A 54938-nucleotide genomic window follows, 5' to 3' on the forward strand; every position below is an offset into this window, starting at 1 on the left:
CGCACCAAACCCGGCCCCATCACCATCAGGCATGGCCTCCAATACTTCTTGGGCGTCGCCTCCGCGTGGGAAACCCTCAAAGATGTGTGAATCAGCTAGTGCTTTCGCAGGGACGACGCGCTTGTGAAAGCAGCACCCCAAAAAACAAAAAGCCGGCGTTGCCGCCGGCTTTCGTCAACTGTTACCTCGATGGCGCGATCAGTGCGCGGCTTCGAGCGCTTCGGCTTCCTGCCGGGCAATCGTGCCCTTCACGGCCGACTGCACCTTCTCGAAAGCGCGGACCTCGATCTGCCGCACGCGTTCACGCGACACGCCGAATTCGGCGGCGAGGTCTTCCAGCGTCATCGGCTCTTCCGCCAGGCGCCGCGCCTCGAAGATGCGGCGTTCGCGCGGGTTGAGCACACCGATGGCGCCGTTCAGCGCCTGACGGCGATGATCGAACTCCTCGTGCTCGGCCATCACGGCTTCCTGGTTGGGCGAGTTGTCGACCAACCAGTCCTGCCATTCGCCGGCTTCACCGTCGTCGCGGATCGGCGCGTTGAGCGACGCGTCGCCACCGAGGCGGCGGTTCATGTCGACAACGTCCTGATTCGTCACGCCGAGGCGCTTGGCAATGATCGCTACCTGGTCGGGGCGGAGATCGCCCTCGTCCAGCGCGGAGATCTTGCTCTTCGCCTTGCGCAGGTTGAAGAACAGCTTCTTCTGGTTCGCGGTGGTTCCCATTTTCACGAGCGACCAGGAACGCAGGATGTACTCTTGTATCGACGCCTTGATCCACCACATGGCGTAGGTAGCGAGACGAAAACCCTTCTCGGGCTCGAACCGCTTGACCGCCTGCATCAGGCCGACATTGCCTTCCGAGACGACCTCGGAGATCGGCAAGCCGTAGCCGCGATAGCCCATGGCGATCTTGGCCACGAGCCGGAGATGGCTGGTGACAAGGTGATGTGCCGCGTCGCGATCGTCATGTTCGCGCCAACGCTTGGCGAACATGTATTCCTGCTGGGGCTCCAGCATCGGAAATTTGCGGATCTCGGCGAGGTATCTAGAAAGGCCGGATTCTCCATTGAGAACCGGCAAGGTAGCTGTACGGGCCATTTGAGCGCCCTCCAGTGGTTCAGGCCCCCGATAGCGGCGGGCCCGGCAGGTGATCGCTGTGTTAAAGCCGACCAGGCTGCGATGTTCCGCGCTGGATATTCAGCGCAGGTGCAACATAGCCGAAAACGAACAAATAGGGAAGGAATGCTGACGTCACGTCCCCGTGTGGCAGCCATAACCATTTGGTATGGCTTATCTTTTCTGAAGGGGCTGCGTCATACGGCCGCTTCCAGCGCGATTTGCAGGAGGCGTAAATCCTCCGGCAGAGCCGCCTCCCAATGCAAAAATTCCCCGGTTCGGGGGTGTTCCAGGGCGAGCAGATAGGCGTGCAGGGCCTGCCGGCCGAGGGCGGTGAGTGTATCCTTACCTTGGGCACCGAGCTGGCCGGCCTTGGTCTTGAAGTGCGGGCCATAGACGGCATCGCCCATCAGGGGGTGGCCGATATGGGCGAGGTGCACCCGGATCTGATGGGTTCGCCCGGTCTCGAGCTGGCAGGCGAGAAGCGAGGCGACCGGCTTGCCGTCGCGCCCCTGATACGCCGCCTGTAATTCCCAATGGGTGATCGCCTCGCGTCCGCCCGGGCGCACCGCCATTTTTTCGCGGGCGAAAGGATGCCGGTCGATCGGCGCGTCGACCGTGCCGCGCTGGCGATTGGGCACGCCCCAGATGAAGGCCATGTAGCCCCGCTGCATCGGACCGGTGCGGCCGTGATCGGCGAATTGCGCGGTCAGCGATTGATGCGCCTGGTCGTTCTTGGCGACCACCATCAGCCCGGTCGTATCCTTGTCGAGCCGGTGCACGATGCCCGGCCGGCGGACGCCGCCGATGCCGGAAAGGCTTGCGCCGCAATGGGCAATCAGCGCGTTGACCAGCGTGCCGCTCTCGTGGCCCGCGGCCGGATGCACGACGAGACCGCGCGGCTTGTCGATGACGATAATGTCGTCGTCCTCATAGATAATGTCGAGCGCGATATCTTCGCCCTGCGGCTCCGGCGCGACGGCTTCGGGGACGTCGATTGTGATCGTATCTCCGGCAGCGACATGATAAGCGGGGTCGCGGATGGGGGCGCCTTTGGCGGTGACGGAACCGGCCAGAATCAGCGCTTTCAGCCGCGAGCGCGACAGTTCCGGGCGGAGTACCGCGAGCACGCGGTCGAGGCGGGGCGATCCCTCGTCGCCGCCGACGGTGACCTCCAGCCTTTGACCGTTGTTTGAAGAAGAGCCTTGTTCCAACTATGAGCCTTATCAAGAGCCTTGCATGACCGATACCGTTGCGCCCGAACCGACCCCCGAGCAGGCCGCGCTGTTTGCGCGGGTGCGGCGGATGATGCTGATCGCGGGCCTGACCTCGGCACTTGCGGTGGCCGTGGTCCTGACCGCCGTCGGGTATCGTCTTTACAAGGGCGAGGGAAGCCCCGCGGCAGCCGCGACGGACATTATCGCGACGCTGCCCAAGGGCGCCCGCATCGTCTCGACGGCGGTGGCCGGCGAGCGGCTGGTGCTGACGCTGGATATCGGCGGGGTAACCGAAATCCGCACCTTCGACGCCAAGACGCTGAAACCGGCGGGAAAGCTCAAATTCGTCAGCGAGCCCTGATTCACCCTCACCGTCATGGCCGGGCTTGACCCGGCCATCCACGTCTTTCTTCAGTTGGCAGCCAAAGACGTGGATGCCCAGGACAAGCCCGGGCATGATGAATAGAAGCTTCCGCCTTGCAGCAAGCCGATTTCGCGGCTATTCCCTCTCCCGTACGCTCCCTTCGTCTAGCGGTTAGGACGCGGCCCTCTCAAGGCTGAAACAGGGGTTCGATTCCCCTAGGGAGCGCCACCTCGTCTGCAAGACCTTATTTTCCTTGATATTTTTGCGGCTTTTGTCCCACTGACTTTTCCAGTGGGACAGCGAATGTTCGATCTTTGATCGCACGATCCGTCAAATTCGCATCGGTGCCGCGCCATCAAGTTCGCGGATGTAGGCTTCAAGGCTACGTAACCGTTCAAGATTGAATGAGGTTCGGTAACTCAGAATAACCGCTGTCCGGCCGGTCCCACCGCGCCAACTGCCGCTTTGAAAGATACTTTCCTTATCGCGCCAAAGGCGCCAAACTCGCTGCGTCTGACGAAATTCTCGCAATTCATCGGGATCGCCAGCGATACGTCGCTCAATTGCCTTTGCTATTCTCTCAACCTCAACTTCGCTATTATCGAGCTTGCGCCTTAGATTCCAATTGATGTCGATCGTGGTACGCTCGGCCAATTGAGGAGCAGACCTCCTCAATGCGGCATCCATCTGCTTAATGTACTGAATGGCGCAATGGATGAACGCCAATAACTCGCGTTTACTGAATTGCGTTTCAAGTTCATTTTCGAACGCCAAATGCCTAGGCGATCCATGGATTAATTCGTGCCTTCTCTTGAACATTTCATTGAGTTGTTTTGCGAGCACAGTTTTCGTTCGCTGACCGCGACGGAAGGCGAGAGTTGTCAAGTCATACAGAGGCGTGGCCATTCGAGCGAGTGCACTCGGCTTTCGATTGTTCATTAAATCAGTCAAGGTGACATCAATTTCGTCGAACGAGGAAAAATTGCGACTCATCGCAACGATGGCACCCACTGACAAATAAGTTGAACGCGCCTGTAAAATTAAAGCGTAGTTAATCTTCAAGTCACGAAGTATGCGCGCCTCGGGATTGATCTGTTCCGGCGCAAAATCGATCAATTGTTGAAGTACGCTCCTTGCGAACCATTCCAGGCACGTTGTTGCATTCACAATCGCTAAAGGCCACAAAGCGTGGTCAGTGTTGTCTTGGACAACGAGAAGCAGTTGACGAAGACGCGCGGTGGAATGGCGAGCTCCATCATAAAGATCGGTATAAGAAGATTCAAACATTCCGTCGCTGACGCTCTTCATTCAGATTCTCACTTGAGCTTTGCCATTGCAGCGTCGGCATTCCTCTTACGTCTCGCGGATTTTGTATACCGCTCAACTTCTTCAAGCGTCTGATGCCGGTAACGGCTATCTGATGCGGAGTAGCGCCCGCGTCGGCCAACGCCGTCGAAGTCGCTTTGCACACGCCGTGTGCTGAACAGTGCGGCAGATCAGCCTGTCGGCACCAATCTTTGAACTTGTTTCCAAACCCATTGGCCGTGAACGGCTTGCCATATTCCGTCATTAGGAACGTCATGTTGCCGACTGCCGTTGCATCAATGCTCACCCTCAAGTCGGGATGCAAGGGTATGTCAATGTCGATCGGGTTGCGATGTTCATTCTTCGCTTGCCGAAATTGGACACGTCCACCTCGGATGTGTTGTCGACCGAACCGAGGCGCGTCCTCGCACCGGCCAGTGGTGTAACGCAGAAGATCAAATGCAAGCCGCGCCTGAGTCCCAATCGGGTGGCGCTCGTTGAATTGCTCGATCTCTTCCGCCGTCCAGGTGTGATGACCAGCCGAGACATACTTTAGCTTCTTTACACCGATCGCCCGGTTGACGGTCGTTTCTTCTGCCTCGTTGGCCCAAGAAAACATTGCACGCAACGCCTTCACGCGTTAATTTGCTGCGGCTGGCGTTTCGATTTTAGCATCGCGAATTCGGCGGACGTGCCGAGGCAACATCATAGCGATGCGCTTCGCGCCATGGTCTTGCGCGATTTCATCCAACGCGCGACGTTGCCAATTTCGCGTGCTAGCGTCGAGGGATTTGTAAGTCACGCTTGCATAGTAGCGTATGCAAAGATACCGAAACGAGCCGCGCTTCGCTTCGCTGGCTTGGCGCGCCGGCGAGTCGCCCGCCGAGGCGACCGCGGCCTGATACTCTTCCATGAATTCGCTTGTGCCGGGGAATGCACGGATGCGTATCTTGCGCTTTCCGGGTGCGCGAACGTAGCATCGCACATTACCGTGCCGGTCTACATCCTCAGACAAATATTTGAGACGCACATGCATGTCGTCGGCCGACCTCAATCCCATTCGTTTTCCCCGCTATCGTCGAATGCGTCAAAGGCGCAGTCAAGCTGCTTACGGTCCCAAATCACACGCGCCCTAATCCTTTTGGGCGGGGACATTTCGCCGGCAAACCCGCCGGTGAGGGGCGGGTCGATTGGAAGGGCAGTTAGTTGCATGACGCGCTTAAGCTAGCGCGCCGGTTGATTTACCGCGCGAATCCGAGGAGGTTCGGTCGGGCGACAGAGGGGGCCGCGCGATGTTGGAATCAAGCGACATTCAATTTGCCTGTAATGATGCGCGTGTGCGCAACGCTGCGATCGTCGATCTCATTCATCAGGGCGACCGGCACGCCTTGGCGTTACTTCAATTCTACATCGCGGTTGCCAGTGCCGCCATTTCAGCGGCGGCCGCTATATTTCTTACAGCTGCGCCGATCCCAAAAGTTTTTGCATGGGTGCCTGTAGGCATCGCCGTTCCGCTCATAGGAGGTGCCTATTGCTGCTTTGCCAGTATGTGGACCGCAGACATCCACCTACCGGGCCGGTCGGCCGACTTTTGGCAATGGGCGATGAGGCCCGATATCGACACCAAGAAAGTCTACGAGGCCTATCTTGACCGTCTCCTCGAAGGCCAAGCTACCAACACCGCTCTCAACAAGCGGATGGCAAAATGGCTGGACTATGCCAAGCGGTGCGGCGTCCTCGCACTGTTCTGCGGATTGCTCTCGCTACTTGTCGCGGTAGTCGCTCGCCTCTAGCCCGTCGGCAGTCGCGGTGTTTCGTTCTTTCGGTGATCTTGATCAGTGGGCGGCGGCGGGGGCGGCGGTGTAGGCTCGCGCTTGTCGTCGCCCGATATGGTCCCGTCAGTGATCATGACTGTCATCCCGTCCACGATTCGGCGGGTAATCTATCACAAGTTAGTGCCGAGCCCCACTTTTGGGGGGCGGTGCGGTGAGACATTCGTGTTGGAAAAGCTAATGATCACGTGGAACGATATTCAGTCCCACCATAGGCTAACCCTTTGATTTTCAACGCTCCGTAAAGTCCCCTAGGGAGCGCCAATTCGAATTACGGTTCAGTGCACGAAACTCTCACTGGAGTTGAGTGTCACCGTAATCCGGCATTCGCGCCAAACTGCTCAGCGACGGCGGCACGACCATGTGGGCCGAGCTGATGGGCGAGCTGCGCGAGATCCATCTCGGCTTGAAACCGAAGCGTCGAACCGGCCCAAGCGTAGGCGAACGGCCGCAGGCGGCCTATGAGAAGGTGGTGGCGAAGAGCGCCAAGGCTGACGTCAGCGAGGCGCAGCCCGCGATTGCCTGACGAACGTTGCGGGACAAGCAGCCTCACGCATACGCAAAAACGGCAACTGTCCTCTTCATAGGAAAGCTATTGAGCCGCCGTCACTCGCAACGATTTCCTCAGAGCCCGTTGGGGGCTCGATTCCGGATCCGCGATCGGGCGGCGGTAGGTCGCGACGCGGCGCAGCCAGCCGACCTCGAAGACACGGTTGGATGGAAGGTTGCGAACCCTCTGCTGCAGGACGAACTGCGCCGCATCGGCGAATTCGGCGCGCACGGCCTTCGGATCGCTGGTATCGCCGTTCATCTTGAGCAGCACCTGCTTGAGACCCCAACCCTGCCGCCGCCCGGTCTCCCTGTTCATGGCGGCTTCGTTCGGGTTGGTGCCTTCGCCCTTGAAGTTGATGTAGTCGATCAGCGGATAAAAATTCTCGGAGGCGCGAATGACGCGCGTGAACTGGATGACGATATGTTCGCGCTCCGTGCCGTCGGGCGTCGTCTTGAGGATCTTCTCCATCGCACCTTGCGCCCGCGCCACCATGAATTGCGTCTGCTCCGGCACGGTGTCGAGCAGAAACTGCCTCAACTCTTTCATCTGCGGTGAGTTGGAGTTCCTCCTGAACTCGGCCCGGCTTGTCCACGGGTTGGCCGGAATTTGCGTCTGGTCCAGCCAGGCGGGCAAATGCACATTCTTCCTGCGCATGAATTCGAGCAGGGCCGGAAAGCTCTCTTCGTATGGCAGCCATTTGCCGACAGGAAACCAGATGAAATGACCAATCCCTAAGGAAGCGAATTCCTCGTTCGCACTCCATGCCGTGATCGCATCAGGTTTTCCGCCTGTTTCATTCAGCCAGATCTTCTGGCCGATCTTCTTCGCCAGATCGCCCGGCAAGACGAGCTGTGGTACAGGTAAATCCTTGGCCTCGTGGCTCGATTTCCGTGCTTCCGGCATTTGAACGGCAGCTTCCGGCGCTGGCTTCTGCACCTCAGGCTGTCGCAGCACTGTTTCGGGTTCTGGCTTCTGCGTGCGGGATGCTTGCGCGACGCCGGGCCCATCCTGCTCTTTCTCGTTGTCAGTGACGCCTATCGCGGCCGGCGCGGCTGTTTCCGCCAATGCCGTTTGCGTCGCCATGCCAGCGACGATGACAGACGAGAGCAGCAATGAGCCGCAAGCAAGCACCTTCGCGCTGTACTGTCCGGGTTTCGCTTGCCGTGCCGTTCTCCTGCCGCTGCCCGCACGCCAGCGGCCAATGAAATCACCGCCCATGTCCATGTTTCCGAAGGCTAGCCTGACGGGAAGGGTCGTGCGAGCGAACAACACGATGCGTATGGCGAAATCGTGGGGTCATAGTGGCGGCCCGGTGCCGGCGCCACATGGGCGACAATCCTGCGCTCAAGGCGATTGATGACGTGGCCAAGGCGCGCGGCATGGCAGAGGTCGCGAAGGCGTCCGGTCTCGGCCGGAGCGCTCCTGCTTAGCGACGCCGAGCTACAGCCACACCCAGCAAGAACGCGACCAGCAGCGAGCCGAGCGGCGCTTCCCGCGCGATGTTGCTCAGGATGCTGAGCGGCATGCCGGGTTTCTTCCCTTTCTCGATCGCGTCGCCGACGCGACTGGCGGCGCCCCGGACCGCATCGGAAACCTCTTCAATCGTGGACTTGGATTCCGGACTGGGATCCAGGCCTTCATACACAAGCGGCGGGGAGGGCATGTCGTCGGCCATGGGCAAGCTTCCTGATCAATCAGTGATAATCGAGTAGGTCGCACTTCGTTCCGGTTTGCGAAGGCAATCGCGGCGCTATCTCGGGGTACGCGAAACCGAAATGGGCTTGTCGGGAGGGCGGGTTTTCGGGTGCACGCGCGCAACGGCGGGCGTACGAGGCAAATCTGCGAACTCGGAAGAGTGGTAGTCCCGCCCTTCGGGCGTCGTGATGTAAATGTCGTAGCAGCCGGCGCGCGACATCTCCCGGGCCTTCTTCAGGGCGCCTTCGGCCGTCTTCCTGCGGTGGACCAGATCGCCGTGTTGGCACATCGCTTTGATCGAGAAGCTCATTTTTTCTTCTTCTTGTTCTTCTTGATGATCTCGGCCTGGATTTTGAAAGCCTGCGCCAGTGTTCTCATCTGGCCGGCAACGTATGTGTCAGCCGTATTCACCGCCACCCGCTCTGCGGTGGCTGCCTGCTGCCGGATTGCCTTGGCCATCTTCATGACGGTCAACTTCCCTGCCTTTCCGTAGTTCCCGGTGCAGCCCGATCACTTCATCTCCTCCAGCAACTTCCGCGATTCCCGCAACAACGCCTGTACCCCCCTTCGCTCCGCAATCGCATCCCTGGTGAACAGGCCGTGCGTGCGCGCGTTCTGGTTTGCCCTTGGCGCGCCAGATCCCTGTGCGCCGCCATGCATGCGGCAGCGCTTCCTGCCGTGCACCGCCGGCGAGCGGCACGAACCGCCGGAACGGGTTTTGGCGCCACAACGTGGGCTCGCCAGCATCGGGCCGGTATTTCTGACGTGATCGCTCATGCCTGTGCTTCCCGCTTGGCATCAGCGGGAGCGCGCCGTCGCCTGGAGCCCGCGGCCTTCGGCGCCTTCCGCGCCGCGGATGCCGGGTTCTTGTCCGAAACGATCACGCGCGCATGCTGCGTGACGTTGCCGACAATGGCCTTGCCGCCATCCCCGACCGACACGTTCTGCACGGTGATGGCGGGCTCGCCATGGCTGCGGTAGCGGTTGAGCGCCTCGATCTGGGCCGGAAACGTGCGGGCGAGCCGGCCCAATGCGCGCGCGGCACTGTCGTGCTGGGCGAGGTCGTCCGCATTCGCGAGGTGATGGGCACATCGCATCGCCATCACATGAACCGAAACCATCTGCGCCACCAGCATGGCTTCGATTGAATCCCGGGGCTTGATGCTCTTCACCATCGAGATCATGAAGGAGAGGTTGACCTCGTCGGGACTCTCGCCGCTCACGCTGGCCTTTACCAATTGCCTGAGAATGCCATGCATCGCTTCGCGGTCGGCGACCCCCAGTGTATCAGCCATGAGCTGTTCGCCGATTTCAGGGTCGGGATGGTCGATGGAGAATCCGTGCGACAGCAGCTTGATCCGCGGGGCTGCGGCAGCGTTGGTCTGGCCGGTTGCGGCGATCGCCGTTGGCATCGTGAGGTCCGGAGCGGTGTTCATGTCGAGATTCCCTGGTGCGCGCGGCACGCGCGCGGTTCGGCCACGCGCAGGCGATCGCTCGCCGCCGCGGTCCGGTGCAATTTCAATTGTGAGCGAGGATTTTGAGCCGCAATCGTATGGACGCGCCCGCTATTGCGGGGCGACGGGCGTTCACGAGATTACGGGATGATGAAGGAATGCCGCTGATTTGCCCGACGTGTCAAACTGTTTTTCGAAGCATTCATGCGACAGCCGCCTGCTACTTTGCATGGGGTTGTTTTGATGAATCAGCATCGGCGGAGGTGGTCGTCGGTCCAAAAATCTGTCTCTATTGGAGCCGAGACCGCCCGTGCGTGGGCGCTCCAGGTGCCTGCGGCGCTGCTGCCGGCCTTGCCTAAAGTTTTTGCGTGTGGGGAATGACGGTATGAGTGGCTTGATAATCACTGGCGGCCGGGTGGTGGATCCGGCAAGCGGGATGGACGCCATTGGCGATGTGGCTGTTGTGGATGGTCAGATCTCCGCGGTCGGCACCGGGCTCGGCAGCGCCGAGCGGGTGATCGACGCGACCGGGCTGGTGGTGGCTCCCGGCTTCATTGATCTGCACGCGCACGGCCAGTCGATCCCGGCTGACCGCATGCAGGCGTTCGACGGGGTGACGACGACGCTCGACCTCGAGGCGGGCGTATTGCCCGTCGCATCCTGGTATCGGCGCCAGGCCGCCAAGGGACGCGTGCTGAACTACGGCGCCGCCGCCAACTGGGCCTTCGCGCGCATCGGCGCGATGACCGGCTCAAACGCCGAAAGCTCGCTGGAGGCGTTCGGCAATGCCATGCGCGATCGCCGCTGGATCGACAACGTGGCCAGCGACACGGAGGTGGCCGGCATCCTCGACCGCCTCGCAATCGGACTGAACGAGGGCGGCATTGGCATCGGCATCCTCAATGCCTATGCCCCGGGCGCCGGCGTCCAGGAGCTGACCGCGGTGTGCCAACTGGCGGCGGCGCATGATGTGGCGACCTTCACCCACGTCGCCTACATGTCCCGTATCGATCCGGAAAGCGCCGCCGAGGCCTATATCCGCCTGATCGGCTATGCCGGCGCCACCGGCGCGCACATGCACATCTGCCACTTCAACTCTTCCAGCAAGACCGACGTCGAGCGCTGCGCCGTGCTGATAGCCAAGGCGCAGGCGCAGGGCCTGCCGATCACGGTGGAGGCCTATCCGTACGGCACCGGTTCGACGGTGCTGGCGGCAGCCTTCTTCAGCGATCCGGAGTTCGAGGCGCGCAATGGACTCGGCTACGATTCGGTGCAGCGGGTGACCGACGGGCGGCGCTTCCGCGACCGCGGGGAATTGCTGGCGGCGCAGGCGGAGGAGCCCTCCACGCTGGTGCTGTGGCATATCCTGGATACGGAGAACAATCCGCACCATCGTGACCTCCTGGACATCTCGGTGCTGTATCCCGGTGGCGCGATCGCGTCCGACGCGATGCCCTGGACCCTGTCGGACGGCAGCGCTTACACCGGCGACGCCTGGCCGCTGCCGGATGACGCCACCTCGCATCCGCGTTCGGCGGGTTGCTTCACCCGCTTCATCCGCGAGTGGGTGCGTGAGCGCAAGAAGCTGTCGCTCCTGGAAGGCATCCGCAAATGCGCCCTGATCCCGGCGGAGATCCTTTCCCACAGCACGCCCGCCATGCGCGCCAAGGGAAGGCTGCAGGTGGCTGCGGATGCCGATATTGTCGTGTTCGATTTCGACGCGCTGACCGACCGGGCGACTTTCTCGGCGATGAACCATCCGTCAGAGGGCGTGCGGCATCTGGTGGTCAGCGGCGAGCCGTTGATATCAGATGGCGTGCTGGATGTGGCGGCGAGGCCCGGCCGGCCGGTGCGCCGGCCCGTTACCGAGAGCTGATCTTGCCAGTCCCGATCCTCCTGGTGACCGGCTTCCTCGGGGCGGGCAAGACCACGGTCGTGAACCACCTGCTGGCGCATGCGGAGGGGCGGCGGATCGCCGCCGTGGTCAACGATTTCGGCGCTGTTAACATCGACGCGGAGCTGATCGCGGGCGCCAGCGATGGGGTGGTCAGCCTGAGCAACGGCTGCATCTGCTGCTCGCTGGAAGGCGATCTCTTGCGCACGCTCGCCGCCCTGCTGCGGCGTGATCCGCGGCCGGAGTTCATCGTGATCGAAACCAGCGGGGTCGCCGATCCCTCGGATATCGTGCGCAACCTGATGGATCCCCTGATCTGGCGGGAGGCGCCGCTGGAAACGGTGCTGTGCGTCGTGGACGCGACGACACCGGCGGAGACATTGAACGACGCGTTGCTGCGGTCTCAGCTGCGGGCGGCCGACGTGGTGGCGCTGAGCAAGGTGGATCTGGTGGATGCGGCGGGTCGCGCAAAGCTGCGCGATGTCGTCCGGGCGCAGCGTCCGGCGGCGGTGGTTGTCGATGCGCTGCATGGCGAAGTCCCCGCAGCGCTGCTGTTCCCCGCGGACGTGGACCGCGTGCCCGCGCCGCGCGAGCCGGGGCCGCGACGGCCGTCGGCCGACCGGTTCGAGACGCTGAGCTGGACATCGGAACGGCCGGTGTCGCTCCCCCGGTTGCAGCAGGCGATCGGTCGGCTGGCGCCGAAGCTCGCTCGGGCGAAGGGGTTGTTCGAGACTGTGGAGCAGCCGGGGCGGTTGACGGTGTTTCAGCTTGCCGGCGGGCGCGCGACGTTGGCGCCGGGCGGGGCGCTGCCTGCCGGGGTGCTGCGGACACGGATCGTATTCATTGCCGAGATCGGCGTTCTCTCGGCCGCCGAGATCGATGGGATCATGGAAGAGTGCATCGAAGCTGGGTGAGGTGAGGGGGGCCGATTGCCCTTCTCAAACTGTCGCGTCCGGCAATCGAATGCCGGACGCTACTGAGCGCGATGACGATCGTCCTACTTCTTATAGGTGGCGATCACGGCTTCACCATCGGGGCCGGCCTTCTTAAGCCAATCGGCCGTCAACTGCTCCCCGATCTTCTCAAGACCCGTCTTCAGCGCCGCAGGCGGCGGCAGCACCTTCATTTTGTTGGCCTGAAGTTGTTCGAGGTACCACTTCGCCTTTTCTTCCGCGAGCTTCCAGCCGCGTTCTTCGGCGACCGCCGCCGCCTTGAGGATCGCTTCCTGGGTCGGCTTGTCGAGCGCGTCGAAAGCCGCCTTGTTGACGAAGGTGACGTTCTTCGGAATCCAGGCTTGGGTATCATAGAAATGCGTCATGGTTTCCCACGACTTGCTATCGTAGCCGGTCGAGCCCGAGGTCATGAACGCGTTCACGACGCCGGTGGCCAGGGCCTGCGGCAGTTCCGCCGCCTGAATGGTGACGGGCTGCGCGCCGACAAGTTCGGCGATGCGGGAGGTGCCGACATTATAGGCGCGCCACTTCAGGCCTTTCATGTCCTCGACGGTGTTGAGATCCTTCTTGGCATAAATGCCCTGCGGACCCCACGGGACCGCAAAGAGAAGCATAAGGCCTTGGGAGGCGAGCTTCTTTTCGATGGCGGGTTTCGACGCCAGCCACAGTTTCTTGGCTGCCGGGTAACTCGTCGACAGGAACGGGACGACGTCGATGCCGAACATCGGATCCTCGTTCTCATGCAGCGAGATCAGAACCTCACCCGCCTGCGCTTGTCCGGTTGCGACCGCGCGCTTGATTTCCGGCGCCTTGAACAGGGACGCCGCGGGGTGAACGGTGATCTGCAGCTTGCCGCCGGTGGCGTCGCCGACATCCTTGGCAAACGCGATCAAATTCACCGAATGCGGATTGTCCGCCGGATAGGCCGCCGGAAGATTCCATTTTGTCTGCGCCATTGCAGGGCCGGCAAGCGCTGCGACACAGGCGACCATCGCGCACGTTTTGATAAGCTTCAACATGACAACACCTCTTTCTAGCCGGGAAACGCGATCCGCGGCAGCAACATCACGATATCAGGAAATACCGTGATGATGGCAACCGCGAGAACTAACAAAAAGAAGAACGGCAGGGCCGCCTTGGCGACCGTGTTGGAGTCCTTGCCGCTCATGGTCTGCAGGACGAACAGATTGAAGCCGACGGGCGGAGAGACTTCCGCCATTTCCACCACCAGCACCAGGAATATGCCGAACCAGATCAGATCGAACCCGGCCTGCTTTACCATCGGAATGACGATGGCGGTGGTCAGCACGATCATGGAAATTCCGTCGAGCGCCGCGCCGAGCACGATGTACATGACGGTCAGCGCCGCGATCAGCGCATAAGGACTGAGCTGGAGGCCGTTCACCCAGCTCGCGAGCGCCAGCGGGATGCCGGTATAGGCCATCGACGTGCCCATGTAGGAAGCGCCCGCCAGGATCAAGAGGATCATGCAATTGACCCGCGTCGCGCCCATGACGCTCGCCCAGAAGGACTGCCAGGTCAGCGCCCCCTGCCACCACGCGATCGCGAGCGATCCCAACACGCCCCAGGCTGCGCATTCCGTCGCCGTCGCCCAGCCCATCAGCAACGACAGAAAGACGAAAACGATCAGCAGCAGGCAAGGAATGAGATTGAGCGACTCTGCAATGCGCCTACGAAAGCTCATCGGCGGCTCGGCCGGTGGCGTGCGATTTGGATTGGCGAGCGACCAGATCGCGATGTAGCCGGAATAGAGCGTCATTACCATCAGGCCCGGCAAAAATCCGGCGAGGAAAACCTGAATGATGGAGACATTCGCCTGCACGGCGTAGACCACCATGGTGATCGACGGCGGGATGAGAATGCCGAGCGTGCCCGCACCGGCCAGAGAGCCGAGGCTCAAGTTTTCGTCGTAGCCGCGCTTCTTCAGTTCCGGCAGGGCGATCTTGGCAACCGTGGCGCAGGTCGCGGCTGACGATCCCGACACCGAACCGAACACACCGCAGGCGAGCACGTTGACGTGCATGAGCCGGCCCGGCAGCCAGTTCAGCCAGGGCGCAAACCCACGGAACATTTCCTCCGATAACCGCGTGCGGAAGAGAATTTCGCCCATCCAGATGAAGAGCGGCAATGCCGCGAGCGACCACGACGCACTGTTGCCCCACACCGTTGTCGCAAGAACGCTGCCCGCCGGTATGGCGCCGCCGGCGAATTGCATGCCGGCCCATCCCGTCGCCATCAAGGCGACGCCGATCCAGACGCCGGCACCGAGCAGCAGCGCAAGAAATCCGAGCAGGATAGCGGCGATGGAGAGAAGCTCCATGTCAGACCCCGCTCTGCATGGCGCGTTCAATGATCTCCTCGGCGCTCTGCGGCTTGGGCAATTCGTAGCGCGGCGTGAAGCCGCGCAGGACATGGACCAGTTCATCCACGAAAGCGATGAAGAGTATCACGAGGCCGCCACTGTAGCCGAGTTGCGGAATCCACAGCGGCACCGCAATCACCCCTTGCGAAATGTCGGAAAACTTCCACGACTGCCAGGTCATGATCACGGCATGCCACGCGAAAAAGCCGATGAAGCCAACGCCGACGAGGAGGGCTGCGATCTCGACATAGTGGCGGACGTTGTCGTTGAGGCGATCGATCAGAAGCCCGACGCGGATCATCTCGCCATGCTTGAACGTATGCGCGAGCCCGAGGAAGGCTGTCGCCGCCATGCACCAGGAGATGAAATCATCGCCCGCCGGAATATTGATGCCGAGCGGCCGGCCGCCCGACAGCAGCAGCATCAGCACAAAAATCGCAATGAGGAAAAGTCCGGCGAGATAGCCGGAGAATAGGTAGAGCCGATCAAGAAACATGCGGATCATACTGTGTCCTTCCCCCTCGCACGCCTATTGCCCGCAAGCAATAGAGGTGCCACTTCCGCTCGTCGTCTTCAGGAAAGAGTCTGTCGATCCTGGCCGCGGGCGAGAGCGGACCACCGAAATCAGTCCCCAGAAGAAAGAGCAGGGTTTCGGAATTGCTCCGGACCGTCAAGAGGCCGTTCACAGCCTGTCGCTATACCAAAGACGGGGCCAAACGATGCCGGGCTGTAGCCTCTATTGCTGCAGCGACGAAACACTTGCGGCGATGTTGTCGGCCAGGGCCTTTACAAGAGGCACATAGCGCTGGACGACGTCCGCGCGGTCGAGCGCCGACGTGAAGTAGGTCATGCCGACGGTGGCCAGCACGCGCCGGTTGACGAGGATGGGGACCGCTATCGTGCCGGACGAGCGCGGCTCGACCATCGGGTCGCGTTCGGCGAAGCCTTGCTTGCGGATCGTCGCCAGCAAAGCCAACGCTCGTTTACGCTCGGTGGCGAGTTTGTCTTCCGCTTCCTGCGACCGTGTCAGCATGTCGAGCAGCATCGAGCGTTCGCTCGTGGGACAGAAGGCCAGATAGGCACGCCCCAGCGCCCGCCCGAGCAGGCTGAGGTGCGTGTTGAGGGTGCCGTGAAATGGCGAGACCGGGCTGTCGGGAATGGTGCTGAAGCGGACCACGACAGAACTCCTGTCGAGGATGGCGATGGCGATTGGCCAGTGATATTGCCGCGTGAAGGCGAGCGCCCACGGGCGCGCGGCCTCCACCACCAGCGGATCGCCGTGAAAGCCGTTGCTCAGCGATTTGACCCGCGAGGCGACCGCGTAGCCGCCCTGCCGCCGGTCGTTCGCCGCATAACCCATTGCGCATAGCGACTTCATCAACCGCACCACCGTCGATTTCGGCAGTCCAGTTGCCCTGTGCAGGCGATCGATCGAGGTGACACGGTGGCGATTGAGTTCCTCCAGCAGCAGGAGGGTGCGGGAGGCGGCTTCGACGGTGTTGGTTTTGAGCGGCATACAATTCCACCTGGTGGAACGCGGCGGAATAGCTATGGCCCACCGGCGTCCGCCCTGCAATGGTTTTCGCCAAGCCACGTCGGTGCCCCCTTCTGAGGGCGGTCCCGAGCAGATGGCGGGGAGGAACAGCCGTGTCTGTAGAAATCGTCAGGCCGCATTTTTCGTCATTCCGCCGCCGCTTTTCCGCGCGGCAGACTGTCGTTGGCTCGTTCATCAAAACGCCGACCACGCACGCGATCGAGATATTCGGTGCGCTCGGCTATGATTTCGTCGTGATCGACGAGGAGCACGCGCCGATCGATCGCGCGATGACCGACGTCATGCTGCTGGCCGCGCGCGCCAGCAACCTCGCCGGCATCGTGCGGGTGTCGTCGGACGATCCGGCCAAGATTCTGTCCTGCCTGGACTGCGGCGCAGCCGGTGTGCTGGTGCCCCACGTCGCAACCGTCGAGAAGGCGCGCGCGATTGCCGCCGCCGCGCGATACCGCGGCGGACGGCGCGGCTATTCCGGTTCGGCCCGCGCCGGCGCCTATGGCGGCACGCCGATGTGGACCCTTGTCGATGAACAGGATGCATCGGTCTGCGCGATCGCGATGATCGAGGATCCCGAAGCGCTGGATCAAATCGACGGTATCGCCGCCGTCGACGGAATCCACGGGCTCTTCATCGGTCGTGGCGATCTCACCGTCGCCCTTGGCGCCAAATCGTCGGCCGATGCGTCCGTGAAGGACGCGGTTATCAGGATCATTGCGGCGGCGAAGAAAGCCGCCAAGCCGGTCTGCGTGATGGTCGCGAGCGCGGCGGAAGCCAAGGATTTCGCGGGCCTCGGCGCCAGCGCCTTCATCATCTCGTCGGATCAGGGCCAGATGCGCCGTGCGGCGGCGCAAACCCTCACCGATTTCAAAACCCTCGTGCAAACCACGGATGGCTCACATGTATCACAGCTCTGATCCTCGCGCAGCGCTCGCGGCCGCTTCAGTTGGCGCAAAACCCGCCGCCACCCATTTCGCGGGCGCCGAGTATGCGAAGTTCTACGAAACACCGCCGGCCGAAAACCAGAACGGGGCGCGCACCTGGTACGCCCGCGGCCAGAACTTCATCATCGCCTACAGCGACGCCGACAAGGGCGCGGTGCTGAGCCGCGCCGACCAGCCCGACGAATATGTCGTGCTGCTTCCCGATCCAGGCGCCGGCGCCGAGATCGTGTGGGGCAACGAGCGCAAGGTCGTTGGCGGTCACTCCATCACTTTCGTGCCGGCGGGCGCAAGCTCTGTCACGCTGCTCGGCGCCGCCAAGGTGGTGCGGATGGTGACGACGCGATCGGAAGATCTCGCAGTTCTGTGCTCCAACGCCGCGTCCTACGCGTCGCCGCATCCCAATTTGCCGCCGTTCGAGCCGTGGCCGGAGGCAAGCGGCGGCGCGAAGATCCGGACCTACAGTCTCGACGTCGCGGCAACGCCGGGCCGGTTCGGGCGCATATTCCGCTGCTCGACCTTCATGGTGAATTTCCTCGAGCCGAAAAATGGCCCGCGCGATCCGAGCAAGATGTCGCCGCATCACCATGACGATTTCGAGCAGTGCTCGCTGGCGCTGGCCGGCACCTTCATTCATCATCTGCGCTGGCCATGGACGACTGACATGGCCCAGTGGCGCAATGACGATCACGAGAGCTGCGGATCGCCTTCCATAGCCGTGATTCCGCCGTCCTCCATTCACACTTCGCAGGCCGTCGATCCCAAGCTCAATGTTCTCGTCGACATCTTCTGCCCGCCGCGCATGGATTTTTCGGCCAAGCCGGGCTGGGTGCTGAACGAAGACGATTATCCGATGCCCGCGCAAAGCCCCGCCGGCAAATCCGCTGCCTGATACGTGTTCAACTGAAAGGGCCCCCGACCATGGCCGACAAGCAAGTGTCCTACCCGACAACCGTGCCGCTGCCGCCTCTGTCGCGCGCGGCTGATGTCGCCGAGCTTCTGGTCGGCGCGATTGATCTGCACTGCCATAGCGGTCCGGCTGCCATGCCGCGTATCCTCGATCATCACGAGGAACTGCTCGATGCGGCGGCCGCGAAATTCCGCGCCGTGCTCTACAAGGATCACTTCTATGCCGGCATGGCGCATGCGATCCTGCTGGAGAAGCTGTTCCCCGAAACCAATGTGAAGCTGTTCTCCGGCATTGTGCTGAACAATGCGTCGGGTGGCATCAACCCCCACGCGGTCGATCATGCCGTCAAGCTTGGCGCCAAGATCGTCTGGATGCCGACGCTGTCAGCGGCGAACCATATCGAAGCGATGGCGAAGGGAAACTCGACCTTTCCAAAGACCTCGCAGAAAATGCTCGATCCGATTCCGCTTTCGGCGCTCGACGCCAACGGCAAACTCACGGACGATACAAAGAAGGTCATCGACCTCATCGCCGAGGCGGACATCATCCTGGCCGGTGGCCACCTGCCTGCCAGCGAACTGCACATCCTGTTCGACGAGGCGGCGCGGCGCGGCGTCAAGAAGATGATGGTCAATCATCCGACCTACATTGTCGGTTGCAACGACACCGATATCCGCCAGCTCGTCGCGGTCGGCGTCAAGATGGAACATTCGATCTGCATGTTCATCGAAGGCAAATCCTTGAAGTACAGCCCGGATGATCTCGCGCACCTGATCGAGGTGGCCGGCGTCGACAACACGATCCTGTCGTCCGACCTCGGGCTGCAGGGGTCGCAGCGTCCGGTCGATGGTTTCCGCAGCATCACCCAGATACTGCTCGACCTGCAGATGCCGCGCGCCGCCATCAGGAAGCTCATCAGCGACAACGCCGCACGGTTTCTGAATCTTCCGGTGAGCCAGTCGGCTGCACAGGACGCCGCATAGGAAACGCGCGCAGAGACCGCGAAAAGCGGCGCGCGCCATTTGGGGAGGAGGCAGATGATGAATCGCGGTAGCAGCCCTTTGAAAGGCTGGAAACAGTTGCAGCCGTTTGCCGCGGCATTGTTGTTTGCCGGACTAAGCAACACGACGTTCGCGGAAGAGGGCCGCAAACCACCGAAGCCTCCGATCGTCCTGGAATCGACGGGCGCATATGAAGTTGGCGGCAAAATCGTCGCCAAGCCAGGTGATCCCAGCCAGACGCTGTCCTGCGACCATGGTTACGTCGAATACTTCATCCCCGCGAAAAGGCGCAGCGTCGGCCTGATCATGTGGCACAGCTCGAGCACGAAGGTGTGGGAAAGCCGCTGGGACGGCGGCGAAGGCTACAAGAGCATTTTCCTGCGCCAGGGATATCCCGTTTACCTGTGGGACGGTCCGCGCGTCGGTCGCGCGAACTGGAGCTGCGAGCCGATCGCCTACACGCCGGATTATTTCGATCAACGCAACTTTGCCGCCTGGCGTTTCGGCCTGACCTATCTCAACTGGCATGCGGGACTGCAGTTTCCGACCGCCGACAAGGAAGCCTGGAACCAGGCGACGCGCGCCCGTTACGACGAGTTCGATACGCTCGAGAATGCATTGCTGCAGGCGGAGGCCGGCGGCCAGGCGATCGACAAGATCGGCCCCGTCATTGCCGTCACCAATTCCGCGGGCGGCTGGCGTGCGTTGTTGTCGGCACTGAAGGCAAAGACCGACAACATGAAAGGCATCGTTGCCTACGAAACCCCGGGCTTCGTTTTCCCGGAGGGCGAGGGGCCCGAGCCCAAGCCGGATGCGCCGTACGGTCCGAACTCCGTGCCGCTGGCCGAGTTCAAGAAGCTGACGAAGTTTCCGATACAGATGGTGTTCGGCGACTACACCGACACGCGTCCGATCTGGGCCGCCTCCGTCAAGGTGGCGCGGATCTTCTGCGATATCGTCAATCGTCACGGCGGAGATTGCGAAGTCCTGCTGCTGTCAGATGCGGGTCTGCGTGGCAACACGCATATCCCCTTTGCCGATCTCAACAACGAAGCCGTTGCTGACGAATTATCCAAATGGCTGGGCCGCAAAGGCCTGGACAAGTTTGCTGCAGAATAAGCGCTGTTGCCAACGCGAGTCTCGCACACAATTCGGAGGAAACATGCGCCTGCTCTCTTTCGGCCTCCTGGGCGTCGCACTTGCCATTGCGTCGTGTCACCATGCTGTCGCGCAGGATTGGCCGAACCGTCCGGTCACCATGGTCGTGCCGTTCCCGGCCGGCGCCGCCGTTGATACCCTTGCGCGCGCCGTCGCGCACGCGCTGAGCGAAGATTTCGGCAAGCAGTTCATCGTCGAAAACCGTGCGGGAGCGGGCGGCAATCTCGGTGGCACGGCGGTCGCCAAGGCGGCTGCCGACGGCCATACGTGGCTGTTCGGGACGCCGGCGCCGATCGCGCTCAACAAGTTCATGTACAAGGGCCTGGCTTACGATTCCGAGCGGGACTTCACGCCGGTCGTGCTCGTCGCCAAGTCTCCAATGATCATCACGGCGACACCAGACTTTCCGGCGAAGACGCTTCCCGAACTGATCGCCTATGCCAAACAGAACCCGGGCAAGGTCAATGTCGGCCATCCCGGCAATGGAACGCTCGGGCACATTACCTCGGCGCTGATCCAGCAGTTTGCCGGCGTGGATATGACGCATGTGCCTTATCGCGGCTCAGCGCCGCTGATCACGGACCTGCTGGGCGGACAAGTCAACGTCGCCATGGATTTCATGCCGACCTATCTGCCGCTGGTGGCCGACCGCAAGATCCGCGCGCTGGCGGTGACGACGAGCCAGCGCGTCGCGCAACTGCCCGATGTGCCGACGGTGCAGGAAGCGGGATTCAAAGGTTTCGAGGCGACCGCGTGGTACGCGATCGTAGCACCTACCGGTACGCCGCAGGACATCGTGAGCAAGGTGAATAATGCGGTGAACGCTTTCCTCAGGAGCGACAAGGGCAAGACCATTCTCGAGCAAAACTCGCTGCAAGGCGTTGGGGGCCCTCCTGATGACCTCAAGGCGTTCATCGACGGCGAACGCGCCAAATGGCGTCCCGTGATCGAGGCTGCAAAGATCACGATGTGAGGCCGCCATAGATGACTGCTATTGAAATTCCTGCGCTGTCGATCCCGAAGGTTGCGCTCGTCACGGGTGGCAGCAGCGGAATCGGCAAGGCAACCGCGGCGCGGCTTGCCGCCATGGGTTCTGCTGTCGTGGTTGGCTACAACAGTCGCCGCGCGCAGGCCGAAGAGGTGGTCGGGGCCTTGCAAGGCCGCGGGCATCTCGCGATGCGCATCGCGATCGACGATCCGTCTTCCATCTCCGAGGCCGCGACGGCCGTGGACGCGCAGTACGGACGGCTCGATGTGCTGGTCAATTGCGGAGGCGCCACGACGCCTGTGCTGGCCAATGATCTCGAGGGACTGACGGACGACATCTTCGACCGGACCGTTTCGCTCAATCTGCGCGGGCCATTCGCGATGGTGCGCGCCTTCCGACCCTTGCTGGAGCGCGGCAGTGGCGCTGCCATCGTGAACATTTCGTCGATCGCGGCGCGCACGGGCTTGGGCAGCAGCCTGGCCTATCTGGCTGCAAAGGCGGGCGTCGACGCGCTCACGATCGCGCTCGCGAAAGTACTCGCGCCGAAGATCCGCGTGTTCTCGGTCTCGCCAGCCGGCGTGGATACGGATTTTGTCGCCGGCCGGACCCGCGAGCAGCTTCAGAAAACCGCCGAAAGACTCCCGCTCGCCCACGTCACCACGCCCGACGATGTCGCGAGGGCGGCCGTGGCCTGCATCGTCAACTTGACCAGTTCGACGGGAATTGTGGTGCCGGTGGATGAGGGCAGGCACCTCTAGAAGCACACCGCAAACAATGCGCGGCGTAACGTCGTGGACGGGAAACAATGGAAAAATTAAAATTCTACATCGATGGCGCCTGGGTGGATCCAGCCGCGCCGTCAACCCTCGGAATAGTCAACCCGGCGACGGAGGAGACATTCGCGCAGATCAGCCTGGGCTCAAGGCTAGACGTGGATCGAGCCACCAAGGCAGCGCGCCGCGCTTTCGCGACATATTCCGTAACGAGCGTCGAAGCGCGTCTGTCCTGGCTTCAGAAGATCATCGAGGGCTTTAGAGTGCGCCTGCCGGAACTGGCGCGGATGATGACCTTAGAGATGGGCGCGCCGATCACGTTTGCGACCGAGCGTCAGGCGACCGTCGCGCTGTTTCATTTCGAGGAAGCCGCGCGCGTGCTGGCGAACTACAAGTTCGAGGAGCGGATGGGGAGCGGGACCGTGCGCCGCGAGCCGATCGGTGTCTGCGGACTGATCACGCCGTGGAACTGGCCGCTGAACCAGGTTGCCTCCAAAGTCGCGCCGGCGCTCGCCACCGGCTGCACCGTCGTCCTGAAACCCAGCGAAATCGCGCCGCTCAGCGCGATGCTGTTTGCGGAGATCGTCGATGACGCTGGCGTCCCGCCGGGTGTCTTCAACCTCGTCAACGGTGACGGACCAACGGTCGGCGAGGCGATCGCCGCCCACCCCGAGATCGACATGGTGTCGTTCACGGGATCGACGACGGCCGGCGTAAGGGTGGCCAAGCTTGCGGCGGATACGGTCAAGCGCGTCGCGCAGGAGCTGGGCGGCAAATCCGCCAACATCATCCTTGCCGATGCCGACCTGAAAGCTGCCGTGATCCAGGGCGTTCACGCCTGTTACACAAACGCCGGCCAAAACTGCCAATCTCCGACGCGCATGCTTATCCCTCGCGCGCAACGGGACGCGGCGTTCGCAGCTGCGCGCGAGGCTGTCGGCACCATCCGACTGGGAGACCCGTTCGACTCGGCGTCCACCATGGGGCCGTTGGTGAGCCAGGCGCAGTTTGAGAAAGTGCAAGATCTCATCCAGTCCGGTGTCGATGAAGGCGCGACGCTGGTGGCTGGCGGAAGGGGCCGGCCGGCCGATATCAACCGCGGATATTATGTTCGTCCGACCGTGTTCGGTGACGTGACGCCGCAAATGACGATTGCACGTGAAGAGATCTTCGGCCCCGTGCTGTCGATCATGAGCTACGATACTGAGGATGAGGCGATCGAAATCGCCAACGATACGCCGTTCGGGCTGGCGGGCTTCGTGCAGTCCAGGCATATTGACCGCGCTCGTGCTGTCGCCAACCGCATCCGCGCGGGGCGCGTCTATCTCAACGGTGCGCCTTTCGACCGCAGCCTGCCCTTCGGCGGTTACAAGCAGTCCGGCAATGGGCGTGAGTTCGGGGTGTTCGGATTTGAGGAATATCTCGAGGTGAAGGCCATACTCGGCTACTGAGGCTGGCGCATCGTGGGCAAGGGAGACGCTCAGGCGGCGGGACGGAAATGTCCGGGCGGATGTTTCGTATCGCGCCGGATCAGCCGGCGAAGCGTGGAAGGCTCCGCATATCCGACCCTCCGCGCGATCTCGTCGACCGACAGCCGTGTGGTCTCAAGCAGCAATCGCGCGGTCTCCAGCCTGATCCGCTGCACGAACTGAATCGGTGAAACGCCGCAGGTCGCCGAGACGCGCCGGGCAAATGTCCGTGGTGCCAGCGCAACGGCTTCGGCGAGCTCCTCTATCGCAAAGTCGCGCGCGATGTTGTCGCGCACCCATTTCTCGGCCTTGGCAATCCTGGGGTCCTGGCTCGCCAGATAGTTGATCGCCATGAACGGCGCCTGGGAGCGCCGCTCATCCAGCAGAAGATAGTTGGCGCAGGCTCTCGCCAGGCTTGGTCCAGCGAACCGGCCGACGACCGCAAGCATCAGGTCCATCTGCGCCATGGCCGCGCCACCTGTTGCGATCGGCCAATCGGCGACGACGATCTGCTCCGTCAGCAGTTCGATGGTGGGATAGCGCTGCCGGAACAGCGGCGCGAGCCACCATGTCGTGGTTGCCCGCCGGCCGTCGAGCAAGCCTGTCTCCGCCAGCAGGAAGGTACTCGCGCAGGACGCGGCGAGCATGGCACCGGTCGCGTGCGCCCGGGTCAGCATGTCGACCGCCCGCCGGCACATCGGGCTTTTCAACTTCGTGTCCAACTCGTCGGCCGACGCCGTTCCAAGACCGGGGACGATGACGAGTTCGATCCCGCGCAGGTCGACGCTGCTGCGGCGGGATCCGCAACGCACTGTCGTAACCTTGAATGGCAGGACGCGCTTCACCGCGCTGATCCGGTTGGCGGTGGCCATGACGTCGTAGGTGATGGCTGCGCTCGAGGCCATGCATCCGGCGATCTCGAGAACCGCGACTTTGGTCATGTCAAAAAATACCCGATAAGTGTCAATTTTGACACTAGCCCGTTGGCTTCAAAATCGCAATGATATCTGTGAAGACATTGCACCAGGCCTTTGGCCGCAGGCGCCGTCGGTCCTGCGCTGTGGCCCCTGTCCGGGTATCCATCACCCAACAAGGAATTGTGCCGATGCCGAAACGATCCATGAAGCAGGACGATCCGCTCGAGGATTTCACGCGCCGCGACATTACGCTCGACGGCGTCAGCAAGGTTGTCTACGTGGCGGGCGCAGGGCCAGCCGTCATCGTGATGACGGAGATGCCCGGCATCAGCCCGCATGTCGCGCGGTTTGCGCGCTGGGTCCGCGACGCCGGCTTCACCGTCTATATGCCGTCACTGTTCGGCCGCGATGGCGCGGTTCCAGGCGCAGAGGAGGGCGCCGCGATCTTTCAGCGCGCCTGCGTGAGCGCCGAGTTTCGTGCATTGGCCTCGAACGAATCCAGCCCCGTGACGAAGTGGCTGCGATCGCTGGCACGATTTGCGCATGGCGAGTGCGGCGGTCCCGGCGTCGGCGCCATCGGCATGTGTTTTACGGGAAATTTTGCGCTGACCATGATGCTTGAGCCGTCGATGCTCGCGCCGGTGCTCTCGCAGCCGTCGCTGCCGCTGAATAATCCGGCTGGTATCGAAATCGCACCCGACGAAGTCAAAGCCGTCCGCGAACGGCTCGAGCGGGACGATCTGACGGTACTGGCCTATCGCTTCGCAGGCGACAAGTTCTGCATGGTGCAACGCTTCGCGGCCTATAGGGGCGCGCTCGGTGATCGCTTCATCGGGCGGGTGCTCCCGGATAGCGCGGCGAATACCGATCTTGCGCCGTTCTTCGAGCATCACGTGACGACGCCACATAGCGTCGTCACCGCGCACCTGATCGACGAGGCTGGTCAGCCGACGATCGCAGCGCGCGACGAGATCTTGGCGTTCTTCGAGCAAAGACTCAAATGAGTCCGGAACGGACTGCGCGCATTGCTTGTGTTGCGATGGTGCGGCCTAGCGTCCGCGTCAGGAGTGCTTGTCGAGGCGGCGCTTGAGCAGGGTCAGATGCTGCAGCAGGTCCGACTGCGCGACATGTGACAGTTCGCCGATCAGGGCGATCACCCATTCCTCATGCCGGCGCGCCATCCGGCCGAATTCCTTGGCGCCTTCCTGCGACAGGCGAAGGCGGAAGGTGCGGCGGTCGTCGGAATCGACCTCGCGATGGATGAAGCCGTCGGCTTCGAGCTTCTGCACGAGAGCGGTGATGGCGCCGTTTGAGACCATCAGAAGTTGGGAAACTTCAGACATGGTCGCGCCTTCAGGCTTGCGCGTGAGTTGCGCCAGAAGGTCGAAGCGGGCCAGTGTGGTGTTGAACTCCTTGCGCAGCTTTGCGTTCAGCGCCTTCTCGATCCGGGTGGCGCAGGAGAGCAGCCGCAGCCAGATACGCAATTCGAGATGCGCGCCGTCGGATTCGTGCGCCGGCTCGACCGGCCGCAACGCTTGCCCGCGCGAGCCCTTCGGGGATCTGGCCTTTTGTTTGACTGTGGCGTCCATGGCTGGGATCTCACCGGGCTAGATGGAAATTGATCCGATGCTGGCTCCGCCGCAGACATATAGCGTCTGCCCGGTGATGAAGTCGGCATCTGGTGAACTGAAGAAAGTGACCGCGCGGGCGACGTCGGCGGATTTGCCGAGGCGGCCGAGCGGAATCGACTGCGCCAGCTTTTTTGCGCGTTCGGATTCAGGCGACATCACGCTCTCGAACATCTCGGTATCTCCGATCGGGCCGGGTGCGACGACGTTGACGGTGATTCCAAAGGGGGCAAGCTCAAGCGCCCAGGTCCGCGCCATGCCGATGATGCCGGCCTTGGTCGCCGAATAGACCGTGCGCGTGGCGGCTCCCAACGCGGCGCGCGACGACAGCAGCACGATGCGGCCGAAGCGAGCCTGCTTCATGCCCGGCAGCGCCGCCTGCGCCAGCGCAATCGCGGCGCCGAAATGCAGCTGGGCCAATGCGCCGACATCTTCGTCAGCGACCTCTTCCAGCGGCTTGGCGCGGATCGCGCCGGCATTGTGAACGACGTGGGTGATCGCAACTTTCGCGGCGATCTCGTCTGCCGCCTGCCGCGTCGCCGTCGCATCGAGCAGATCGACCTCGCGCGAGGAGAGTTTTGGGTGGCTCCAGTCGGGCTTGCGCCGCGACAGCGAAATCACATCATAGCCCTCGGCCAAGAGGCCGCGGGCGATCGCCGCGCCGATGCCGGTATTGCCGCCGCTCACGATCGCCGTGTGCTGGACCACGCTCATCCTCCGTCACATAAAGAGCTGGATGTTGCCGAAGGCAGCATCGCAATTGATCAGGTCAACGCGCTTGAGCTTGATCTTCAACCTGCCGTCTTCGACGCTCAGATGATGCGTCGCCCAGGCTGCATAGAGCGTCTGCTCTTCCAGGCGGGTCTCCACATAATGCATCGCCGTCCAGGTGACGTAGCTGTTGGCGGCGGCGTCGCGCGAATCCACCTGCGGTGTCTGCAGCACGTGATGACAGCGGCTCTTCGGCTTCTGGCTAAAAGTCCGCGCGCCCTTGAGCCGTTCGACCCGGATCGAGAGCAGCAGCTTGTCCTCGTACATCAGCGAGCAGGTCAGTCGCGGATCGGTTTGATTCCATTCCAGCGGCATCCAGTAGAAGGCATCGTCGGCGTACATGTCGAGCCATTCGTCGAAACGCTGCTGATCGATCAGCCGCGCCTCGCGGACGACGAAGTCGATCAATTCCTGATCGGTGGGGACCGCATTCTTCAGGGGAGCCTCGGCGACCATGCTCATGTCACATCCCCATCGTCATGAACTTGGTCCACGCCCGGAACTGGTGGCGCATCGGCCACTCGCTGGTCCCGTTGACCGCCACGTTGGTCTGTTCGGCCTCGTCGGGGCTATAGAGGCGCTGCAGGTTCACCCACTCGTTGCCGTTCGAGTGCAGGCCTTCCTGCGCCCGCTCATACATTTCGAGGTCGTCATGGCCGACGATCGAGGTCGGGGCATTGATGAGCCGGTTGTACATCAGCGTGCGCTCCAGCAGCATGTCGGGCGCGTCGACGAGCTGGAACGTCCAGGATTCAACCAGCGTCTTGTTGGCCGCGATCGGCTTGAAATGCCGCAACAACTGGATCGGTCCCTTGATCATGATGTTGGGGAAATAGACGGTGTTGTGTCTGTTTTCGTCCAGGATCGCCTTCGCGCGTTCCTCGCCATAGGCCGCTTTCATCTTCTCGAAATAGCCGGGCACCGCCGAATAGTCGGAATGAATCGAGTGGTGCACGCCGGTGTGGCCGTGGCCGTTGTCCCAGATTCGGATACCCATGTTCTCGAAGAACTCGTACGGGCTCATGAAGGGGGCGATGATCTCGACCGCCATCGGCTTTTTGGTGCCGGGCGGCGCCTTCTTCCAGACCTCGACCACGGTTCCGGCGGAGGACTCGTGCGCCACCATCGGATGGCAGGTGTCGGTCTGGTTCTCGACCAGCATCTTCCAATTGCAATTGTGCATGTAGCGCAGCACGCCGCCGGCGACCTTGAGCTGGCCGACCGGCGAACGGTCGACCATGTTGTCGAAGCTCGACAGGCTTTCGCCGAAAAACTCCTCGAAGTCGAGGCCGCCGTCGTTGATCTTGGCGAACACAAAACCGCGGTAGTTGCGGACGTGGCGCACCGGCGCCATTCCGGGCGCGGCATGGCTCTGCTCGAAGCCGGTGTTCTCGTAGCCCTTCTTCAAGGGAATCGCGAGCAGCGAGCCGTCGGTCTTGAAGCTCCAGGCGTGGTAGGGGCAGCGGAAGAACTTTCCGGTGTTGCCGCAGGTCTCGGACGTAATCCGCGTGCCCTTGTGGGGGCAGCGGTTGTGCAACACGTGCACCTTGCCGTCGGTATGGCGCACAAGCAGCACCGGCTGGGTGCCGATCGTGGTGCCGTAATAGTCGCCGGGATTGGGGACCTGGCTGTCGTGGCCGACATAGACCCAGCTGTTCGGGAACATATGCTCCATTTCGAGCTGGAACACCTCTTCGCTGACATAGACGTCGCGGTGAACCTCCTGGTCGCGGACCAGGGCTCGAAGCGCAGCGGCGTTGCCGGCATATCGGGTCATGCGTTCCTCCTTCACAGGTCGAGCACGAGGCGTTTGGTTTTCGCGCGCGAAATACAGATCTGCATCACCTTGTTCGACGCCTTCTCGCTTTCGCTCAAGATGTAGTCGCGATGATCGGGAATGCCGTCGATCACCGTGGTCTGGCAGATCCCGCAATCGCCGCGCTTGCAGTCATGTATCGGGTCTTCGCCGGCCTCGAGCAGCACGTCGAGGATGGTCTTGCCGGCAGGAATTTCGTAGACGCGTCCGCTGTTCTTGAGTTCGACCTCGAACGCGGAGTCCCCGGACTTCTCTTCGGGGGCCGTAAATATCTCGAAATGCAGCCGTCCCTGCGGCCAGTTCATCTGCTTGGCCAGCGCGATGGCGGCTTCGATCATCGGCAGCGGCCCGCAAAGATAGAGCGGCACGTCGAGCGCGAGCCGCGTCATCAGGCCTTCGAGATCGAAGAAGCGGCCGGCCTCGTCGTCGGCGTGGATGGTCGCGCTAGCGCTGGCCAGCCGTTCGATCTCGCTGAGAAAGGCGAGCTCGCTGCGGCTGCGGCCGGCGTAATGGAACGAGAACGGCCGTTTCGCTGCGCTCAATTCGCAGGCCATCGCGAGCAGCGGCGTCACGCCGATGCCGCCCGCGACGAGTGCGACTTCGCCGGCGCCCGCGCCGAGGGGAAAATTGTTCGCCGGCTGTGAGATCGTCAGGCGATCGCCGGTCTTGAGACCGTGCATGAAAGTGGAGCCGCCGCGGCTCTTGCTTTCCTGCAGCACGGCGATGCGATAGGCGGTCGGATGCTCAGCGGCCGCGCGCGGTGACGCCGTCTCAATCAGCGAATAGGAGCGCCGGCCGACATCGGGCAGATGGACGTCGATGTGGGCGCCAGGGGCCCAGCCCGGCATCGGCGCGTCGTGGGCGCGCACAAGCACGAATTCGCGAATGCGCGGCGTGAGCGCCTCGGCCTTCGACACCACGACTTCGAATTGATCCATCCTCAGGCGTCCTCGAACAGGGTCTCGACGGTGCGCAACGCGCCGTCGAGCTCAGTGCCATCGGCGTCCTTCAGCGCGACCTTGGTCAGCCGCTGCACCCATTCGGCAGCATCGGGCCGGCCGGCCAGGCGCTCGGACGCAAGCATGACCTTGTCGAATTTCGATTCGCCGCGCGAATGCGTGTCCGAATAGCCGCCGACGAGACGGCGCGCCTCGCACACGGCGGTCGCGAGCGCGAGGTCGCTTGCGGCGAATTTCCTGATACGTTGCGCCCATTGATCGAGATGGCGCATCTCGCGGACATGCCGCAGCGTGCCACGGCGGAATCGCCGCAAGCCCGCCACGCAGTACAGCATCAGGAATGCCGAGGGAGCGGTCGTGCGCAGTTTTCGTCCGCGATCGATCAGCCGGGCGATCCGAGCGTTACGCTCGATCTTCTCGCCGAGACGCGGCGGCAGCAGTCCTGCCATTTCCTCGATCCTTGGATGGAAGAATTCGGTGATCCCGAGGATCTGGTCATCGCCGGCCCGCGCCTCGCGGCGCACCCTGTCAAACCGTCCTGCACGCGTCTTGAGATCCGCCACGCGGATGACGTCGTCATAGGCCATCGCAATGGCGAGATACTTGGCAAAGGCCTGCATCAGCCCGATCGCGTCGCGCGGCATCGCTTCCAGCCGATCGAGATATTCGCGGCCATAGGCGGCATCCTGATAATCGACGACGCGTTGCAGGCCGGCCGCGACGATGCCGTGCAGCGCTTCTGGCAATTGCCGCGCCCGCGCGACCAGCGCGTCGTAATCGGCGTGGCCAATTGGCTCGAGACGCGGAAAGCGTTTGGCGAGCGGCGGCTTTGCCGTTGGCTTGATCTTGGGATCCTGCGCGAGCGTGGCGAGGGCCCGTTCGCGGCCGGCGGCGAAGGCGCGCAGGCTGGCATCGACGCCGACGCCGGCTGAGCGGATGGTTTCCTCAAAATCCTCGGTCGTGAAGGGCAGAGCGCCGGAGCCCGCGAGCGCACCGAACAATACCGAGGAAACCACGCTGCCGGTGGCATCCGCAATTTCGGCCATGTCGAACGCGATGAAGCGGTTTGCTGCGACATTGGCCGCCTCGTAGACCTGCGATGCGTCGGCGGTGCCGTCGCCGGGCGCGGTCTTCTCGACCACGGCCAGGGAGCGGTGCGAGGAGCCGATCAACAGCGTGCGGTCGGGCGAGACCAGGCCGCGCAGGATGGCGCGACCGGCTTCCATCAATTCGGCGCCGATCACGATGTCGACCTTGCCCGGCGCCGGCATCAGCGACAGCACGGGGTGACGGTCGGGCTTGTTCGCATCGGGCGCGATCATCTCGATGTAATAGATCGTGGCGCCGGTGCGCTGGGCGACGCCGGGCACCGAGGTCGATTGCGCGAACCAGCCGCGCCGCTCGGCCAGCGCCACGATCCAGTCGACCAGCACGCCGCCGCCCTGGCCGCCCATCGCGAGCACCGCGACAGTGATGGGCCGGGCCTGACTGAGCGCGACGGAGGAGGGGGCTACGGAGACGTTCATACCGCCTCCTGTTGGAACATGATCCGCCGTCCCGCCCGCCAGCGCTGCAGCGCGCCGATCAGCCGCCGCCAGATGCGGTCGAGCCGGGCTTCGAACGGGGTGGGATTGGAAACGATGTCGGCGCGGTAGAAGGAGGGACACAGCACGGCTGCGTCCGCGACCTCGCCGCAATGGCCGCAGCCAACGCACGTGTTATCGACGGCGGCGACCGGATTGTCCTTCAGCGGATCGCTGGTCGGCTTCACCGACAGCGACGGACAGCCGGACAGGCGAATACAGGCGTGGTCGCCGGAACAGGTGTCTTCATCGACGCCAAAACGCTCTCGCACGATGCGTTCGCCGCGCTTGGCGGCCGCAGCCACCAGCGGCTTCACGCGGCGCTGCTTGTTCAGCATGCACTCCGACGAGGCGACGATGATCTTCGGGCCCTTTTCCTTGGTCGTCAGCGCCTCGCGCAGCGTGTCGCGCATGTGCGAGACGTCGTAGGTGCGGTCGATCTGACGTACCCATTTGGCGCCGACGCCTTTCACCGCCTCGACGATCGGATGCTTGGTCGAACGAGAGCGGTTGTCGGCGCGAGAGGAGGGGATGTCCTGGCCACCGGTGGCGGCGGAATAATAATTGTCGACCACGACGATCACGCTGTCATGCTGGTTGAAGACGGCGTTGCCGACGCCGCTGGTCAGCCCGTTATGCCAGAAGCCGCCATCGCCCATGATCGAGATCGAGCGCTTGCTCGCCGGAACGTTGAAGGCGGAGGCCGACGCGGGGCCGAGCCCGTAACCCATGGTGGTGGCGCCGATATTGAACGGCGGCAGGATCGAGAACAAATGGCAGCCGATATCGGCGGCGATGTGGTGCGGGCCGAGTTCCTTTTCCACCAGCTTCATCGCGGAAAAGATCGGCCGCTCCGGACAGCCAGTGCAAAAACCCGGCGGCCGCGGCGGCACTACGTCGGCCAGCGCGCGGATCTTGTCGTCGACTTCGACGCGGTCGATGTTCGGCGCGCGCGCGGCATCGGGCAGCGCATCCGCGCGCCAGCGGCGGATGAAGGCGCCGATCGCTGCACCCATGACCTGCGCGGTGTACTCGCCGGCCATCGGGAACAGGTCCTTGCCGTGCAGCTTGGCCGGAATGTCGGCGTTGCGCAGGATCTTGTGCAGCGACTGCTCGATGAATTCGGGCTGGCCCTCTTCGACCATCAGCACGGCTTTCTTGCCCCGGCAGAAGTCGATGACCTCGCGGTCAACGATCGGATAGGTCACGTTCATCACGTAGAGCGGCACGCGCGTCTCGCCCCAGATGTCGGCAAGGCCGGCCTCGCGCAGCGCGGTGATGACGCCGTTATACATGCCGCCCTGCATGATGATGCCGATATCGTCGATATCGCCGTCGAACGTCTCGTTCATGCCGCGGGCGTGGATGAATTCGACCGCTGCCGGCCAGCGGTGCTCGATCTTCTCTTTCTCGTGCAGGAACGAGGCCGGCGGCAGTACGATGCGGTTGGTGTCGCGCGACGGCGCATCAAGCGCGCGGGCAAGCGGAAAGGTGGGGCGCACGTTGTCGCGGGTGGCGAAGCGGCCATGGACATGGCAGGCGCGGATCCGCACTTCCAGCATGACGGGCGTATTCGACGCCTCCGATAGCTCGAAGGAATCGTGCACGGCCTTGACGATGGACGCCACGTTGGGCCGCGGATCGACCAGCCAGAGCTGCGACTTCATCGCAAAGGCGTGCGAACGCTCCTGCATGATGGAGGAGCCTTCGCCGTAATCCTCGCCGATGATGATGAGCGCGCCGCCGGTGACGCCGCCCGAGGACAGGTTGGCGAGCGCGTCGGACGCGACGTTGATGCCGACTGGTGCCTTGAACGTGACCGCGCCGCGGATCGGGTACATCACGGACGCGGCCAGCGTCGCCGCCGCCGTCGCCTCGCTGGCGCTCGATTCAAAATGCACGCCGAGGTCGGAAAGGATATCCTGCGCGTCCGACAGCACGTCCATCAGATGCGAGATCGGCGCGCCCTGGTAGCCGGCGACATAGCTGACGCCGCATTCGAGCAGTGCTTTGGTAATGGCGAGGATACCTTCGCCACGAAATTCCTGGCCGGCGCCCAGCTTCAGGTCTTCCACCTCGCGCGCGAAAGAGCGTTCTGCCATGCTCGCCTCCTGAGGCCTCGCCCGGAACTCCGGATGACCGAATATAATTTTAGACATCAAACAAAAATGATGTCAATCGAACTTGCGAGTTTGCGCATGGTAAAACGCCCTGCGTGCAGTTATGTGCAATTTTGCAGCCTATTTCGTGGGCTTGATGCACAGCCGGCCGGCGTCTGGGCCGGACCGGCTCGCTTGACAGGATATTTTAGCCATGAAACATTATTGGAGCGCGTGGCGCTTGGCGGCGTACGCCGAGGCGGCCTTTGCGGGAGACTGACATGACCCCGGTTTCGCAACTACGCGGGCCGTCTCGCGAACATCTCGCGTGGCCGTTCTTCGATACCAGTCACACCGAATATGCGGCGGCGCTCGATGCATTTGCAGCGGGTCTTGGCGATACGCATAGCAGTGACGTCGACGCGACCTGCCGTTCGCTGGTTCGCCAGCTTGGCGCTGCGGGATTGCTGGAGGCGTCGGTCGCGGGCGATCGGCCCGATGCGGTGATCGATTCCCGGCTGATCTGCATAGCCCGCGAGACGCTGGCCTGGCACAGTGGGCTCGCCGATTTCGCCTTTGCGATGCAGGGACTTGGCACCGGCGCGGTGGCGATTGCCGGTTCGCCTGAATTGCGCGCGCTGGTGCTGCCGAAGGCGCGGCGTGGCGAATGGGTTGCCGCTTTTGCCCTGTCGGAGAAGGAAGCCGGTTCCGATGTTGCCGCCATGGCCTGCAGCGCCCGGCGCGAGGGTGACCACTACATCCTGGATGGCGAGAAAACCTGGATTTCCAATGGCGGCATTGCCGACGTCTACACGCTGTTTGCGCGAACCGGCGAGGCACCGGGGGCGCGGGGAATTTCGGCTTTCGTCGTGCTTCCGGACGATCCCGGCTTTTCGATTGCCGACCGCATCGACGTGATGGCGCCGCACCCGCTGGCGACATTGCGTTTCGAGGGTTGCCGGATTCCGGCGGCGCGGTTGTTGGGTTCGCCGGGCGAAGGTTTCAAGATCGCGATGCGCACCCTCGATATCTTCCGCGCCTCGGTCGCAGCCGCAGCACTTGGTTTTGCCCGCCGTGCGCTCGACGAGGCCGTGGCGCATGCGCGGAGCCGGCGGATGTTCGGCGGCGTGCTGGGCGACCAGCAGTTAACGCAGGCAGCTCTCGGCGACATGGCCGCTGATGTCGATGCCAGTGCGCTCCTCACCTATCGCGCGGCCTGGCGGCGCGACGTGCAGAAAGCTTCCACGACGCGCGAAGCGGCGATGGCCAAGATGGTCGCGACCGAAACCGCGCAGGAGGTGATCGACCGCGCCGTGCAGATGTTCGGCGGCCGCGGCGTGCGCTCCGGCGAGATCGTCGAGCAGCTCTACCGCGAGATACGTGCGTTGCGCATCTATGAAGGCGCGACCGAAGTCCAGAAACTCATTATCGGACGCGACGTCCTGAGAGCCTAGCTGCGGGCGTCCAGTCGCGTCCTGCTACGGGAGTATGAAATGTTCGAAGTCTTGCAGCCGCCCGGTTGGGCCAAGCCGAGCGGTTACGCGAACGGCATCGCCGCCCGCGGCAAGATGATCTTCGTCGCAGGCCAGATCGGCTGGAACGAACAATGCAAGTTCGAGTCCGACGATCTGGTGGATCAGATCGGCCAGACCCTGAAGAACGTCGATGCGGTGGTGCGTGCCGGCGGCGCGGGGCCCGAACACATCGTGTCGATGACGTGGTTCCTGCTCGACCGCAGGGAATATTCGGCGCGCCTGAAGGAAATCGGCGTGGCCTATCGCCGCGTCATGGGCCGGAACTTCCCGGCCATGACGGCGCTGCAGGTATCGGGGCTGATCGAGGATCGCGCCAAGGTCGAAATCCAGGCGATCGCGATGATACCCGACTAAGATGGACTGACAACGCGACGCCGAACACGGCGCCAGTACAGGAGGGCGACATGGCAACGAAAGCTCGTGAAAACCACCGGGAAGACGTGGCCGGGCGGGCCAATGTCGAGGACACGCCGGAACTGCTCGCCTATTACGACGAACTCGAAAGGCTGGAAGCCGGCGCGCTCTGGACGGTCGCGAACAAGATCGAACCCTGGCAGCCCAAATCGTCTTCCGTTCCGGTCTTGTGGCGCTACGAGGACCTCCGCGCGCATGTGTTGCGTTCCGTCGAACTGGTGTCGCCCGAGAAAGCCGGGCGGCGCGTCATCTATCTGAACAATCCCGGCCGGCGCGATCACGCCGCCGCGGTCGGCTGGCTCTATTCCGGCCTGCAGGTCATGCATCCGGGCGAGGTCGCGTCCGCGCACGCCCATTCGGCTTCCGCCCTTCGCTTCATCATGGAAGGCGAGGGCGCCTACACCATCGTCGACGGCCACAAGATGACGCTCGGCGCCAACGACTTCGTGCTGACGCCGAACGGCACGTGGCACGAACACGGCGTCTCCAGCGACGGCACACCCTGCATCTGGCAGGACGGCCTCGACATTCCCCTGGTCAACACGCTCGAAGCCAACTTCTACGTGGTCCATCCGGATCTGCAGCAGAGCGTCGGCTATCCCGTCGACGACATGACGCATACCTGGGGAAGTCCCGGCCTGCGTCCGGCGGGCGCCGAGTGGTCCAAGGGATACTCGCCGCTATTGAAATATGAATGGGGACCGACCTACGAGGCGCTGCAGCGCTACGGCAAGGCCACCGACGGTTCGCTATATGACGGCGTTCTCATGAACTACGTGAATCCGGTGACCGGCGGGCCGGTGATGCAGACCATCGGCGCATCGATGCAGATGCTGCGGCCGGGCGAGAGCACATGCGCGCATCGTCACACCGGCAGTTTCATCTATCAGGTCGCCAAGGGAAGCGGTCACTCGATCATCGACGGCAAGCGCTTCGACTGGAAGGAACGCGACATCTTCTGCGTTCCGTCATGGGCCTGGCATGAGCATGTCAATGCCTCCGCAAGCGAGGACGCCTGCATCTTCACCTTCAACGACCTGCCGGTCATGCACGCGCTCGGGCTCTACCGCGAGGAAGCCTTTGGCGACAATGGCGGCCGCCAGCCCCTCGTAGCCTAATAAGGAGAGAAACCGTGCGTCTCGTTACCTACCGCAGCACCGTTGAGGCTGCTGCCCGTCTTGGTGCGATTGTCGACGACCTCGTCGTGGACGTCGAGGAGGCCGGCCACCATGCTGGAATTTCCCTTCCGTCATCGATGCTTGACTTCATCGATCTCGGGCCGCCCGCGCTGGCGGCGCTCAAGAAGATCTTGAACGAGGGCAGGGACCATTGGCCTGTGGGCGCCGCATTGCCGCTGGCGAATGCCAGGCTGCTGGCGCCGATCCCGCGTCCGCGCAAGAACATTTTTGGCATCGGTCTCAATTATGTCGAGCACGTCGCGGAATCGTCCCGTGCCCTCGACACGGCAAAGGACCTGCCCAAGCAGCCCATCATCTTCTCGAAGCCCCCGACCAGCGTCATCGGGCCGGACGAGGCCATTCATCACAACAAGGCCATCACGCAGCAACTCGACTGGGAAGTCGAGCTTGCGGTCGTGATGGGGCGAACTGCGCGACGGGTGTCGGAGGCGGACGCGCTCGGCTTCGTGTTCGGCTACAGCGTGATGATCGACGTCAGCGCCCGCGACAATCGCCGCGCCGGCCAATGGATCTACTCCAAGGGACAGGACACCTACGCGCCGTTCGGGCCGTGCATCGTCACGGCGGATGAGATCACCGATCCGCACGCGCTCGATCTCTGGCTGACAGTGAACGGCGTCGAGAAGCAGCGCTCCAACACGCGCCATATGCTGTTCAAGGTACCGCTCCTGATCGCTGATATTTCAGCCGCGATGACGCTTGAGCCGGGAGACATCATCGCGACGGGCACGCCCGAAGGCGTCGGCGCCGGGCGCTCTCCGCAGGAATGGCTGTGGCCGGGCGACGTGGTGGAAGCGGAAGTCACGGGCATCGGCCGGCTGCGCCATCCGGTGGTCGCGATCTGAGAGGCCGGCATGATCTTCGACATGGAGACGCTGGAGGCGCAGAACCGCTACAAGATTCTGACGGCCACGGTGACGCCGCGGCCGATCGCCTGGATCACCACGCTCTCTGCGAGCGGCGTGATCAACGCCGCGCCGTTCAGCTTCTTCAACGTGATGGGGCATGAGCCGCCCACCGTCGCGATCGGACTTCTGGCAGGCTCGGAGCGGTTCAAGGACACGGCGGCGAATATTCTCGATACCGGGGAGTTCGTCGTGAACCTGGTCGCCGAGAGCAACGCCGAGGCCATGAACGTCACCTGCATCGACGCGCCGCCCGAGATCGACGAGCTGACGCTGGCCGGACTGACGCCGGCTGCCTCGCAGGCGGTGCGCCCGCCGCGCATTGCGGAATCGCCGGTGTCGTTCGAATGCCGGGTACTCACGTCGCTGGTGACGGGGCCGCGGCAGACCGCCGTCATCGGCCGCGTGGTCCGCGCCCATGTCGATGATGCGGTGATTTTGGACAAGGAGCGCTGTCACATCGACACCCAGGCGCTGCGCCTGATCGCCCGCATGCACGGCAGCGGCTGGTATGCGCGCTCCACCGACCTGTTCCAGATCGATCGACCGACCTGGGCGGGGTGGCAGGAGAACAACGTCAAGGCGAAACCGGCGTAGCGGGATCTGAAGCGGAGGACATCTTGAAGATTGCAGTGTTGGGTGGTGGCAACGGTTCGTTCGCGGCAGCCGGCGACTTCGCCTTGGCCGGTCATGAAGTCCGGCTGTGGCGGCGAAATCCTGGAGATGTCGAGGCGCATCGCGCGCAGGGCGGTACGATAACGGTCATCGATCGATCGGGGCGCCGTGATGCCAGGCTCGCGACAATCACGTCGTCGATCGCGGAAGCCATCGACGCCGCCGATCTCGTGCTGTGTCCGGCGCCGGCTTTCGCGCAGCCCGCGATCGCCGATCTCGCCGCACCGCATCTGCGCGATGGCCAAGTGGTGTTTCTGCCGCCCGGCACGTTCGGCTCCTACATCTTTGCCCGCGCCGCGCGGGATGCTGGCAACAGGGCCGAGATCGCAACTGCAGAGACCGGGACCCTGCCATGGCTGGCGCGCAAGCAAGGTCCTTATGCGGTCCGCATCTCAGGCCGAGGAACGCGATTGCCGACCGGCGTGTTTCCATTGCGCCTCGCACCGTATGCGCTTGATGTGATCGAACGCGCGTTTCCGAATGCTATCGAGCCATGCGGCGATGCGCTCTCGGGCGCGCTGATGAACGCCGGTCCGATCATTCATCCGCCGCTGATCACCATGAACGCCGGTCCGATCGAACATTTCGACAAATGGGACATCCACAAGGAAGGAACCCAGCCGGCGATCCGCCGCGTGACGGACGCGCTCGATGCCGAGCGCATCTCCATCCGCAAGGCGTTCGGCTATGGCGGGCCTCATTTTCCGCTAGCGGACCATTATTCGAAGGACGGCGAACCCTGGATGTATGCGCGCGATGCGCATGACCAGCTCACCGATTCCGGCGATTGGTCCGAACGCCTCATCCTCGTCGAGCACCGCTACATGCTGGAGGATCTGCGTCTTGGCCTGTCGTTCCTCGCATCCGTGGCGGGTCTCGCAGGCGTGCAAACGCCGCTCGTGAAGGCATTCTTGGCGATCGGCTCCGCCATCACGGGGCAGGATTTCGCTGTGACGGGCCGGACGTTGTCGTCGCTCGGCCTCGGCGATTTCGACCGCGCCGCGTTGCAAAATCTTCTCGTCGAGGGTTTCCGATGAGGCCGGTCATCGGATGCCTCGGCGCCGGCCGAATGGGCCGCGGCATTGCGGTCGTATTCGCGTTCGCCGGCCACCGGGTTGTCGTCGTCGACTTCAAGGAACGGGAACCTTCAGCATTTGAGGCGCTTGCAGCCGAAGCCAAGGCGGAAATCCGCTCGACGCTTGAGATCCTCTCGCGCATCGATCTGCTCCCGGCACACCTTGTGCCCACAATCGCCGAACGGATCACGATTGTGCCTCGGCAGGAGGCGGGTGCGGCGTTGCCGAGCTGCGATGTCGTCTTCGAAGGAATGCCGGAGATCCTCAGCTTGAAGCAGGCGGCGCTGGCCGAGGCTTCGCGGCTGGCCGGCGCAAGCCCGATCATCGCTTCGACCACGTCGACGATATTGGTCGACGATCTCGCGGGATCGATCGAAGATCCCGGCCGCTTCCTCAATGCGCACTGGCTCAATCCGGCCTATCTGGTGCCGCTGATCGAATTGTCGCCGGGACGGCTCACCGCGCCGGAGGTCACGGAGCGGATGAAGACGTTGCTCGAAGGTATCGGCAAAGTGCCGGTCGTCTGCGCGGCGCGGCCGGGCTTCATCGTTCCCAGAATCCAGTCGCTGGCGATGAACGAGGCCGCCCGCATGGTGGAGGAAGGCGTCGCCTCGGCGGAGGATATCGACAAGGCCGTGATCTATGGCTTTGGATTTCGCTTCGCGGTGCTCGGCCTGCTCGAGTTCATCGACTGGGGCGGCGGCGATATCCTGCATCATGCCAGCCGCTATCTGGTCGAGGCGTTGGGCGACGGCCGTTACGCCGCACCTGACATCATCGCAACGAATATGCGCGAAGGGCGCATCGGCATGAAGACCGGCCAGGGATTCATGAACTATGAAGGCGTCGATCTGGCCGCCTATCGCGAGAAGCGGCTTGCGGCCTTTGCCTCGGCGCTGCGGGCCATGGGTCTGGCGCGCGAGCCCGTCGCTTGATGCGGTCGCCGTCGCGCGTCAGTGGCCGCCCAGATAGGCTGCGATCAGTTTCGGATCGTGGATCAGGGTGTCCGCCGGACCGGACTGGATGATTTCGCCGGTCTCCAGCACATAGCCGTAATCCGCGGTCTCCAGCGCGGCGCGGGCGTTCTGCTCGACGAGAAGTACCGACACGCCGAGGCTCCGCAGCGAGGCGATGGTGCGGAAGATTTCGCGGACGATGAGCGGCGCCAGGCCGAGACTGGGCTCATCCAGCACGAGGAGTTTCGGCTTCGCCATCAGCGCGCGGCCGAGCGCCAGCATCTGTCGCTCGCCGCCAGATAGCGTGCCGGCGGCCTGCTTGCTGCGCTCCTTCAGCCGCGGGAAGCGGTCGAACACGTCGTCGAGGCTTTTGCGCGTCGTCGAGCGGTCGCGCAGGCTGTAGGTGCCGAGCAGCAGGTTGTCGGCGACCGACATGTCGGCAAAAAGCTCGCGCTTTTCGGGCACGAGGCAGAGGCCGCGTTCGACGCGGCCCTCGACGTCGATCCGCGCGAGGTCGGCGCCTTGAAACACCATCCGCCCCGTGGACTTCAGCAGACCGATGGCGGCCATCAGAAGGGTAGTCTTGCCGGCGCCGTTCGGGCCGATCACGGTCACGATCTGCCCTTCTTCGACCGACAGCGAGACATTGCGTACCGCCTCCACCTTGCCGTAGCCGACCGACACATCCTCGATCGAGAACATCTGTGTCACGCGACACCTCCGAGATAGGCTTCCTGGACGCGGGCGTCGCTGCGGATCGCCGCCGGTTCGCCTTCGCAGAGCTTTGAGCCGAAATCGAGCACGACGATGCGGTCGACGAGCGACATCACGAACTCCATGTCGTGCTCGACGAGCAGGATGGTCAGGTGATCCGCGCGCAGCGACCGCAGCAGTTCGGCGAGCTTGAGCTTCTCCTGACGCCGCAGGCCGGCCGCCGGCTCGTCGAGCACGAGCAGCGTCGGATCGGCGGCGAGCGCGCGGGCGATTTCAAGCACGCGCTGATTGCCGAGCGGCAGGTTGCCGGCGAGCTCGAACGGCTTGTCGCCAAGGCCCACCCGTTCGAGCTGCTGCAGCGCTTCGTAGCGGGCGCTTGCCTCTTCCGCCTGGTTGAGGCGCAGGGCGCCGGCGAGAAGACCGGTTTTGGTGCGCGAATAGGTGCCGAGCAGCACATTGTCGAGCAGCGTCATGCGCGGGCGCAGCTTGACGTGCTGGAAGGTGCGGGAGATTCCGGCGCGGGCGATGTGGAATTGCTGGTCGCGCGTGATCGAGCGGCCCGCGAATGCGATCTCGCCGCTGTTGGCGCGCAGCGCCCCCGTGAGCAGGTTGAACATCGTGGTCTTGCCGGCGCCGTTGGGCCCGATCAGCCCGAGAATTTCGCCAGACTTCACGTCGAAGCTGACATTGTTGACGGCGACGAGGCCGCCAAATCGCCGCTGCGCATCGCTCACTTTAAGAAGGAGCGTGCCGGGCGGCGGCTGCTCGCGGCGCGGCAGCGCCGTCGCCGCCTGCGGACGGGACTGCTTCAGGTCGGGGAGAAAACCTGCGAGGAACGGGACGATGCCCTGCCGGGCGCGCTGCAGGAACAGGATGAACAGCGCCGAGAACGCCACGATCTCGAGCTGACCGGAGGCACCTTTTGCGATCAGCGGGAGGTAGTCCTGCACGCTGTTCTTCAGGAGCGTGACGATTGCCGCACCGACCACGCCGCCTAAAATGCTGCCGGCGCCGCCGACCATCGCCATCATCAGATATTCGATGCCCATGGCCGCTTCGAACGGTCCGGGGCTGACGAAACGGCCGAGATGGGCATAGAGCCATCCGGACAGCGAGCCAAGGAACGCAGCGATGACGAATGTCGCCAGCTTGATCTGGAACGCGCTGATTCCGAGGCTTTCGACCAGCGTATTGCCGCCGCGAAGCGCGCGCATCGCGCGGCCGATGCGGGAGTCGAGCAGGTTGTAGCAGACGAAAAGAACCGCCACGACAATCGCCCAGATCAGGAAATAGATCTGCCGGCTCTCGACCAAGGCGAGCGGACCGATCGAAATCGGCGGAATGCCCGAGATGCCGTTATGTTGACCGAGTCCATCGATGTTGCCGAACAGGAATGCAATCGCCAGTCCCCAGGCGACCGTACTCAATGACAGGAAGTGGCCGCCCAGGCGCAGCGTCACGAAGCCCAGGATCGCGGCGATGCTGCAGGTCAGGACGACGGCCAGCACCAGTCCGAGCCATGGCGAATAGCCGTTCACCGCCGTGACCCAGGCGGTTGAGTAGGCTGCGACGCCGACGAAGGCCGCCTGGCCGAACGAGACAATGCCGCCGACGCCGGTCAGCAGCGCGAGCCCGATTGCCGCAAGCGCGTAGATGCCGATGTAGTTCAGCAAGGTGATGCTGAACGGATTGAGCACGAAGGGCGCGGCCACGAGGCAGGCGATCGCCGCGGCAATGATGAGACGGATCTGCTGCAGTGTCATTCCTCGACTTCCTCTTCGGAATGCTGCGAGGCGAGCGAGCGCCAGAGCAGGACGGGGATCAGCAGCGAGAACACGATGACGTCCTTCAAGGTGCTGCTCTGGAACGAAGCGAAGCTCTCGATGATGCCGACGCCGAATGCGCCGAGCGCCGCGCCTGGATAGCTGGCCATGCCGCCGACGATGGCGCCGACAAAGGCCTTCAGGCCGAGCAGGAATCCGGAGTCGTAGAAGATGGTGTTCACAGGCGCGATCAGGATGCCGGAGACGCCGGCCATCAGCGACCCCAGCAGGTAGGCGATGGTTCCGGCGCGCGCCGGGCGGATTCCCATCAGCCGGGCGCCGGTCCGATTCAGGGCAGTTGCGCGCAGCGCCTTGCCGATCAGCGTGAAGTCGAAAAACAGAAACAGCAGGCCGCTGAACACCAGCGCCGCGGCGAGGATCAGCACCGTCTGTCCGGAGACGTGAACGCCGGCGATCTCTATCGCCATCGACGTCAGCGGCTCGGTCCTGACGCCTTCGGGGCCGAAGAACAGCAGGCCAAGTCCGACCAGCGCGAAGTGAAGCGCGACCGAGACCGTCAGCAGTAACAGAACCGAGGCGTCCGCGATCGGGCGGAACACGATCCTGTCCAAAAGTGGCGAGATCGGCATGATCAAGAGCAGCGCCAGCACGATCCGGACCGGCATCGGCGGGTTGAAGCGCATCGTCAGCCAGACGATCCCGACGACAATCAAGGGCAACACGAGATAGCCGAGGACGGCCTTCGGCACCGCGCGAAACTCGCCGGCGCGCGCCAGCGAGACGACCTCCATAGCGCTGGCCATGCAGGCCAGCACGACGACAAGCCCGACTGTTCCGGGAAGCTGCTTGGCGTCGAGCGCCGCCAGTGTCAGCGCCGTGAAGGCCGCGATGTCGCCGAACGGAATGAAGATCACCCGCGTTACGGTGAAGATCAGCACTGTGCCGATCGCCACCAGGGCGTAGACCGCCCCGGTGGCTATTCCGTCGATTGCAAGGATCGCTGCGATATCTGCCGTCATGCCGTCGGCCGTCCTTCCGTGTTACGCCTCGACTTCGCTCAGGGCTGGTAGGTCCAGGCGCCGTTGTTCAGGCGGACGATCACCAGCGCGCGCTCGTCCACGCCGTGATAGGCGCCGGCCTTGAAGTTGTAGACCGCGTGCACGCCCGAGAGCTCCTTGGTGTTGAGGATCTCATCGCGCAAAGCTTTTCGGAATTCGACGGTGCCGGGTTTCGCGGTCTTCAGCGCACGCTCGGCGGCAGAGGTGAAGATCCTCCAGCCGTCGAAGGAGTAGGCCGAGAAACCGTCTGTGGTCGGGACATTGTTGGCCTTCAGGAAGGCGGCGCGGAACTCGAGCGCGAGCTTCTTGGCGAAATGGTTGTCGGGAAGCTGCTCGGCCACGATGACCGGACCGGCGGAGACCTGAATGCCTTCCGCGGCCTTGCCGCCGACGCGCACGAAATCGGGATTGACCAGCGCGACCGTGCCGTAGGTCTTGCCCTTGAAGCCACGCTCGCCGAGCGCGAGCAGCGGCAGCGCGCCTTGCGTGCCCGATCCGCCGATCAGCACGGCGTCCGGACGCACCGCGAGAACTTTAAGGATCTGGCCCGTGACCGACGTATCGACGCGCGCATAACGCTCGTTGGTCAGCACCTTGATGCCGTCCTCGGTTTCAACCGCCTTGGCGCCGTTGTAGACGAGATCGCCCCAAGCGTCGGAGAAGCCGATATAGCCGATGTTTTTCATGGCATCGCGCTTCATGCGATCGGCGACGACCTTGACCAGCAGCGAGGCGGGCTGTGGAACGGAAATGCCCCATTGATCCGCGGGGTTGGGTTGTCCGATCACCGGGGAGACCGCGATCATCGGCACCTTCAGTTCGGTCGCGACCGCCATCATGGCGATGGTCGACGGGGCGGTCGCGGTGCCGATCAGGAGATCGACCTTCTCTTCTTCAATGAGCTTGCGCGCGTTGCGGGTTGCGGCGGAGGGATCGGAGCCGTCGTCGAGCTGGATCAGCTTGATCTTCTCGCCGTTGACCTCGTTCTTGTATTCCATGGCGGCCTGGATGCCGCGGCCGTACGGGATGCCGATCGAGGAGCCGGGTCCACTGAGCGACGTCACGAATCCGATCGTGATGTCGGCCTGTGCGGTCGAGGCCGCCACGAGGCCGCCGATGAGTGCAGTCAAACTCAACATCTTGCGCATTGCATTCCCCTTGGTTGAAAACAGCCGCGACCTGAGCGAGATGTCAGCATGGATCGAGGTCGGACCAGCACGATCGATGCCGCAGTTGTCGCCGAAACCCGGCGCAGGCATGGTCCCCGCGTCGGCATGGGAGTTATGAAATGAGCGCTACCAGAACCGGTTCCAACGTCGAGCGTCGCTTCGTCACGACGCGTCTCGGCCGCATCCACGTCGCCGTGGCGGGAACCGGTTTTCCCGTCCTGCTGTTGCATCAGACGCCGCGCTCGTGGGACGAGTACCGCGATGTGTTGCCGCTGCTCGGCCGCGATTTCCGCGCCATCGCGATGGACACGCTCGGCTTCGGGGACTCCGATTCCCCTGCCGGCGATCCCTCGATTGAGCTGTGGGCACAAGGTGCGTTCGCGCTGCTCGATGCGCTGGAAGAACCGCGCGCCGCCATCGTGGGCCATCATACCGGTGCGGCGATTGCGGTGGAAATGGCAGCATCGGCGCCTGCGCGCGTGAGCGCGCTGGTTCTGTCGGCCTGTCCTTTCGTCGACGCGGCGCGCCGCGCCAAACACGAGGGCATGCGCGTCATCGACGATGTGGAAGCGCGTACCGACGGCGCCCATCTCACTGAGCTCTGGGCGCGCCGGCAGCCCTTCTATCCTGTTGATGATATCGATCTGCTGCAGCGCTTCATGATCGACGCCTTGCGGGCCGGCGAGATGGCGGCGGAAGGGCATCGGGTGGTGAATCGCTATCGGATGGAGGACCGTTTGGGGCAGATCTACTGTCCCACGCTGGTCGTTGCTCCGACGGGCGATCCGCACGTTCATCCGGTGGCTCCGAAGGTCGCTGGAGCTATCGAGGGCAGCATCTTGCGCGAACTCTCAGGAGGCATGGTGCCGCTTCCCGATCAGATGCCGGAGGCTTTTGCCGGCCTCGTTGGTGATTTCATTGCCATTCAGATGGCCAAGACCTGAAACGGCGGGACCAACCGCGGCGAATGCGAACCCGCCCGTAGCACCCGCTGTCCCGAGGTCGATGATCTCAGCCACGATTGAAGAGCCTTTATCAACGCAACCATCAACGCGACGTGCGTCTGCACGGCGCTCACTCCCTGTCAATTGTTTAAAGCCTAAAGTATTTCTCGACCGCAGGTCAATACGCCAGATTCGCGTCCCGCGGAAAAAGTTTGCGGCGCTGCGAGCGGCCGCGAGAGCTGAATTCGCTTATGCAAAAGGGTGAGGCGCTATCTGCCTGTCCTTTCGGCAAACCGATCCTGTCGTGCGCAGCGTGCGCCGGCGCGCCGTTCAATTGACGTCAAAATTATTTTGTGGTTGAAATATTTCGGTCGATGGGATGGCGTCACTCTACAGCGCGCCTCCGCAACGACAGGCTTGTGCGTGTCGTCACCCTCCATGATCGCGGAGGTTCGAGGCTCGGCACGGTTCGCCGGTGAACAGGATATCCGCTGTGCGCATCTTCTGGCAGAGCTTCGTCGACCAGGCTACGAGCGCGCCCTACATGGCGCGGCTTGCGGCCTATCTGAACGAGATCGCGGCGCCCGGCGCCAGCGTCCATGTCGAGGGCATCACGCCTGCCGATCGCGACTTCGGCCGCCTCAGCGAATTTCGTTGCGCGATCCAGGCGGTCGACAACGGCCTCACGGCGCAGGAGAGCGGCTTCGACGCCTATGTCATGGGCCACTTCCAGGATCCGGGATTATACGAACTGCGCTCGGCGCTCACGATTCCGGTGGTCGGGACAGGCGAGGCGACGCTGCTCGCGGCCTCGCAGCTTGGGCGGCGGCTCGGCCTCGTCACGCTCGATTCAGCCTTCGAGGTCTGGCATTACGAGCAGGCCGATCGTTACGGGCTTTCCGGCCGCGTCGAGCACGTCACCGGTATGGGCTGTCGTCCGGAGGATTTCAGCGCCGCGTTTGCAGGAGATACGGCGGCGAAAGCGCGCATGCTGACCGACTTCGCGGCTTGCGCCCAGCCACTCGTCGATCGGGGCGCTGATGTCATCATTCCGGCCGGCGTGTTGCCCGGTCTCCTCATCGCGAGCGAGCATGGCTTCAAGATCGGGCATGCGCCCGTGGTCAACTGTGCGGCAGTGGCGTTGAAGAGCGCCGAGATGTGGGTGCAGTTGCGGCGCCTCAACGGCACTGAGCCGAGCCGGGGGCCGAGCTTCGCGCTGGCCAACGACCGCGCCCGCCAGGATTTTCGCGCCACCGTGGCGCGTGCGCAAGCCGACAAACCGAAGAGCCCCTGAGGACAAGACATGCTGCAGCCAGACAAGATTCTGTATGAAGCCGAAGTGACCGCGACCGGCGGGCGCGACGGCAAGGCCGCGAGCGAGGACGGTCTTTTGTCGGTGTCATTGTCGCTGCCGAAATCACTGGGCGGTCCGGGCGGACCGGGAACCAATCCGGAGCAGCTTTTTGCCGCCGGTTATGCCGCGTGCTTTCTCGGTGCGGTGAAGCTGGTCGCGCGCACACGGAAGATCACGCCGTCGGCGGAGCCGACCGTCACCGCCAAAGTCGGCATGGGGCCGGTCGCGGTCGGCTACGCGCTCACCGTCGAGCTCAAGGTGCTGCTTCCCGGACTGGAGAAATCTGTCGCCGAGGAAGTCGTTGCCGGCGCCCACGAACGCTGCCCTTATTCCAACGCAACGCGCGGCAATATCGACGTCAAATTGACCGTGCTCTGAACGGCTCACAGGAACTCTGCAGTCCGATGCAAAACTCCATCCGAACACCTTATGATCGGGTCGTGATGGCAGTTCCGGTGACGATTCCCTATGTGCGCTACTCGATCGAGAGCGCGCAGTGGTGGATCGGTCGCGCGCTGAAGGCGCTGGTCGATGGGGCCGGAATCACGCCACGCGACATCGACGGGTTCTGTGTTTCGAGTTTCACGGCGGGGCTCGATAGCGGGATCAGCCTCACCCAGCATTTCGGCCTTTGCGTGCGGTGGATCGACACCATTCCACTCGGGGGCGCGAGCGCGATTGCTGCACTCCGCCGCGCCGCGCGGGCTGTGCAGGCGGGCGACGCCCGCATCGTGGCTTGCGTCGCTGGCGACACCAACCACGTCGATTCCTTCCGTTACACGCTGGAGAATTTCTCGCGCTTCAATCAGGATGCCGTCTATCCCTACGGTGCCGGCGGCGCCAATGCGAGCTTTGCGCTGATCGCGCGTAACTACATGCGCACGTTCGGCGCGCGGCGCGAAGACTTTGGCAAGATCGCAGTCGCCCAACGCAGCAACGCGTTGCGTTATCCTCATGCGCTGATGAAAGCGCCGCTGACCATCGAGCAGTACATGTCGGCGCGGCCGATCGCCGATCCGATCCATTTGTTCGACTGCGTGATGCCGTGCGCCGGCGCGGAGGCGTTCCTGGTGATGAGCGAGGACGTCGCCGCTTCCCTGAAACTGCCTGCCGCCAAAATTCTCTCGACGATCGAGCGCCACAATGCGTTCGGCGACGATCCCGTTCAGGTGCGGGGCGGATGGGCGATGGACGTCGACGAACTCTATGCGATGGCCGGCGTCAAGCCCGATGATCTCGACTTCGTCCAGACCTACGACGATTACCCCGTGATCTCGATGATGCAGTTCGAGGACCTCGGCTTCTGCCGCAAGGGCGAAGGGCCGGACTTCGTGCGGCAGCATGATCTCACGATCGACGGCAGCTTCCCGCACAACACCTCCGGCGGCCAGTTATCGGTCGGGCAGGCGGGGGCGGGCGGCGCCTATCTCGGGGTAGTCGAGGCGATGCGGCAGGTGCTCGGGCAGGCCGGTCCGACGCAGGTTAGGGATGCGCGCATCGGGTTGGCGTCGGGCTTCGGAATGATCAACTATGATCGCGGCCTCGCCTCGGGCGCGGCGATCCTCGCGGGACCAGGCGCATGATCGAACCGATCATAAAACCGCGCCGGAAGAATCCGTTGCAGCGGACGCGGCTGCCGACGTCGCCGCCACGCGCTCGCAGCCGCGCCTCGCACGGTTTTACGCGGGCTGCTTCCGAAGGGCGCTTCATGCTGCAGCGCTGCGGCGCCTGCGGGACGTTCTGCTATCCGGCGCGCGATGCGTGCCCTACGTGCCTTTCCGCCGATCTCGTCTTCGCTGACGCGCCGCGGCGTGGCACGCTGTTGTCCGAAACCACGCTGCACATCCCGGCCGACGTGCATTTTCGCGAGCGTGCGCCATGGCGCGTCGGGTTGGTCGCGATGGAATGCGGACCAAAACTTGTGACGCACCTGCATGCTGATTGCGAAGAGGGGCGGCCGGTCGTGATGTCGTTTCAATTGGACAAGAGCGGGCAGGCGGTAGCCTTCGCGCATCCCGAACGGGAGACCCCCAACATGGCGGACGACAGGCAGTGGCGTGAGATGACAGCCGATCCGAAGTTCCGGCGCGTTCTGGTGACGAACGGGCGGAGCATCGTCGGTCAGGAAGCGGTGGCCGCGCTGAAGGCGGCGGGTGCATCGATCGTGTTCGTCGGTGTCGCCGAACCGTGGAAGCCGTTCCGCGGCGAGGATGCATTGCGCGCGCTGGAGGGTGTTCAGATCGTACCGCTCGATATCGGCGACGAGAAGTCGGTCGCGGACCTTGCGGCCGATATCGGCGGCAAGGTCGATATTCTCGTGAACACCACCGAACATGTCCGCGCCGGCGGGCTGCTCGATCGTCAAGGCACCAGCGTGATGCGCGACGAGATCGACCAGAGCTATCTCGGCTTCGTGCATCTGGCGCAGGCGTTCGGGCCGGCGATGCGGATGCGGGGCTCCGATGGCGTCAACAGTGCGGCGGCCTGGGTCAATATCCTGTCGGTCTATGCGCTCGCAAACTGGCCAATGTTCGGCGCGTATTCTGCATCGCAGGCCGCCTGTCTGTCGCTGTCGCATTCCTTGCGGGCGGAGCTTCGGCCCGGCGGCGTCAAGGTTGTGAACGTGTTTACGGGGCCGCTCGATATCGAATGGTTCCAGACGGTGCCGCCGCCGAAGGTCGCGCCTCGGGCGGTCGCGGCCGCGATCGTGTCGGCGCTCAAGCGCGGACTGGAAGATGTGTTCGTGGGCGATGTTGCCGAAGACATTCGCCAGCGCCTTGCGGCTAATCCCAAGGCGGTCGAACGTGAACTCGGGGCATAGGCGGATTTGCTTAGAAACGGGAGAGGCGCAATGGACAGCAATGGTCTCATGCAATTTGCCGGCGCGGTTGCATCCGGCGCGGTGCGCGTCGTCGATCTGACGTTTACGCTCAGCCCGGACTTCCCGGTCATTGTGCTGCCACCCGAATTCGGCCAGGCCGCGCCGGTGCGCATCCAGCAGATTTCGCGCTACGACGCGAGTGGTCCTGCCTGGTACTGGAACAACCTGACTTTTGGCGAGCACACCGGCACGCATTTCGACGCGCCGATCCACTGGTTCACCGGCAAAGATTTGCCGAACAATTCGGTCGACACGCTGCCGGTGCGCGACATGATCGCGTCGGCCTGCGTGATCGATTGCTCGGCGCAAGCTGCAAAGGATGCGGATTTCCTGCTGACGATTCCGGTCGTCGAGGCCTGGGAAAAAAGCCACGGGCGGATTCCGGAACGGCATTGGGTGCTGCTCCGCACCGACTGGTCGAAGAAAGGCTGGCGCGACTACGCCAACCTGAAGGACGACGGCGCGCATACGCCGGGGCCGGACGCCGCCGTGATGCGCTGGCTGGTCGAGGAGCGCGGTGTCATCGGCTTCGGCACCGAGACCATCGGGACGGATGCCGGCCAGGCCGGTCATCTCGAGCCGCCCTATCCGGCGCACCATTTCCTGCACGGCGGCGGGCGCTACGGCCTGCAATGCTTGTGCAATCTCGATCAGCTGCCGCCAACCGGTGCTGTGATCGTGGCCGCGCCGCTCAAGATCCAGAACGGCTCCGGCAGTCCGCTACGCGTTCTTGCGCTGGTGCCAACGCAGGGTTGAGCCTCCTCTCCACATCAAGTGAAATTATGAAAAACAAAAAGACATTGTTGATCGGCGCAGCCGTTCTGCTCGGTGCGATCGCGCCGGCCCATGCCGAAATCCTAGTCGGTTTCGTCACCGGCCTGAGCGGGCCGGTGTCCTCGATCGGCGTGCCGAACGCCAAGGGATTGGCCGCTGGCCAGGCCTATATCGGTGAGATCGACGGTGAAAAAGTCCGCGTCATCCAGCTCGACGACGGCTCGGACCCGGCTGCGTCGACACGCAACGCCCGCAAGCTGGTCGAGCAGGAAAAGGTCGACTTCCTGATCGGCACCTCAGGCGCGCCGCAGACGCTGGCGATGGCCACCGCGGCCATCGAGATGAAGGTGCCGATGGTGGCGGTCTCGCCGATCGCGCCGGTGCCGGCGGGAGAGGGCGGGCCGTGGGTGGTGCAAACGCCGCAGCCGACGCCGCTTCTCGTTCAGGGCATCGTCGATCACATGAAGAGCCGCAACTTGAAGACGGTGGCGTTCATCGGCTTTTCCGACGCGTTCGGCGACCTGATGTACAACTCGCTGCTGCAAGCCGCCGAGAAGGCTGACATCAAGGTGATTGCCAACGAGCGCTATGCGCGTTCCGACAACTCGGTTACCGCGCAGGTGCTGCGTGCGGTCTCCGCGCGGCCCGATGCGATCATGCTGGGCGGGACTGGAACGCCGGGTGCGCTGCCCGTGATCGCGTTGGCCGAGCGTGGTTACAAGGGGCCGCTCTACGGCAATCACGGCATGATCAGCGCGGACTTCCTGCGGCTTGCCGGCAAGTCCGCCGAGGGCATCATCTGCCCGACCGGGCCGGTGACGGCGGGCGAACAGCTTCTTGAGAGCAATCCGATCCGCAAGGTGGTTCTCGCCTTCCGTGCGGCCTATGAGAAGGCCAATGGCGAGGCGCCGGCCGATGCGTTCTCGCCCTATGCCTTCGATGGCTGGCTGGTATTCATGGATGCCGCCATACGCGCAAAGGCGACGGGTGCGGCGCCCGGAACGCCGGCGTTCCGCAACGCGCTGCGCGAGGCGCTGTTCACGACCAAGGATGTCGTGGGCGCGCACGGCATCTACACCTACACGCCGGCCGACCGCCACGGCGTCGACAGCCGCGCGCGGATCCTGGTCCAGATTGAAAACGGGAAATACAAGCTGCTGCCGTAACGGCAGCCGGCCACCTCGCTCAGGCGTGGCGCAACTTCGCCTTGAGCGCGCGCATGTCGATCGCGCGCTTGTCGCTGACGGACGCAGCAGCGAGCGTCTTGATCTCGCCCCGGGCGAGCTTGCGCGTCGACGACAGCGGCAGTTCGTCGACGATGGCGACGTAGCCGGGCACCTTGTGATAGGCGAGGCGCTCGGCGCAGGTCTTGACGATCGAGGCCGCGAGCGCATCGGCGTCATCGACTTGAGCGTTCGGCACGATGAACGCAAAGACCTCCTCGCCGCGAATGTCGTCGGGTACGGGGGTCACCGCGCAGCCGCCGATGCGCGTATCCATGTACAGCGCGCTTTCGACCTCGAGCACGCCGATGTTCTCGCCGCTGCGTCGCACGATGGTCTTCTTGCGATCGAAGAAATACATCAACCCGTCTTCATCGGCGAAGACGAGGTCTCCTGTGTGGAACCAGCCGTTCTGCCAAGCGGCTTCGGTAGCTTCTTCATCTTTCAGATAGCCGCTGAAGAAGCCGGCTCTAGTATCATCGCCCTTGGCGCGGACCAGCAATTCGCCCGGTTTCCCAGGCGCGACATCGGCGCCCTGATCGTCAACGAGGCGATACTCCATGCCTTCCGATGGCCGCCCGACGCAACGCGCGCCAAACCCCGCCGGTTCGCGCGCGGTGGTGGTAGCCGCCGCACCGCCGGTCTCGGTCATCGCCCAGGCCTCGACGATCGGGATGCGGTAGCGCTCCTCGAAGGTGGCGCGGTGGCGGACATCGACGCCGGGCGCAAAGGCGAAGCGCACGCGGTGCTGCCGTTCGACCTCGGTCACCGGCAGTTGAAGCAGAATGGCCGGGATGACGCCGAGACAATGCACGACGGTCGCGCCGCTGTCGGCCACGCACTGCCACCAGCGGTTGGCATGAAAGCGGTCGAGCGGAACCACGGCGCCGCCGAGCACCATCATGCCGACCGCACTGCAGCCGAGCGCGTTCATGTGAAACATCGGCAGCGGCGTCAGGTTGATCTCGCGGTCCGGCTGCAGTTCGGCCACGCCGCCCTGCGCGAGGTACCAGTCGGCGACCTGCAGGAAATAGCGGTTCGAGAGCATGCAGCCCTTTGGCTTGCCGGTGCTGCCGGAGGTGAACAGCAGCGCGCATTCATCGTTGAAGTCAGGGCTTTGGGCGGCGACGTTCGCCTGACACGGCGGGATGCGGCTGTCGGTATCGATCAGGCGGGCGCGTCCGAGCGCCGCCCCCTTCGTCACCTGCATGCGATCCGGCGTTGCTACCAGCAGGTCGGCTTGTGACAACTCAAGCTGGAAGGACAATTCGTCGGGCCGGACATCGGGATTGATCGGAACGATCGAAACCCCGAGCGCATTGAGCGCGAGCCAGTGCAAAAAGAAGACCGGGCGATTTTCAAGCAACAACGCAACCCGCGCCCCGCGTCCATAGCCGGCGGCTGCGTATTCGGCGCGCAGCCGGTCAACCTCGGTCTTGAACGCGCCGTATTCGATCTTGAATCCTTCCGGCGCGTAGGGCAGTCCCGCGCTTGCGGGCGCCAGCAGGAATGGCGCGTCCGGCCGCCTCGCGGCCGTGGCTGCGAAGGCATCGGATGGCGATCGATACGGAGTGTCGAGGCTCATTGCGGACATAGCTCCTGTTCGTGCCTCCAGCCGCCGCAAGGGATGGCCGCCGGAACCCGCCCGCAGCCCTTGCTGCGGCGGCAGCTTTCGTGAATACTTTAAGCCTAAACTATCTTGCTGGCCAAGTACGATCTATCGCAGATCAGCCCGGCGAAACCCCAGGAGGCGCGTGTGCAGGCAGGTGATAGCAGCGCGGCCAGGCAGCCGATCTGGTCGCAGGCGGCTGAACGCTTCCCGCCGGCCGACCGGGTTCTCTCGACCATTCTGACGCGGCAGGCCGCGCAATATCGCGACCGCACGCTGTTCGTCTTCGGCGAAACACGATGGAGCTATGCCGAGACGGCCGCGATCGCCGCCGCATCGGCCGCCCGACTGATGCGGGCAGGAATTCAGGCCGGCGACCGGGTCGCGCTGATGTGCTCGAACCGGCCGGAATTCCTGGAAGTCTATCTCGGCTGCGCCTGGATGGGCGCCGTGACCGTGCCGATCAACACCGCGCTGCGCGGCATCCAGCTCAGCCACATCCTGCGCAACTCCACGCCGAAACTACTGGTGATCGAATCTGGCTTTATGCCGGCCATCGAAACGCTGGAACGCGATGTCGCGCTGCCGGATCTTATCTGGGCGATCGGCGATAGCGCGGCGTCTTCGGTCGTGCCGGGGTCGATCGCGCCGCTGCCTGCACTCGGCGAGGGGGCTCCGCCCGCGTCTGTGCGGCCGGGCGACACGGTCGCGATCCTCTATACGTCGGGTACCACCGGGCCTTCCAAGGGCGTCTGCTGCCCGCAGGCGCAGATGTTCTGGTGGGGCGTTTATTCGGCGCGTGCGCTTGGCATCCGCGAGGGCGATGTGCTGTTCACGACGCTGCCGCTGTTCCACACCAATGCGCTGAATGCGTTCTATCAGGCCCTCCTGAACGGCTGCACCTACGCGCTCGAGCCGAAATTCTCAGCCTCCGGTTTCTGGGCTGCGGCGCGACGGCATCAGGCGACAGTCGGCTATCTCCTCGGCGCGATGGCCGTGATGCTGCTGACGCAGCCGAAATCCGCCGACGACACCGCGCATTTCCTGCGGGTCGCGCTCGGCGGCGGCGTCTCTGGTCAATTTCACGGTCCGTTTCTCGAACGCTTCGGCGTGCCGCTGCTCGACGGCTACGGTTCGACCGAAACGAATTTCGTGTTCGCGGGCACGATCCCGTCCGACCGCCCCGGCACCATGGGCCATCTGGTCGAGGGCGTGGAGGCCTGCATCGTTGGTCCCGGCGACGCGCCTCTCCCGGACGGTGAGGCCGGCGAGTTGCTACTACGATCGCGCGAGCCGCTCGCATTCGCGACGGGTTATTTCGGAATGCCGGACAAGACGGC

57 protein-coding genes and 1 tRNA gene (1 of these 58 running past the window's edge) are annotated in these 54938 nt (G+C 63.5%); 30 read left to right on the forward strand and 28 right to left on the reverse strand.

From position 1 onward, the window contains the following. Nucleotides 1-198: 198 nt before the first annotated feature. Together rpoH and IVB22_RS34335 are read right to left on the reverse strand one after the other, a co-directional pair. Entirely contained in the window at nt 199-1098 is a 900-nt protein-coding gene (rpoH, locus tag IVB22_RS34330; protein WP_247521594.1) for an RNA polymerase sigma factor RpoH, read from the reverse strand. Nucleotides 1099-1313: 215 nt separating this feature from the next. Beyond that, nucleotides 1314-2330 (reverse strand): RluA family pseudouridine synthase, encoded by a 1017-nt coding sequence (locus IVB22_RS34335; RefSeq protein ID WP_247521595.1) that lies wholly within the window; start codon nt 2328-2330, stop codon nt 1314-1316. Nucleotides 2331-2355: 25 nt separating this feature from the next. Here IVB22_RS34335 and IVB22_RS34340 point away from each other — a divergent pair, with 25 nt between their 5' ends. Then, nucleotides 2356-2694 (forward strand): hypothetical protein, encoded by a 339-nt coding sequence (locus IVB22_RS34340; RefSeq protein WP_247521596.1) that lies wholly within the window; start codon nt 2356-2358, stop codon nt 2692-2694. Between the two features lie 156 nt (nt 2695-2850). Beyond that, nucleotides 2851-2925, forward strand: a tRNA-Glu gene (locus IVB22_RS34345). A gap of 102 nt (nt 2926-3027) precedes the next feature. Here IVB22_RS34345 and IVB22_RS34350 read toward each other — a convergent pair. From IVB22_RS34350 to IVB22_RS34360, 3 genes are read right to left on the reverse strand one after another with little or no spacing between them, the layout of a single operon-like run. After that, nucleotides 3028-4005, reverse strand: coding sequence for a lysozyme inhibitor LprI family protein (locus IVB22_RS34350; RefSeq protein ID WP_247521597.1), 978 nt, complete (start codon nt 4003-4005; stop codon nt 3028-3030). After that, nucleotides 3977-4639 (reverse strand): hypothetical protein, encoded by a 663-nt coding sequence (locus IVB22_RS34355; RefSeq protein WP_247521598.1) that lies wholly within the window; start codon nt 4637-4639, stop codon nt 3977-3979. The genes IVB22_RS34350 and IVB22_RS34355 overlap by 29 nt, the downstream gene beginning before the upstream one ends. Before the next feature lie 3 nt (nt 4640-4642). Further along, entirely contained in the window at nt 4643-5062 is a 420-nt protein-coding gene (locus IVB22_RS34360; protein WP_247521599.1) for a hypothetical protein, read from the reverse strand. Nucleotides 5063-5294: 232 nt separating this feature from the next. Here IVB22_RS34360 and IVB22_RS34365 point away from each other — a divergent pair, with 232 nt between their 5' ends. Both IVB22_RS34365 and IVB22_RS34370 read left to right on the forward strand, forming a co-directional pair. Further along, entirely contained in the window at nt 5295-5795 is a 501-nt protein-coding gene (locus tag IVB22_RS34365; protein ID WP_247521600.1) for a hypothetical protein, read from the forward strand. 400 nt (nt 5796-6195) lie between these two features. After that, a complete protein-coding gene (locus IVB22_RS34370; RefSeq protein WP_247521601.1) occupies nt 6196-6360 on the forward strand; it encodes a hypothetical protein in 165 nt (54 codons plus the stop codon). A gap of 66 nt (nt 6361-6426) precedes the next feature. Here IVB22_RS34370 and IVB22_RS34375 read toward each other — a convergent pair whose 3' ends face one another. Next, complete coding sequence (locus IVB22_RS34375) at nt 6427-7605, reverse strand: hypothetical protein (RefSeq protein ID WP_247521602.1); 1179 nt, start codon at nt 7603-7605, stop codon at nt 6427-6429. A 107-nt stretch (nt 7606-7712) separates the two neighbouring features. Between IVB22_RS34375 and IVB22_RS42160 the strand changes: the two genes are divergently transcribed. After that, on the forward strand, nt 7713-7817 hold the full coding sequence (locus IVB22_RS42160; protein WP_374207787.1) for a hypothetical protein: 105 nt from the start codon (nt 7713-7715) through the stop codon (nt 7815-7817). On the opposite strand, the gene IVB22_RS34380 is transcribed toward IVB22_RS42160, so the two are convergent. From IVB22_RS34380 to IVB22_RS34400, 5 genes are all read right to left on the reverse strand, one after another. Further along, complete coding sequence (locus IVB22_RS34380) at nt 7814-8062, reverse strand: hypothetical protein (protein ID WP_247521603.1); 249 nt, start codon at nt 8060-8062, stop codon at nt 7814-7816. The genes IVB22_RS42160 and IVB22_RS34380 overlap by 4 nt on opposite strands. Nucleotides 8063-8137: 75 nt before the next feature. Continuing rightward, complete coding sequence (locus IVB22_RS34385) at nt 8138-8392, reverse strand: hypothetical protein (RefSeq protein WP_247521604.1); 255 nt, start codon at nt 8390-8392, stop codon at nt 8138-8140. After that, a complete protein-coding gene (locus tag IVB22_RS34390) occupies nt 8389-8547 on the reverse strand; it encodes a hypothetical protein (protein ID WP_247521605.1) in 159 nt (52 codons plus the stop codon). The genes IVB22_RS34385 and IVB22_RS34390 overlap by 4 nt, the downstream gene beginning before the upstream one ends. A gap of 45 nt (nt 8548-8592) precedes the next feature. Next, nucleotides 8593-8859, reverse strand: a complete 267-nt coding sequence (locus IVB22_RS34395; RefSeq protein WP_247521606.1) for an HGGxSTG domain-containing protein — start codon at nt 8857-8859, stop codon at nt 8593-8595. Next, a complete protein-coding gene (locus tag IVB22_RS34400; protein ID WP_247521607.1) occupies nt 8856-9518 on the reverse strand; it encodes a hypothetical protein in 663 nt (220 codons plus the stop codon). The genes IVB22_RS34395 and IVB22_RS34400 overlap by 4 nt, the downstream gene beginning before the upstream one ends. A gap of 403 nt (nt 9519-9921) precedes the next feature. On the opposite strand from IVB22_RS34400, the gene IVB22_RS34405 reads away from it, so the two are divergent. Both IVB22_RS34405 and IVB22_RS34410 read left to right on the forward strand, forming a co-directional pair. Further along, nucleotides 9922-11412, forward strand: coding sequence for an amidohydrolase family protein (locus IVB22_RS34405; RefSeq protein ID WP_247521659.1), 1491 nt, complete (start codon nt 9922-9924; stop codon nt 11410-11412). Nucleotides 11413-11414: 2 nt separating this feature from the next. Continuing rightward, a complete protein-coding gene (locus IVB22_RS34410; protein ID WP_247521608.1) occupies nt 11415-12344 on the forward strand; it encodes a GTP-binding protein in 930 nt (309 codons plus the stop codon). A gap of 83 nt (nt 12345-12427) precedes the next feature. On the opposite strand, the gene IVB22_RS34415 is transcribed toward IVB22_RS34410, so the two are convergent. The 4 genes from IVB22_RS34415 to IVB22_RS34430 form a co-directional block, all read right to left on the reverse strand. Next, nucleotides 12428-13402, reverse strand: coding sequence for a TRAP transporter substrate-binding protein (locus tag IVB22_RS34415; RefSeq protein WP_247521609.1), 975 nt, complete (start codon nt 13400-13402; stop codon nt 12428-12430). A 14-nt stretch (nt 13403-13416) separates the two neighbouring features. Next, a complete protein-coding gene (locus IVB22_RS34420; protein ID WP_247521610.1) occupies nt 13417-14724 on the reverse strand; it encodes a TRAP transporter large permease in 1308 nt (435 codons plus the stop codon). 1 nt (nt 14725) lies between these two features. Then, nucleotides 14726-15271, reverse strand: a complete 546-nt coding sequence (locus tag IVB22_RS34425) for a TRAP transporter small permease (RefSeq protein ID WP_247521611.1) — start codon at nt 15269-15271, stop codon at nt 14726-14728. A gap of 231 nt (nt 15272-15502) precedes the next feature. Next, nucleotides 15503-16282 (reverse strand): DNA-binding transcriptional regulator, encoded by a 780-nt coding sequence (locus tag IVB22_RS34430; protein WP_247521612.1) that lies wholly within the window; start codon nt 16280-16282, stop codon nt 15503-15505. Between the two features lie 131 nt (nt 16283-16413). Between IVB22_RS34430 and IVB22_RS34435 the strand changes: the two genes are divergently transcribed. The 7 genes from IVB22_RS34435 to IVB22_RS34465 are packed head-to-tail and all read left to right on the forward strand — an operon-like array spanning nt 16414 to nt 23537. Next, entirely contained in the window at nt 16414-17232 is an 819-nt protein-coding gene (locus tag IVB22_RS34435) for an HpcH/HpaI aldolase/citrate lyase family protein (protein WP_247521613.1), read from the forward strand. Continuing rightward, nucleotides 17216-18148 carry a hypothetical protein gene (locus IVB22_RS34440; RefSeq protein WP_247521614.1) on the forward strand — a complete coding sequence of 311 codons (933 nt, stop codon included), beginning with the start codon at nt 17216-17218 and terminating at the stop codon, nt 18146-18148. Before IVB22_RS34435 ends, IVB22_RS34440 begins: the two co-directional genes overlap by 17 nt. Nucleotides 18149-18177: 29 nt before the next feature. Next, on the forward strand, nt 18178-19149 hold the full coding sequence (locus IVB22_RS34445; RefSeq protein ID WP_247521615.1) for a DUF6282 family protein: 972 nt from the start codon (nt 18178-18180) through the stop codon (nt 19147-19149). Between the two features lie 57 nt (nt 19150-19206). After that, a complete protein-coding gene (locus tag IVB22_RS34450; RefSeq protein ID WP_247521616.1) occupies nt 19207-20286 on the forward strand; it encodes an alpha/beta fold hydrolase in 1080 nt (359 codons plus the stop codon). 43 nt (nt 20287-20329) lie between these two features. Next, on the forward strand, nt 20330-21298 hold the full coding sequence (locus IVB22_RS34455) for a tripartite tricarboxylate transporter substrate binding protein (RefSeq protein WP_247521617.1): 969 nt from the start codon (nt 20330-20332) through the stop codon (nt 21296-21298). Nucleotides 21299-21309: 11 nt separating this feature from the next. Then, the gene (locus tag IVB22_RS34460; RefSeq protein WP_247521618.1) at nt 21310-22071 is read left to right on the forward strand and encodes an SDR family NAD(P)-dependent oxidoreductase; all 762 of its coding nucleotides are present in this window, start codon (nt 21310-21312) and stop codon (nt 22069-22071) included. 47 nt (nt 22072-22118) lie between these two features. After that, the gene (locus IVB22_RS34465) at nt 22119-23537 is read left to right on the forward strand and encodes an aldehyde dehydrogenase family protein (protein WP_247521619.1); all 1419 of its coding nucleotides are present in this window, start codon (nt 22119-22121) and stop codon (nt 23535-23537) included. Nucleotides 23538-23566: 29 nt separating this feature from the next. Here IVB22_RS34465 and IVB22_RS34470 read toward each other — a convergent pair whose 3' ends face one another. Then, nucleotides 23567-24496 carry a GlxA family transcriptional regulator gene (locus IVB22_RS34470; protein ID WP_247521620.1) on the reverse strand — a complete coding sequence of 310 codons (930 nt, stop codon included), beginning with the start codon at nt 24494-24496 and terminating at the stop codon, nt 23567-23569. A 164-nt stretch (nt 24497-24660) separates the two neighbouring features. On the opposite strand from IVB22_RS34470, the gene IVB22_RS34475 reads away from it, so the two are divergent. Next, the gene (locus IVB22_RS34475; protein WP_247521621.1) at nt 24661-25476 is read left to right on the forward strand and encodes a dienelactone hydrolase family protein; all 816 of its coding nucleotides are present in this window, start codon (nt 24661-24663) and stop codon (nt 25474-25476) included. A gap of 57 nt (nt 25477-25533) precedes the next feature. On the opposite strand, the gene IVB22_RS34480 is transcribed toward IVB22_RS34475, so the two are convergent. Genes IVB22_RS34480 through IVB22_RS34510 form a run of 7 tightly spaced genes read right to left on the reverse strand, consistent with a single transcriptional unit; the run spans nt 25534 to nt 33331 of the window. Beyond that, entirely contained in the window at nt 25534-26061 is a 528-nt protein-coding gene (locus IVB22_RS34480; RefSeq protein ID WP_247521622.1) for a MarR family winged helix-turn-helix transcriptional regulator, read from the reverse strand. An 18-nt stretch (nt 26062-26079) separates the two neighbouring features. Further along, the gene (locus IVB22_RS34485) at nt 26080-26808 is read right to left on the reverse strand and encodes an SDR family NAD(P)-dependent oxidoreductase (RefSeq protein ID WP_374207788.1); all 729 of its coding nucleotides are present in this window, start codon (nt 26806-26808) and stop codon (nt 26080-26082) included. 12 nt (nt 26809-26820) lie between these two features. After that, the gene (locus IVB22_RS34490; protein WP_247521624.1) at nt 26821-27333 is read right to left on the reverse strand and encodes an aromatic-ring-hydroxylating dioxygenase subunit beta; all 513 of its coding nucleotides are present in this window, start codon (nt 27331-27333) and stop codon (nt 26821-26823) included. Between the two features lies 1 nt (nt 27334). Further along, entirely contained in the window at nt 27335-28648 is a 1314-nt protein-coding gene (locus IVB22_RS34495; protein ID WP_247521625.1) for an aromatic ring-hydroxylating dioxygenase subunit alpha, read from the reverse strand. Nucleotides 28649-28659: 11 nt separating this feature from the next. Then, on the reverse strand, nt 28660-29625 hold the full coding sequence (locus tag IVB22_RS34500; RefSeq protein ID WP_247521626.1) for a PDR/VanB family oxidoreductase: 966 nt from the start codon (nt 29623-29625) through the stop codon (nt 28660-28662). Between the two features lie 2 nt (nt 29626-29627). Beyond that, complete coding sequence (locus IVB22_RS34505) at nt 29628-31172, reverse strand: indolepyruvate oxidoreductase subunit beta family protein (RefSeq protein ID WP_247521627.1); 1545 nt, start codon at nt 31170-31172, stop codon at nt 29628-29630. Continuing rightward, a complete protein-coding gene (locus tag IVB22_RS34510) occupies nt 31169-33331 on the reverse strand; it encodes an indolepyruvate ferredoxin oxidoreductase subunit alpha (protein ID WP_247521628.1) in 2163 nt (720 codons plus the stop codon). Before IVB22_RS34510 ends, IVB22_RS34505 begins: the two co-directional genes overlap by 4 nt. A gap of 278 nt (nt 33332-33609) precedes the next feature. Here IVB22_RS34510 and IVB22_RS34515 point away from each other — a divergent pair, with 278 nt between their 5' ends. From IVB22_RS34515 to IVB22_RS34545, 7 genes are read left to right on the forward strand one after another with little or no spacing between them, the layout of a single operon-like run. Further along, nucleotides 33610-34782: an acyl-CoA dehydrogenase family protein gene (locus tag IVB22_RS34515; RefSeq protein ID WP_247521629.1), complete on the forward strand. Its 1173-nt coding sequence runs from the start codon at nt 33610-33612 to the stop codon at nt 34780-34782. A gap of 39 nt (nt 34783-34821) precedes the next feature. Then, nucleotides 34822-35217 carry a RidA family protein gene (locus tag IVB22_RS34520; RefSeq protein ID WP_247521630.1) on the forward strand — a complete coding sequence of 132 codons (396 nt, stop codon included), beginning with the start codon at nt 34822-34824 and terminating at the stop codon, nt 35215-35217. A 50-nt stretch (nt 35218-35267) separates the two neighbouring features. Then, nucleotides 35268-36395, forward strand: a complete 1128-nt coding sequence (locus IVB22_RS34525) for a cupin domain-containing protein (RefSeq protein ID WP_247521631.1) — start codon at nt 35268-35270, stop codon at nt 36393-36395. A gap of 14 nt (nt 36396-36409) precedes the next feature. After that, nucleotides 36410-37321 (forward strand): fumarylacetoacetate hydrolase family protein, encoded by a 912-nt coding sequence (locus IVB22_RS34530; RefSeq protein WP_247521632.1) that lies wholly within the window; start codon nt 36410-36412, stop codon nt 37319-37321. A gap of 9 nt (nt 37322-37330) precedes the next feature. Further along, nucleotides 37331-37978 carry a flavin reductase family protein gene (locus IVB22_RS34535; RefSeq protein ID WP_247521633.1) on the forward strand — a complete coding sequence of 216 codons (648 nt, stop codon included), beginning with the start codon at nt 37331-37333 and terminating at the stop codon, nt 37976-37978. A gap of 23 nt (nt 37979-38001) precedes the next feature. Further along, complete coding sequence (locus tag IVB22_RS34540; protein WP_247521634.1) at nt 38002-39093, forward strand: NAD/NADP-dependent octopine/nopaline dehydrogenase family protein; 1092 nt, start codon at nt 38002-38004, stop codon at nt 39091-39093. Then, entirely contained in the window at nt 39090-40067 is a 978-nt protein-coding gene (locus tag IVB22_RS34545; RefSeq protein ID WP_256467499.1) for a 3-hydroxybutyryl-CoA dehydrogenase, read from the forward strand. The genes IVB22_RS34540 and IVB22_RS34545 overlap by 4 nt, the downstream gene beginning before the upstream one ends. Before the next feature lie 18 nt (nt 40068-40085). Here IVB22_RS34545 and IVB22_RS34550 read toward each other — a convergent pair whose 3' ends face one another. From IVB22_RS34550 to IVB22_RS34565, 4 genes are read right to left on the reverse strand one after another with little or no spacing between them, the layout of a single operon-like run. Beyond that, nucleotides 40086-40799 carry an ABC transporter ATP-binding protein gene (locus IVB22_RS34550; RefSeq protein WP_247521635.1) on the reverse strand — a complete coding sequence of 238 codons (714 nt, stop codon included), beginning with the start codon at nt 40797-40799 and terminating at the stop codon, nt 40086-40088. Further along, nucleotides 40796-42565, reverse strand: coding sequence for an ATP-binding cassette domain-containing protein (locus IVB22_RS34555; RefSeq protein ID WP_247521636.1), 1770 nt, complete (start codon nt 42563-42565; stop codon nt 40796-40798). Before IVB22_RS34555 ends, IVB22_RS34550 begins: the two co-directional genes overlap by 4 nt. Next, nucleotides 42562-43605 (reverse strand): branched-chain amino acid ABC transporter permease, encoded by a 1044-nt coding sequence (locus IVB22_RS34560; protein ID WP_247521637.1) that lies wholly within the window; start codon nt 43603-43605, stop codon nt 42562-42564. Before IVB22_RS34560 ends, IVB22_RS34555 begins: the two co-directional genes overlap by 4 nt. 38 nt (nt 43606-43643) lie before the next feature. Beyond that, nucleotides 43644-44792: an ABC transporter substrate-binding protein gene (locus IVB22_RS34565; protein ID WP_247521661.1), complete on the reverse strand. Its 1149-nt coding sequence runs from the start codon at nt 44790-44792 to the stop codon at nt 43644-43646. A 140-nt stretch (nt 44793-44932) separates the two neighbouring features. Here IVB22_RS34565 and IVB22_RS34570 point away from each other — a divergent pair, with 140 nt between their 5' ends. From IVB22_RS34570 to IVB22_RS34600, 7 genes are all read left to right on the forward strand, one after another. After that, the gene (locus tag IVB22_RS34570; protein ID WP_247521638.1) at nt 44933-45757 is read left to right on the forward strand and encodes an alpha/beta fold hydrolase; all 825 of its coding nucleotides are present in this window, start codon (nt 44933-44935) and stop codon (nt 45755-45757) included. A 493-nt stretch (nt 45758-46250) separates the two neighbouring features. Next, the gene (locus IVB22_RS34575) at nt 46251-47051 is read left to right on the forward strand and encodes an aspartate/glutamate racemase family protein (protein ID WP_247521639.1); all 801 of its coding nucleotides are present in this window, start codon (nt 46251-46253) and stop codon (nt 47049-47051) included. 9 nt (nt 47052-47060) lie between these two features. Further along, complete coding sequence (locus IVB22_RS34580; protein ID WP_108520408.1) at nt 47061-47489, forward strand: organic hydroperoxide resistance protein; 429 nt, start codon at nt 47061-47063, stop codon at nt 47487-47489. A 26-nt stretch (nt 47490-47515) separates the two neighbouring features. Then, nucleotides 47516-48694: a thiolase family protein gene (locus IVB22_RS34585; RefSeq protein ID WP_247521640.1), complete on the forward strand. Its 1179-nt coding sequence runs from the start codon at nt 47516-47518 to the stop codon at nt 48692-48694. Beyond that, nucleotides 48691-49932, forward strand: coding sequence for an SDR family NAD(P)-dependent oxidoreductase (locus tag IVB22_RS34590; protein ID WP_247521641.1), 1242 nt, complete (start codon nt 48691-48693; stop codon nt 49930-49932). The genes IVB22_RS34585 and IVB22_RS34590 overlap by 4 nt, the downstream gene beginning before the upstream one ends. A 30-nt stretch (nt 49933-49962) precedes the next feature. Further along, on the forward strand, nt 49963-50748 hold the full coding sequence (locus tag IVB22_RS34595; protein ID WP_247521642.1) for a cyclase family protein: 786 nt from the start codon (nt 49963-49965) through the stop codon (nt 50746-50748). Between the two features lie 26 nt (nt 50749-50774). Then, nucleotides 50775-51932 carry an ABC transporter substrate-binding protein gene (locus tag IVB22_RS34600; protein ID WP_247521643.1) on the forward strand — a complete coding sequence of 386 codons (1158 nt, stop codon included), beginning with the start codon at nt 50775-50777 and terminating at the stop codon, nt 51930-51932. A 19-nt stretch (nt 51933-51951) separates the two neighbouring features. On the opposite strand, the gene IVB22_RS34605 is transcribed toward IVB22_RS34600, so the two are convergent. Beyond that, nucleotides 51952-53574: an AMP-binding protein gene (locus IVB22_RS34605; protein WP_247521644.1), complete on the reverse strand. Its 1623-nt coding sequence runs from the start codon at nt 53572-53574 to the stop codon at nt 51952-51954. Between the two features lie 171 nt (nt 53575-53745). Here IVB22_RS34605 and IVB22_RS34610 point away from each other — a divergent pair, with 171 nt between their 5' ends. Continuing rightward, nucleotides 53746-54938, forward strand: the 5' portion of a protein-coding gene (locus tag IVB22_RS34610) for an ATP-dependent acyl-CoA ligase (protein WP_247521645.1). 439 nt of this gene lie beyond the right edge of the window; 1193 of the gene's 1632 nt are visible here — the first part of the coding sequence; its start codon is at nt 53746-53748; its stop codon lies beyond the right edge, outside the window.

This window comes from Bradyrhizobium sp. 190 (assembly GCF_023073415.1).
Lineage (GTDB): Bacteria > Pseudomonadota > Alphaproteobacteria > Rhizobiales > Xanthobacteraceae > Bradyrhizobium.

Excerpts from the sequence above, each read along its gene's own strand:
- IVB22_RS34510 (WP_247521628.1), bottom strand. The coding sequence starts at position 33,331 with ATGGCAGAACGCTCTTTCGCGCGCGAGGTGGAAGACCTGAAGCTGGGC.
- IVB22_RS34380 (WP_247521603.1), bottom strand. The coding sequence starts at position 8,062 with ATGGCCGACGACATGCCCTCCCCGCCGCTTGTGTATGAAGGCCTGGAT.
- IVB22_RS34360 (WP_247521599.1), bottom strand. The coding sequence starts at position 5,062 with ATGGGATTGAGGTCGGCCGACGACATGCATGTGCGTCTCAAATATTTG.
- IVB22_RS34395 (WP_247521606.1), bottom strand. The coding sequence starts at position 8,859 with ATGAGCGATCACGTCAGAAATACCGGCCCGATGCTGGCGAGCCCACGT.
- IVB22_RS34365 (WP_247521600.1), top strand. The coding sequence starts at position 5,295 with ATGTTGGAATCAAGCGACATTCAATTTGCCTGTAATGATGCGCGTGTG.
- IVB22_RS34450 (WP_247521616.1), top strand. The coding sequence starts at position 19,207 with ATGAATCGCGGTAGCAGCCCTTTGAAAGGCTGGAAACAGTTGCAGCCG.
- IVB22_RS34460 (WP_247521618.1), top strand. The coding sequence starts at position 21,310 with ATGACTGCTATTGAAATTCCTGCGCTGTCGATCCCGAAGGTTGCGCTC.
- IVB22_RS34505 (WP_247521627.1), bottom strand. The coding sequence starts at position 31,172 with ATGAACGTCTCCGTAGCCCCCTCCTCCGTCGCGCTCAGTCAGGCCCGG.
- IVB22_RS34390 (WP_247521605.1), bottom strand. The coding sequence starts at position 8,547 with ATGAAGATGGCCAAGGCAATCCGGCAGCAGGCAGCCACCGCAGAGCGG.
- IVB22_RS34525 (WP_247521631.1), top strand. The coding sequence starts at position 35,268 with ATGGCAACGAAAGCTCGTGAAAACCACCGGGAAGACGTGGCCGGGCGG.
- IVB22_RS42160 (WP_374207787.1), top strand. The coding sequence starts at position 7,713 with ATGGGCGACAATCCTGCGCTCAAGGCGATTGATGACGTGGCCAAGGCG.
- IVB22_RS34600 (WP_247521643.1), top strand. The coding sequence starts at position 50,775 with ATGAAAAACAAAAAGACATTGTTGATCGGCGCAGCCGTTCTGCTCGGT.
- IVB22_RS34385 (WP_247521604.1), bottom strand. The coding sequence starts at position 8,392 with ATGAGCTTCTCGATCAAAGCGATGTGCCAACACGGCGATCTGGTCCAC.
- IVB22_RS34520 (WP_247521630.1), top strand. The coding sequence starts at position 34,822 with ATGTTCGAAGTCTTGCAGCCGCCCGGTTGGGCCAAGCCGAGCGGTTAC.
- IVB22_RS34480 (WP_247521622.1), bottom strand. The coding sequence starts at position 26,061 with ATGGACGCCACAGTCAAACAAAAGGCCAGATCCCCGAAGGGCTCGCGC.
- IVB22_RS34400 (WP_247521607.1), bottom strand. The coding sequence starts at position 9,518 with ATGAACACCGCTCCGGACCTCACGATGCCAACGGCGATCGCCGCAACC.
- IVB22_RS34570 (WP_247521638.1), top strand. The coding sequence starts at position 44,933 with ATGAGCGCTACCAGAACCGGTTCCAACGTCGAGCGTCGCTTCGTCACG.
- IVB22_RS34405 (WP_247521659.1), top strand. The coding sequence starts at position 9,922 with ATGAGTGGCTTGATAATCACTGGCGGCCGGGTGGTGGATCCGGCAAGC.
- IVB22_RS34565 (WP_247521661.1), bottom strand. The coding sequence starts at position 44,792 with ATGCGCAAGATGTTGAGTTTGACTGCACTCATCGGCGGCCTCGTGGCG.
- IVB22_RS34515 (WP_247521629.1), top strand. The coding sequence starts at position 33,610 with ATGACCCCGGTTTCGCAACTACGCGGGCCGTCTCGCGAACATCTCGCG.
- IVB22_RS34495 (WP_247521625.1), bottom strand. The coding sequence starts at position 28,648 with ATGACCCGATATGCCGGCAACGCCGCTGCGCTTCGAGCCCTGGTCCGC.
- IVB22_RS34430 (WP_247521612.1), bottom strand. The coding sequence starts at position 16,282 with ATGCCGCTCAAAACCAACACCGTCGAAGCCGCCTCCCGCACCCTCCTG.
- IVB22_RS34595 (WP_247521642.1), top strand. The coding sequence starts at position 49,963 with ATGGACAGCAATGGTCTCATGCAATTTGCCGGCGCGGTTGCATCCGGC.
- IVB22_RS34370 (WP_247521601.1), top strand. The coding sequence starts at position 6,196 with ATGTGGGCCGAGCTGATGGGCGAGCTGCGCGAGATCCATCTCGGCTTG.
- IVB22_RS34545 (WP_256467499.1), top strand. The coding sequence starts at position 39,090 with ATGAGGCCGGTCATCGGATGCCTCGGCGCCGGCCGAATGGGCCGCGGC.
- IVB22_RS34605 (WP_247521644.1), bottom strand. The coding sequence starts at position 53,574 with ATGAGCCTCGACACTCCGTATCGATCGCCATCCGATGCCTTCGCAGCC.
- IVB22_RS34500 (WP_247521626.1), bottom strand. The coding sequence starts at position 29,625 with ATGGATCAATTCGAAGTCGTGGTGTCGAAGGCCGAGGCGCTCACGCCG.
- IVB22_RS34475 (WP_247521621.1), top strand. The coding sequence starts at position 24,661 with ATGCCGAAACGATCCATGAAGCAGGACGATCCGCTCGAGGATTTCACG.
- IVB22_RS34490 (WP_247521624.1), bottom strand. The coding sequence starts at position 27,333 with ATGAGCATGGTCGCCGAGGCTCCCCTGAAGAATGCGGTCCCCACCGAT.
- IVB22_RS34440 (WP_247521614.1), top strand. The coding sequence starts at position 17,216 with ATGTATCACAGCTCTGATCCTCGCGCAGCGCTCGCGGCCGCTTCAGTT.
- IVB22_RS34415 (WP_247521609.1), bottom strand. The coding sequence starts at position 13,402 with ATGTTGAAGCTTATCAAAACGTGCGCGATGGTCGCCTGTGTCGCAGCG.
- IVB22_RS34375 (WP_247521602.1), bottom strand. The coding sequence starts at position 7,605 with ATGGGCGGTGATTTCATTGGCCGCTGGCGTGCGGGCAGCGGCAGGAGA.
- IVB22_RS34465 (WP_247521619.1), top strand. The coding sequence starts at position 22,119 with ATGGAAAAATTAAAATTCTACATCGATGGCGCCTGGGTGGATCCAGCC.
- IVB22_RS34350 (WP_247521597.1), bottom strand. The coding sequence starts at position 4,005 with ATGAAGAGCGTCAGCGACGGAATGTTTGAATCTTCTTATACCGATCTT.
- IVB22_RS34535 (WP_247521633.1), top strand. The coding sequence starts at position 37,331 with ATGATCTTCGACATGGAGACGCTGGAGGCGCAGAACCGCTACAAGATT.
- IVB22_RS34455 (WP_247521617.1), top strand. The coding sequence starts at position 20,330 with ATGCGCCTGCTCTCTTTCGGCCTCCTGGGCGTCGCACTTGCCATTGCG.
- IVB22_RS34340 (WP_247521596.1), top strand. The coding sequence starts at position 2,356 with ATGACCGATACCGTTGCGCCCGAACCGACCCCCGAGCAGGCCGCGCTG.
- IVB22_RS34560 (WP_247521637.1), bottom strand. The coding sequence starts at position 43,605 with ATGACGGCAGATATCGCAGCGATCCTTGCAATCGACGGAATAGCCACC.
- IVB22_RS34590 (WP_247521641.1), top strand. The coding sequence starts at position 48,691 with ATGATCGAACCGATCATAAAACCGCGCCGGAAGAATCCGTTGCAGCGG.
- IVB22_RS34445 (WP_247521615.1), top strand. The coding sequence starts at position 18,178 with ATGGCCGACAAGCAAGTGTCCTACCCGACAACCGTGCCGCTGCCGCCT.
- IVB22_RS34420 (WP_247521610.1), bottom strand. The coding sequence starts at position 14,724 with ATGGAGCTTCTCTCCATCGCCGCTATCCTGCTCGGATTTCTTGCGCTG.
- IVB22_RS34470 (WP_247521620.1), bottom strand. The coding sequence starts at position 24,496 with ATGACCAAAGTCGCGGTTCTCGAGATCGCCGGATGCATGGCCTCGAGC.
- IVB22_RS34555 (WP_247521636.1), bottom strand. The coding sequence starts at position 42,565 with ATGACACTGCAGCAGATCCGTCTCATCATTGCCGCGGCGATCGCCTGC.
- rpoH (WP_247521594.1), bottom strand. The coding sequence starts at position 1,098 with ATGGCCCGTACAGCTACCTTGCCGGTTCTCAATGGAGAATCCGGCCTT.
- IVB22_RS34585 (WP_247521640.1), top strand. The coding sequence starts at position 47,516 with ATGCAAAACTCCATCCGAACACCTTATGATCGGGTCGTGATGGCAGTT.
- IVB22_RS34425 (WP_247521611.1), bottom strand. The coding sequence starts at position 15,271 with ATGATCCGCATGTTTCTTGATCGGCTCTACCTATTCTCCGGCTATCTC.
- IVB22_RS34580 (WP_108520408.1), top strand. The coding sequence starts at position 47,061 with ATGCTGCAGCCAGACAAGATTCTGTATGAAGCCGAAGTGACCGCGACC.